The following is a 56636-nucleotide window of genomic DNA, read 5'->3' as shown; positions in this document are numbered from 1 at the left end:
CCCGAATTGATCGGCCGTCTGCCGGTGGTCGCGACGCTCGGCAAGCTCGACGAAGCCGCGCTGATGAAGATCCTCGTCGAGCCGAAGAACGCGCTCGTCAAGCAGTATCACAAGCTGTTCGCGATGGAGCGCGTCGAGCTGGAAATCCGGCCGGGCGCGCTGCAGGCAGTCGCCCGCAAGGCGATCCGCCGCAAGACCGGCGCGCGCGGGTTGCGTTCGATCATCGAACAGGCATTGCTCGACGTGATGTACGAGCTGCCCACGATGAAAGGGGTCAGCAAGGTCATCATCGACGAGAACGTCATCGATGGCGACGGCAAGCCCTTGCTGATCTATGAGGACACGCCGAAGGTGGCGGGTTCGAACTGACCGGCTTGCCGACGATGTTCAGCGAAAAAGGCCGTTCATGAGTCCGTGGGCGGCTTTTTTTCGTTTATCTTGTGGGTAACTCTGACTCGATACGCGGTGGTTACTTTCTTACCGAATATTTCCCGCACTTGAAGGCTTGCAATTCGTTGTGGCGGCCTCAATTACCGAACAATTGATTCCACTCATGGGGAAATGAAATGTCAGGCACCCAACTTCTCCCGCCGGAACGCATCACGCTCCCGCTGCTGCCGCTGCGGGATGTCGTCGTTTTCCCGCACATGGTCATTCCGCTCTTCGTCGGCCGGCCGAAATCGATCAAGGCCCTCGAAGCAGCGATGGAAGGCGGCAAGCACATCATGCTCGTCGCCCAGAAAACCGCGGCCAAGGACGAACCGACCGAAAAGGACATGTACGAGGTCGGTTGTATTGCCAACATCCTGCAGATGCTGAAGCTGCCGGACGGCACCGTTAAGGTGCTCGTCGAGGGCCTCCAGCGTGCGAAGGCGTTGTCGATCGAAGAGCAGGAGACGCAGTTCTCCTGCGAAGTGATGCCGCTCGAGCCCGATCACGCCGACAGCGCGGAAACGGAAGCGCTGCGCCGCGCGATCGTGTCGCAGTTCGACCAGTACGTGAAGCTGAACAAGAAGATCCCGCCGGAGATTCTCACGTCGCTGTCGGGCATCGATGAAGCAGGCCGCCTCGCGGACATGATCGCCGAGCGCCTGCCGCTGAAGCTCGACCAGAAGCAGCACATCCTCGAGATGTTCCCGGTCATCGAGCGTCTCGAGCACCTGCTCGCGCAGCTCGAAGCCGAGATCGACATCCTGCAGGTCGAAAAGCGCATCCGCGGGCGCGTGAAGCGCCAGATGGAAAAGAGCCAGCGCGAGTACTACCTGAACGAACAGGTCAAGGCGATCCAGAAGGAACTGGGCGAAGGCGAAGAAGGCGCGGATCTCGAGGAACTCGAGAAGCGCATCAACGCCGCGCGCATGCCGAAGGAAGCGAAGAAGAAGGCCGATGCCGAGCTGAAGAAGCTGAAGCTGATGTCGCCGATGTCGGCGGAAGCGACCGTCGTGCGCAACTACATCGACACGTTGATCGGCCTGCCGTGGCGCAAGAAGAGCAAGGTCAACAACGACTTGTCGAACGCCGAGCAGGTGCTCGACGAGGATCACTTCGGCCTCGAGAAGGTCAAGGAACGCATCCTCGAGTACCTCGCGGTGCAGCAGCGCGTGGACAAGGTGAAGGCGCCGATCCTGTGCCTCGTCGGGCCTCCGGGCGTCGGCAAGACCTCGCTCGGCCAGTCGATCGCTCGCGCGACGAACCGCAAGTTCGTTCGCATGGCGCTCGGCGGCGTGCGTGACGAAGCCGAGATCCGCGGTCACCGTCGCACGTACATCGGCTCGATGCCGGGCAAGATCCTGCAAAGCCTCGCGAAGGTCGGCGTGCGCAATCCGCTCTTCCTGCTCGACGAAGTCGACAAGATGGGCATGGATTTCCGCGGCGATCCGTCGTCGGCGTTGCTCGAAGTGCTCGATCCGGAACAGAACCACACGTTCGCCGACCACTACATCGAAGTCGACTTCGACCTGTCGGACGTGATGTTCGTCGCGACGTCGAACTCGCTGAACATCCCGCCGCCGCTGCTCGACCGGATGGAAGTGATTCGTCTGTCGGGTTACACGGAAGACGAGAAGGTCAGCATCGCGCAGCGCTACCTGCTGCCGAAGCAGAAGAAGAACAACGGTCTGAAGGACGGCGAGATCGAGGTCACCGAGCAGGCGATCCGCGACATCATCCGCTACTACACGCGCGAAGCCGGTGTGCGTTCGCTCGAGCGGGAAGTGTCGAAGATCTGCCGCAAGGTCGTGAAGATGCTGCTGCTGAAGAAGGCATCGGGCGCGATCAAGGTCGACGGCGAGAACCTCGATACGTTCCTCGGCGTGCGCAAGTACGACTTCGGCCTCGCGGCGAAGGAGAACCAGGTCGGTCAGGTGACGGGCCTCGCGTGGACGGAAGTCGGCGGCGATCTGCTGACGATCGAAGCTGCGGTGATGCCGGGCAAGGGCAACGTGATCCGCACCGGTTCGCTCGGCGACGTGATGAAGGAGTCGGTCGAGGCTGCGCGTTCGGTCGTGCGCTCGCGTTCGCGGCGTCTGGGTATCAAGGACGAGGCGTTCGAGAAGCAGGACATCCACATCCACGTGCCGGAAGGAGCGACGCCGAAGGACGGCCCGTCCGCGGGCGGTGCGATGACGACCGCGCTGGTGTCGGTGCTGACGGGGATCCCCGTGCGTGCCGATGTCGCGATGACGGGCGAGATCACGCTGCGTGGCGAAGTGCTGCCGATCGGCGGGCTGAAGGAAAAGCTGCTGGCTGCGCATCGCGGCGGCATCAAGCTCGTGCTGATCCCGGAAGAGAACGTGAAGGATCTCGCGGACATTCCGGACAACGTGAAGAACGCGATCGAGATCGTGCCGGTCCGCTGGATCGACAAGGTGCTCGAGCTCGCGCTCGAACGTACGCCGACCCCGCTGCCGCCGGAAGAAGAGGCGAAGGCTGCGGCACCGGTCGGCGAGGCGGCGAAGGATGCCGGCTCGACGGAAGTCGTCAAGCACTGAAGGCCCGAACACCGTCGCTGACGGTTGTTCACGAAACCCGCGGCGTGTCCGCGGGTTTTTTTATGTGCGTCGGCTTTATACGTTGAGCGGCCGTTGAAATTTTTTTGCGTGCGGGCTTGGCAAAATGATCGGGGATGAATTAAACTTGCGGGCTCGCTGGTTGTTGATGCCGAAACGCAGATCGCAGCCAGAACGAATCGGAAACGGGTGCTTAGCTCAGCTGGTAGAGCGGCGCCCTTACAAGGCGTAGGTCGGGGGTTCGAACCCCTCAGCACCCACCAGTTTCCCGATTCAGCCAGACCAAGGAGCGGTAGTTCAGTCGGTTAGAATACCGGCCTGTCACGCCGGGGGTCGCGGGTTCGAGTCCCGTCCGCTCCGCCAGAAAATGAGAAAGCCCGCCTCGTGCGGGCTTTTTCATTTGCATCGTCGATTGCGCCCGCTTGCGGGCGTGTGACTGCGGTGCGGAGGAAGCCGCCTGCGCGGCTTCCGGCGGGACTCGAAGGGCTGCGCGTGCACGCGCAGCCGCGGCCTGCAGTGTGTAGGCGAGTCCCGTCCGTTCCGCCAGAAAATGAAAAAGCCCGCCTTGAGCGGGCTTTTTCATTTGCGCCGCCGATTACGCCCGTTCGTTGCGCACCTGCTTTTCTCCCGTGCCACCTCGTATGTTGTAATATCGGTCGTTTTGTCCAATTTTCCCGTCACGCATGCTCGATTTCTTCCGTAATCACCAGCGCCTGATGATGGCGCTCCTGCTCCTGATCGTGTTGCCGGGCCTGGGTTTCGTCGGGATCCAGGGTTTCCGCGGCTTCTTCGACGACAGCGCGAACGTCGCGGCGGTCAACGGACACAAGATCACGCGGGTCGAATTCGACGGCGCGTTCCGCCAGCAGATCGACCAGGCGCGTCAGGCGCTCGGCGGGCAGTTCGACATCAAGGCGTTCGACACGCCCGAACATCGCAAGCAAGTGCTCGACGGCCTGATCCAGCAACGCGTGCTGGCCGATGAGACGCAGCGCCTGCACCTGACGGCATCCGACAATGCGGTGCGCGACGCGCTGATGAGCGACCCGATGATCGCGTCGCTGAAGAAGCCCGACGGTACGATCGACGTCCAGCGCTACGCGCAATTGTTGTCGTTCCAGGGGATGACGCCCGAGCAGTACCAGGAACGCGTGCGCTACAGCCTCGCGCTGCAGCAGATTCCGGCAAGCATCGTGTCGAGCGCATTCACGCCGAAGGGCCCGGCGCAACGCCTGTCGGAACTCGCCGCACAGCAGCGTGAAGTGCAGGCACTCGTGCTGAAGGCGAGCGACTACGCGGCGAAGGTGCAGCCGACCGACGCGCAACTCGCCGCGTACTACGACGCGCACAAGCAGAGCTTCGCGACGCCGGAAACCGCGACGATCCAGTATCTCGTCTATTCGCCGGCCGCTGCCGCCGCGAGCGCGCAGCCGACCGATGCCGACATCAAGAAGTTCTACGATGACAATCCGACACACTTCCGTTCGGAAGCGCAGGTGCGCGTGAGCCACATCTTCATCGCCGCGGCGAGCGACGCAAGCGCCGCCGACAAGGCGGCCGCGAAGGCGAAGGCCGAGCAGCTGCTGGCCGACGTGAAGGCGCATCCGGACCAGTTCGCGCAGATCGCGCAGAAGAACTCGCAGGACGCACCGTCGGCGGCGAAGGGCGGCGATCTGGGCTTCATCACGCGCGGCTCGACGGCGGGCGGCAAGGCGTTCGACGATGCGGCATTCGCGCTGAAGCAGGGCGACGTGAGCGGTATCGTGCAATCGGATCTCGGCTTCCACATCCTGAAGGCGACGGAAGTGAAGCCGTCGGTGGTCAAGCCGTTCGCGGACGTGAAGGATCAGATCGCAGTCGACCTGAAGCAGCAGTACGCGGCGAAGGCATTCTCGGACAACGCGGAAGGCTTCACGTCGACCGTCTATGAAAAGGCGAAGACGCTGCAGCCGGCCGCCGACAAGTACAAGCTGACGATCCAGACGGCCACCGTCACGCCGACGCCGAACCCGCAACTGCCGCCGACGAGCCCGCTGAACAATCCGAAGTTCCTCGCCGCCGTGTTCGCGAACGACTCGGTGAAGAGCCGCAACAACACGCAGGCGATCGATGTGGGCAACAACACGTTGATCTCGGCGCGCGTGACCGACTACAAGCCGGCTGCCGTGCCGGCGCTCGACGCGATCAAGGACGCGGTGCGTCAGAAGGTCGTCGCCGAGCAGGCCGCGGAACTCGCGAAGAAGGACGGCACGGCCAAGCTCGCCGAGCTGCAGAAGTCGAAGTCGGCCGACGGTTTCACGGCCGCGCTGAAGGTGTCGCGCACGCAGTCGCAGGGGCTGACGCCGGCGGCGTTGAGCGCCGTCTACAAGGTCGATGCGAAGACGCTGCCGGCATACGTCGGCGTCGATCTCGGCGCGGACGGCTACGCGATCTATCGCGTGAATGCGGTGATCCCCGGTACGGCGGTCGATCCGCAGCAGCTCGCGGCCGCGCAACAGCAGATGGCGCAGGTCGAAGCGCAAAGCGAAGGCGAAGCGTATCTCGCCGCGCTGCGCGACCGCTCGAAGGTGAAGCTGTACGGCACCACGCAGAGCCAGTCGCAGGACGGCGGCAACTAAGCCGCGACGCAGGCGACGCGCACGCGAAGCGCCGTTCACGGTTTCGCATGCAGCAACAGGAAGCCCCGCTCGAAGCGGGGCTTCTTGCTTTCCGGTCGCGCGCCAAGCGCCGTCGCGAGATCAGCTGCGTGGCTTGCCGAAGAGCGGCTTGAGCGTCGGCCAGACGTTGTCGAGCAGGATGCCCTGTGCCTGCTGCGCGGGATGCATCTGGTCCGCCTGGAACATCTCCGGCTTGTTCTCGATGCCGGCCAGCAGGAACGGCACGAGCGGCACGCCAAGCTCCTTCGACAGGCGCGTGTAGACGGCGTGGAATTTTTGCGTGTAGTCGGGCCCGTAGTTGGCCGGCACGTACATGCCGACCAGCACGACCTTCGCGCGCGCCTGCCGCGCATCGGCGATGATCTCGCGCAGGTTCTGTTCGGTCGTTGCGAGCGGCACGCCGCGCAGCGCATCGTTCGAGCCGAGCTCGACGACGACGATCGACGGCTTGAGCCGTTGCAGCACCGCAGGCAGGCGCGCGCGGCCGCCGCTCGTGGTGTCGCCGCTGACGCTTGCGTTCGCGACGCTATAATCGATCCGCTCGGTCGCGAGCCGTTGCCGCAGCAGCGCGACCCAGCCGGTGTCGCGCGGCAACCCGTATTCGGCCGACAGGCTGTCGCCGAGCACGACGAGCGCGGGCTTGCCCGATGTCGAGGCCGCCGCCGTCGCGGCGCGGGCGGGCATGTTTGCTGCGAGCAGGGTAGCCAGCAGTGCGGCGAGTGCCGTGCGTCTTTTCCAGCGGAATGTCGTGTCCATGTTCAAGATTACCGATCCGATCATCGAAGTCCATGACGTGTGCAAGCGGGTTGCGGACGCAACGGGCGAGCTGACGATCCTCGACGGCATCACCTTCGCGGTGCGGCCGGGCAGCAGCCTCGCGATCGTCGGCGCATCGGGGTCGGGCAAATCGACGCTGCTCGGCCTGCTCGCAGGATTGGACAGCGCGACGAGCGGCACGGTTCGCCTGCTCGGCCGCGCGCTCGACCAGCTCGACGAGGACGAGCGCGCCGCGCTGCGCAACGGCGCGGTCGGGTTCGTGTTCCAGTCGTTTCAGCTGATGCCGCACCTGACGGCACTGGAGAACGTGATGCTTCCGCTCGAACTGCAGGGAGGCATCAACGCGCGCGACGCGGCCGATCGGGCGCGCGCGCTGCTCGTGCAGGTCGGTCTCGGCGAGCGCACCGCGCATTATCCGAAGCTGCTGTCGGGCGGCGAACAGCAGCGCGTCGCGCTCGCGCGCGCGTTCGTCACGCATCCCGCGATCCTGTTCGCCGACGAACCGACCGGCAGCCTCGACGCAGCCACCGGCCACGCCGTCATCGACCTGATGTTCGAACTGAACCGCACGCATGGCGCGACGCTCGTGCTCGTCACGCACGACGCCGAGCTCGCGCGGCGCTGCGCGACGACGGTCACCATCGATGCCGGGCGCATCGTCGCGCCGAACGCCGCGTAGCGCGAGCCCGAACTTCTTGCCGGCCGCACGAGGAGGATTCCCCACTGCGGCCGGCATGCGTTCGACGCTGCCGCGTCAGCGCTTGAGTGCCGCGCGAGCGCGCTCGATCAGCGCGGTCGTCGACGAATCGTGCTTCGCCGGATCGACCGATTCGGCCGACAGGTCGGCTTCGACGACCTTGCCGAGAATCTTGCCGAGCTCGACGCCCCACTGGTCGAACGGATTGATGTCCCACACCGTTGCCTGCACCAGCACCTTGTGCTCGTAAAGCGCGATCAACGCGCCGAGCGTGCGCGGCGTGAGCGCATCGACCAGCAGCGTCGTCGTCGGGCGGTTGCCGGGGAACGTCAGGTGCGGCGCGAGCGCTTCCTTGCCGGGGCCTGCCACCTTGCGCGCTTCGTCGAGCGTGCGGCCGAGCATCAGCGCTTCGCTCTGCGCGAAGCAGTTCGCGAGCAGCTTCGGATGATGGCTCGCGAGCGGATGCTCGGGCGTCAGCACCGCGATGAAGTCGATCGGCACGATCGTCGGGCCCTGGTGCAGCATCTGGAAAAACGCGTGCTGGCCATTGGTGCCCGGCTCGCCCCACGTGACGGCCGAGGTCGGGTAGTCGACGAACGTGCCGTCCAGGCGGGCGGACTTGCCGTTGCTTTCCATCTCGAGCTGCTGCAGGTACGACGGCAGGTAATGCAGTGCTTCGGAATACGGCGCGACGAGATAGCTCTGCGAGCCGAAGAAGTTGCGGTACCAGATGCCGATCAGGCCGAGCAGCACCGGCAGGTTACGGTCGAGCGGCGCTTCGCGGAAATGGCGGTCCATGTCGTTCGCGCCGGCGAGCAGTTCGTCGAACTGCTCGGGTCCGATCGCGATCATGATCGACAGGCCGACCGCCGACCACAGCGAATAGCGGCCGCCGACCCAGTCCCACATTTCGAACACGTTGTCGGCGGCGATGCCGAACTTCACGACCTCGGCCGGGTTCGCCGACACGCCGACGAAGTGCTTCGCGAGCGCGTCCTCGGGGCAGCCGCGTGCGATGAACCAGTCGCGCAGCGAGCGCGCGTTCGTCATCGTCTCGAGCGTCGTGAAGGTCTTCGACACGATGATCGCGAGCGTTTCCTCCGGATCGACCTGTTCCAGCACGCGCGCGAGATCGGCGCCGTCGACGTTTGACACGAAGTGGGTCGAGATCTCCGGCGTCGCGACGTGGTGCAGCGCGTGAGTGACCATCTTCGGGCCGAGATCCGAGCCGCCGATGCCGATGTTGATCACGTGGCGGATGCGCTTGCCGGTGTAGCCGGTCCACGCGCCGCTGCGCACGGCGCGCGCGAAGGTCGCCATCTTCGCGCGCTCGGCGCTGACCTGCGCGTGGAACGGGGCCTGCGGGTCGGTCGCGCGCAATGCCGTGTGCAGCGCGGCGCGGCCTTCGGTCGGGTTGACGATGTCGCCGGCGAACATCGCGTCGCGGCGTGCCTCGACGCCCGCTTCGCGTGCGAGCTGCACGAGCAGGCGCAGCGTGTCGTCGTTGATGCGGTTCTTCGAGAAGTCGGCCGCAAGGCCGCCGCCGGGGATCGTGAAGCGTTCGGCGCGGGTCGGCGCACGGTCGTTTTCCGGCGCGAACCAGTCGCGCAGCCGCGCGTGGCGGATCTGTTCGAAGTGGGATTGAAGGGCAGTCCAGGCGGGGAGCGAATTCAGCGTCATGGCGGTTCGAGTGAGGCGTGAATCGGGAGGAATGCCGCGCCGGCGCATCGCGATCGGAACGCCGGCGGACGAGCGGGCCCGCCGTGCGGCGGGGGCACCCAGTATAGCGGCGTTATATGTCGGCGCGCGCCGACGGGTAAAAAAGGCGATTGATCAGCGTGCGCACCATCGGCGCGAGTTCGCCTGCGGTGAGGCCGGCCGGACCCGTGCCGTTCGCGCTCAGCGTGTCGGCCGCGAGCCCGTGCAGGTACACGCCGGCGAGCGCGGCTTCGTACGGCGCGACGCGCTGCGCGAGCAACGCGCCGATCAGGCCGCCGAGCACGTCGCCGGTGCCGCCGGTGGCGAGCGCCGCATTGCCGGTCGGGTTGATCGTCAGGCGGCCGTCGGGCGCCGCAATCACCGTGCCCGAACCCTTCAGCACGACGATGCTCGCGTAGCGTGCGGCCAGCGCCTGCGCCGCGGCCAACCGGTCGTGCTGCACCGTCGCTGTATCGCTGCCGAGCAGCCGCGCCGCCTCGAGGGGATGCGGCGTCAGCACGCACGCAGCGCCCCGCGCGCCGCGCGCGGCAACGGCGTGAGCGAGGTCGGCATGGGTCGCGACGAGGTTCAGCGCGTCGGCGTCGAGCAGCGTCGCGGCGTCGTGCGCGAGTACGTCGCGCACGAGGGCGACCGCGGCTTCGCGCGCGCCGAGGCCGCAGCCTGCCGCGATCGCGGACATCGCATCGAGGTCGAGGTTGTCCGCGGGATGCAGCATCAGTTCGGGAAACGGCGGGTCGTACGGCGGCGCGCCGGCACCGAGAAAGCCGACATGCACCTTGCCGGCGCCCGCGAACAGCGCGGCACGCGCGGCGAGGATCGGCGCGCCGCACATGCCGGTGTCGCCGCCGAGCACGGCCAGGCTGCCGAACGTGCCCTTGTGCGAAGCGAACGCGCGGGCGGGCAGCGCGGCGGCGAACCGTGCCGGTGCGTTCAGCACGATGGCCGGCGCGGCGGGCGGTGCGACGTCGAGCGACGCGATGTGGATCTCGCCGGCGAGGTCGCGGCCGTCGCCGGTGTAAAGGCCGGGCTTCGCGCCGATGAAGGTCAGCGTGTGCGTCGCGGCGACGGCGGCGCCCGCGCCCACGATGCGGCCCGTGTCGCTGTCGAGCCCGCTCGGTACGTCGAGCGCGAGCACGCGGCCGCCGCTTCGGGCATGGGCGGCGATGCGCGCGGCCTGGGCGGCGAATGGGCCATCGAGGGCGCGAGCGAGGCCGATGCCGAACAGCCCGTCGACGACCCACGCAAAATCGTCGAGCGACGCGGGCGGTTCGGTCGACAGCGGCACGCCGGCCGCGCGTGCGAGGCCGAGTGCCCATTGCGCATCGTCCGGCTTGACCGGCACGGGCATCCAGGCCTGCGTCGCGACGCCGAGCTGCTGCAGCTGCGCGGCGGCCACCAGCGCGTCGCCGCCGTTGTTGCCGGGGCCGACCGCGAACCAGACGGGGCGGTCGTCGCCCGTCACGCGCTCCGACAGCCAGCGCGCGGCGGCGGCGCCCGCGCGGCCCATCAGCGTGTGCGCCGGCAGTTGGGCGGTCGCGGCGGCCTCGGCCGCGCGCAGGTCGGCGACGCGCAGCAGCGCGAGCGGGGCGGAGTCGGGAAGCGGGCGGGGATTCGTCATCGCGGGGTCATGGCGGCGGGAGGAAGCCGCCCCGGGCCGGGCCCGCGGCGGTCAGGTCGTGAAGCGTGCGGCGCTCAGCGCGGCCAGCGTGTCGCCGGGCCACTGCTGCGTGTTGCCGCTCAGACAGTCGGTCACCACTTTAGCAGACCCGCACGCGAGGCCCCAACCGGCCGGGCCGTGCCCGAAATTGACGAACACGCGCGGATGCGGGGTCGGACCGACGACCGGCAGGCCGTCCGGCGACAGGAGTTGCGTGCCTTGCCACGACAGCGCGGCGGAAATCTTCGCGGCGCCCGGCACCCAGTCGTGGACGGCCTGGCCGAGCAGCGCGAGCGCGGCCTCGGACAGCGGCTCGGGGAGCGGCTTCGCGGTGTCGGCGAGGCTCTGCAGCACGGCGCCGCCGCCGATGCGCAGCCGCTGGTGGGTGCGCGTGATCGAGATGCGCTTGATCGAATCGACGACGCTCAGGTGTGGCGCATGTTCTTCGTAAGCAACGGGGGCGGTCAGCGTATGCGCGCGCACCGGATGCAGCGGCAGCCGCCAGCCGAGCCGCTCCAGCAGCGGCAGGCTGCCGGCGCCGGCGGCGACCACGATCGCATCGGCCGATATCACGTCGACCTCGTGCGCCTTCGCCGCATGCCGGCCGCCGGCGGGTGCGAGCTCGACCGCGGCCCGGCCGGTGTCGACGCGGATCGCGGCGACGTCCGCGCCGAAGCGGAACTGCACGCCGTGCTCGTCGAGCGTCTGCTTGACCAGTTTCGCGAACAGCGGGCAGTTTCCGGTGCGCTCGCTCTCGAGCAATACGCCGCCCGCAAAGCCGGGTTCCGCCGGCACTGACGGCTCCAGTGCCGCGCATTCGTCGGCCGTGAGCACGCGGTACGGCTGGTCGAGCGCGCGCAGCAGGTCGAGTGCCGGTTGCAGCGCTTCCCAGTCGCGCGGGTCGCGCACGACGTGCAGGATCCCGGTTTTCTGCTCGAATTCGAGCTGCAGGCGCGTCTCGATGTCGGCGAGCGACTCGCGCGACGCGTCGATCAGCGGGCGCAGCCGCGCGTACTGGGCGGCGAACGCGTCGGGCTCGCGCAGCGCGGCGAGCTGCTTGACGAAGCGGCGCACGCCGCCGTTGAAGCCGGGCTTGTAGACGATGCCGGTGTCGCGCGGCTGGCGCTGACGCATGAAGGTCGGGCCGAACCAGACGTCGAGCGGGCTCGGCAACAGCGCGCCGCCGTCGCCGTAGGTCGCGCCCTGCGCGACGGTCGCGTGGCGTTCGACCACGCATACGCGATGGCCGGCCGCGCGCAGCTGGTAGGCGGTGGCGACGCCGCTGATTCCGCCGCCGATGACGATGACATCCATGGATTGCTTCGATGACGGGCGGCATGCATGCCGCCCGGTGAGGATTCGCTGACGGGCTCCCGGCCCGGTGAATCGGCAATGATAGCGCCAAAATCGCGCGAACCGGCGTCGCGCGACCTCGTCCGGTGACGCCGCCGTGCGCTCGCGGGCTGGCGCAGCCGAGCGTGCCGGCCACGCAGGCGGCCGTGCGCGGCGGATGCCGGTGCACCGTCGCGGTGCGCGAGCGGTGCCGATCAGCCGGTCTGGGACGACCGACTTCCGGTTATAATTACGGCCTTCCTTTCGCCCCACGTCGCCACCTCGCGCGACTCATCGACGTCAGTCCAGCCCATGGCTCACTTCTCGTGTTTTCCCGGCGCTTCGGCCCTCTCCGATTTCCGTCAAACCCGTCTGCTCGACACGCTCAGGCAAATCGACGCCAACATCGTCGCGGTGCGCGGCCAGTTCCTGCATTTCGTCAATGCGGCCGAGCCGCTGTCGGCCGACGACAGCGCGCGCATCGACGCGCTGATGCACTACGGCGCGCCGTTCGAGCCGGCAGCCGAGAAGGGCACGGTCGAGACCTTCGTCGTGCTGCCGCGCTTCGGCACGGTCTCGCCGTGGGCGAGCAAGGCGACCGACATCGCGCAGCACTGCGGTCTCACGCAGGTGCGCCGCATCGAGCGCGGCGTCGAATTCACGGTCACGCTGAAGTCGGGCCTGCTCGGCGGCAAGAAGGCGCTGTCCGACGAAGCGCGCGCGGCGGTCGCGGCCGCGCTGCATGACCGGATGACCGAAAGCGTGGTCGCCGCGCGCGACGACGCGAAGCACCTGTTCGACGAACTGCCGGCCAAGCCGCTCGCGACCGTCGACGTGCTGGGCGTCGGCCGCGGCGCGCTCGAGCGCGCGAACGTCGAGCTGGGCCTCGCGCTCGCCGACGACGAGATCGACTATCTGGTCGACGCATTCCGCAAGCTCGAGCGCAACCCGACCGACGTCGAACTGATGATGTTCGCGCAGGCCAACAGCGAGCATTGCCGCCACAAGATCTTCAACGCGCAGTGGACCATCGACGGTGAAGCGCAGGACATGTCGCTGTTCGCGATGATCCGCAACACCGAGAAGCTCAGCCCGCAGGGCACGATCGTCGCGTATTCGGACAACTCGTCGATCATGATGGGCGCCGAGGCCGAGCGCTGGTTCCCGCGCAACACGGGCGCGGCCGGCGAGCCGGGCGAACGCTACGGCCGTCACACCGAGCTCACCCATACGCTGATGAAGGTCGAGACGCACAACCACCCGACGGCGATCTCGCCGTTCCCGGGCGCGGCGACCGGCGCGGGCGGCGAGATCCGCGACGAAGGCGCGACGGGCCGCGGTGCGCGTCCGAAGGCCGGTCTCACGGGCTTCACCGTGTCGAACCTCGATCTGCCGGACGCACGCCAGGCGTGGGAAAACGCGCGCGACGCGGTCCAGCCGCTCGGCGAGCGCAACCCGAACGATGCGCACGGCCCGTACGGCCGCCCGGACCGCATCGCGTCGCCGCTGCAGATCATGATCGACGGCCCGCTCGGCGGCGCCGCGTTCAACAACGAATTCGGCCGCCCGAACCTCGGCGGCTACTTCCGCGTGTACGAGCAGAACGTCGGCGGCGTGGTGCGCGGCTATCACAAGCCGATCATGATCGCGGGCGGTCTCGGCAACATCGCGGATCAACACACGCACAAGCACGACGTGCCGGCCGGCTCGCTGCTGATCCAGATCGGCGGCCCCGGCATGCGGATCGGCATGGGCGGCGGCGCGGCGAGCTCGATGGCGACCGGCGCGAACACGGCCGAACTCGACTTCGACTCGGTGCAGCGCGGCAACCCGGAAATCGAGCGGCGCGCGCAGGAAGTGATCAACGGCTGCTGGCAGCTCGGCGCGGAAAACCCGATCCTGAGCATCCACGACGTCGGCGCGGGCGGCCTGTCGAACGCGTTCCCCGAAATCGTCGACGGTGCGGGCAAGGGCGCGCGCTTCGAATTGCGCAAGATCGCGCTCGAGGAATCGGGCCTGTCGCCGCGCGAAATCTGGTCGAACGAGGCGCAGGAGCGCTACGTGCTGGCGATCGCGCCGGCCGACCTGCCGCGCTTCGAGGCGATCTGCGCCCGCGAGCGCTGCCCGTTCGCGGTGGTCGGCGTCGCGACCGACGAACGCCAGCTGAAGCTCGTCGACGACGAAGCCACCGGCATCGAGGAATTCCCGGTCGACATGCCGATGGAAGTGCTGCTCGGCAAGCCGCCGCGCATGCATCGCGACGTCACGCGCGTGACGACCGAGCGCGCGCCGGTCGACGTGACGGGCATCGCGCTGTCGGAAGTTGCCGTCGACGTGCTGAAGCATCCGACGGTCGGCAGCAAGTCGTTCCTGATCACGATCGGCGACCGTTCGGTCGGCGGCACGTCGGTGCGCGACCAGATGGTCGGCCCGTGGCAGGTGCCGGTGGCCGACTGCGCGGTGACCGCACTCGACTACGCGGGCTTCAAGGGCGAGGCGATGACGATGGCCGAGCGCACGCCGCTCGCGGTGATCGACGCGCCGGCATCGGGCCGCATGGCCGTCGGTGAGGCGATCACGAACATCGCGAGCGCGCCGATCGCGTCGCTCGACAAGCTGAAGCTGTCGGCGAACTGGATGGCCGCGTGCGGCACGGCCGGCGAGGATGCCGCGCTGTTCGACACGGTCAAGGCGATCGGCATGGAGCTGTGCCCGGCACTCGGGATCGGCATCCCGGTCGGCAAGGACTCGCTGTCGATGAAGACCAAGTGGGACGAGCAGGGCGTCGCGAAGGAAGTCGTGTCGCCGGTGTCGCTGATCATCTCCGCGTTCGCACCGGTCGAGGACGTGCGCCGTCACCTGACGCCGCAGTTGCGCCGCGTCGCCGATGCGGGCGACAGCGTGCTGATCGCGATCGATCTCGGCCGCGGCAAGAACCGGATGGGCGGCAGCATTTTCGCGCAGGTCACGCAGCAGGTCGGTGACGCGACGCCGGACGTCGACGATCCGGAAGACCTCAAGCGCTTCTTCAACGCGATCCAGTCGCTCAATGCGCAAGGCAAGCTGCTCGCGTACCACGACCGCTCGGACGGCGGCCTGTGGGCGACGGTGTGCGAAATGGCGTTCGCGGGTCACGCGGGCGTGTCGCTGAACGTCGACATGCTGACGCTCGACCCGGATCACGAGTCGGACTACGGCGACGCGAAGGACTGGGCGAAGCAGACGAGCGGCCGCCGCGAGGATCGCACGCTGCGCGCGCTGTTCTCGGAAGAGCTCGGCGCCGTCGTGCAGGTGCGCGCGGCCGATCGCGACGCGGTGCTCGGCGCGCTGCGCGAGTTCGGCCTGTCGGCGTGCTCGCACGTGATCGGCACGGTCAACGATCGCGACGTGATCGAGGTGTACCGCGACGCGAAGAAGGTGTTCGACGCACCGCGCGCCGAACTCCATCGCGCGTGGAGCGAAGTGAGCTGGCGCATCGCGCGCCTGCGCGACAACCCCGCTTGCGCGGACGCCGAGTACGACGCGTTGCTTGACGCGGCCGACCCGGGCATCTCGCCGGTGCTCACCTTCGATCCGGCCGACGACATCGCCGCGCCGTTCATCGCAACGGGCGCGCGCCCGCGTGTCGCGATCCTGCGCGAGCAGGGCGTGAACTCGCATCTCGAAACGGCCTATGCGTTCGACCGCGCGGGCTTCGACGCGCACGACGTGCACATGAGCGACCTGCTGGCCGGCCGCGCGACGCTCGCCGATTTCGCGGGCGCGGTGGCATGCGGCGGCTTCTCGTACGGCGACGTGCTGGGGGCGGGCGAAGGCTGGGCGAAGACGATCCGCTTCAATGCGAATCTCGCCGACATGTTCTCGGCCTTCTTCGCGCGTCCCGACACGTTCGCGCTCGGCATCTGCAACGGTTGCCAGATGCTGTCGAGCCTCGCGTCGATGATTCCGGGTGCGCAAGCGTGGCCGAAGTTCACGCGCAACAAGTCCGAGCAGTTCGAGGCGCGTTTCTCGTTCGTGGAAGTGGAGAAGTCGCCGTCGATCTTCTTCGCGGGAATGGAAGGCTCGCGGATTCCGGTGGCCGTCGCGCACGGCGAAGGCTTCGCGGACTTCTCGCAGCAGGGCGACATCGATCGCGTCGCGGTTGCAATGCGCTACGTCGACCACCGCGGCGAAGCGACCGAACGTTATCCGTTCAACCCGAACGGCTCGCCCGCCGGCATCACGTCGGTCACGACGGCCGACGGTCGCTTCACGGTGCTGATGCCGCACATGGAGCGCGTGCACCGCACGGTGACGATGAGCTGGCATCCGGAAGGCTGGGGCGAAGCGAGCCCGTGGATGCGCGTGTTCCGTAACGCGCGCCGCTGGATCGGCTGATGTTCGATCCGCACGCACCGGTCGAGATCGTCACGCTGCGCGACGAACGCGCGAGCGATGTCGATGCGATCGGTCGCGTGATCGTGGCCGCGTTCGAGAGCGAGCCGCAGCACGGTCGGCTCGAACGGCAGATCGTCGATGCGTTGCGCGCGCAGCGTGCGCTCAGCGTGTCGCTCGTTGCGGAGCGCGACGAGCGCGTAATCGGTCACGTCGCGTTTTCGCCGGTGTCGATTGGCGGCGAGCCGGCCGGCAGCCAGCAGTGGTACGGGCTCGCGCCGCTCGCGGTGCTGCCCGAATGCCGGCGCCAGAGCATCGGCGCGGGGCTCGTGCGCACGGGGCTCGACGCGTTGCGCCGGCTTGGTGCGCGCGGCTGCGTCGTGCTCGGCGATCCTGCGTATTACGCGCGTTTCGGCTTCGTGCGGTCGGGCGACCTGGTGTTCCCGGATGCGCCGCCCGAGTATTTCCTCGCGCTGTCGCTCGACGAAGCCGCGCCGCGGCCGTCGGGCGTGGTCCGTTACCACGACGCGTTTTATCCGGCATAGCGGTTCGCCGCGCTGCCCGTGCGCGATCGTGCATTCCTGAAAAGCCGCGTCGCAGCGGCTTTTTCTTGCGCGGCCGCCGCGTCGGCCGACCCACCGCCCGCACGCGTGACAAAAAAAGGCCGCTCCTTGGAGCGGCCTTTGCATGGGCGACAAGCGCCGGCGTTACTGGATCTTCGCCTGCTGGCGCAGGCCTTCCTCGAACGCCTGCAGCTTCTGCTGCACGAGCTGCTGCGCGATCTGCGCCTTCACCTGGTCGAACGGCGGCGGGGCGATGTCGCGGACGTCGTCGACACGGATGATGTGCCAGCCGAACTGCGTCTTCACCGGCGTGTCGGTCATCTGGCCTTTCTGGAGCTTCTGCGCGGCCGCCGCGAATTCCGGCACGTACGCCTTCGGATCGGACCAGTCGAGGTCGCCGCCGTTCTTGCCCGAACCCGGATCCTTCGAGTATTGCTTCGCCAGATCCTCGAACTTCGCGCCTGCCTTGATCTTCGCGATCAGGTCCTTCGCCTGCTGCTCGTTGTCGACGAGGATGTGGTGCAGGTGATACTCGCGGTTGCCGCCGGCACCCTTCACGAGTTCGTCATAGCGCGCCTTCACTTCCGCGTCGGTCGGCTGGTTCTTCTTCAGGAAGCTCTCGATCATCGAGCGCAGCACGACCGTCTGCTGCGCGACGGCGACCTGCGCTTTCACGTCCGGGCGGTTCGGGATGCCTTCGCGGATCGCTTCCTGCATCAGGATTTCGCGATTGACGAGTTCCTGGCGCACGGCTTGTTGCAACTGCGGGCTGTCGGTCTGGCCCTGCTGGACGAGCTGCGCGACCATCGCGTCGGCGCGCGACTTCGGAATCGGCGTGCCGTTGACGACGGCGATGTTCTGGGCGAATGCCGGTGCCGCTGCGAATGCAGCCGCCACGACCCACAGGCGGGGAGATTTCAGGATCATCGGGAATTCCTGTTGAGACTAGATTGAAGATTCGTTGAATTCTTCGGGCGTATAGGCCACGATCGCGAGCGCATGAATGCCGCGCTGCATCGCATCAGCGAGCGCATCATACACCAGCCGGTGCCGCGCGACGCGCGGCTTGCCCGCGAAGGCGGCCGACACGATCGTCACCGTGTAATGGCCGCCGGCGGCGGCGCCGGCGTGGCCCGCATGCTGGGCGCTGTCGTCGCGCACGTCGAGCGACAGCGGTGCGAGCGCCGCGGTGAGGCGCGCCTCGATCAGTGCGATGCGCTCGTCGGGCGAGGCGTTGAGGAAAGCGTCGCTCATGTCATTCGTCCTTCAGGTACTTCGTGAGCCACAGGCTCTGCAGGATGATGAACACGACCATCGCGCCCGTCGTGCCGAACAGCTTGAAGTTCACCCACTGCGATTCGGTGTAGTTGTGCACCACGTACAGGTTCGCGACGCCGAGCAGCGCGAAGAACAGCGACCACGCGACGTTCAGCTTGTCCCATACGGGGTGCGGCAGCGTGAGCTGCTTGCCCATCATCTTCTCGATCAGGTTGTTGCCGAACGCATAGCGTGCGGCGAGCAGCCCGATCGCAAACAGCCAGTACAGCACAGTCGGTTTCCATTGAATGAATTTCTCGTCATGCAGGACGAGGGTGGCGCCACCGAAGACGACGATCACGCCGAGACTGACCCACAGCATCGTGTCGACCTTCCGGTGCCGGAAGGCGACCCACGCGACCTGGGCCAGTGTCGCGGCGATCGCGACGGCGGTTGCGGTGAAGATGCCCCAGACCTTGAAGGCGGCGAAAAACAGGATGATCGGAAACAGATCGAACAGGAATTTCATGGCGCTCGCAGCTGCGTGAAAGGCCGCATCGCGCGGCCTTTCACCGTTGTGGGGACCCGCCAGGCGCCACCGTCCGGGATCGGGGCAGCCGCGAAGGCTGTCCGACCGATCCGTCCGGCGCCGCTCATTCGTTTTCGGGTCGGGACTCGAAGTTTAACGCAGCCGAATTGATGCAGTACCGCAAACCGGTCTTGTCGCGCGGGCCGTCCTCGAACACGTGCCCGAGATGCGCGCCGCAATGGTTGCAGCGCACCTCGACGCGCACCATGCCGTGCGAGCGGTCGATCTTCTCGTCGATCACCTCGCCGTTGAGCGGCTTGAAGTAGCTGGGCCAGCCGCAGCCCGAATGGAACTTGGCGCCGGACTCGAACAGCGGCGTGCTGCAGACGACGCATTTGTAGATGCCGGCGTCCTCGGTGTCCGTGTATTCGCCGGTGAACGCGCGCTCGGTCGCCGCATGCTGCGTGACTTCGTATTGAAGCGGCGTGAGCCGGCGGCGCAGTTCGGCGTCGTCCTTCTGATACGGGTAGGTCTTGTCGTCGGAATCGTGTGACATGTGGATGTTCTCCTGATCGGTCGGTCGGGCCGTGCGGGTCACGACGAGCAGCTCACTTCGAGCGACCCGGCCCAGTCGGGCGGCAATGCCGCATATGCTTCGTGTTCCGGCTGTTCGTCGAACGGCCTGCGCAGCACCTGCGCGAGTCGCTCGACTTCGGAAAAATCCTTTTCCTTCGCGCGCCGGATCGCGACTTCTGCCAGATGGTTGCGCAGCACGTATTTCGGGTTCACGCAATTCATCGCGGCCGCGCGGGCGGCATCGTCGCGTGTTTCCTCGGACAGCCGCGCGCGATAGAGGTTCGCCCATGCGTCGAACGCGTCGCGATCGATGAACAGATCGCGCACCGGCGCGTCGCGGCTCGCGTCGTGTTTCGACAATTGCGCGAGACGGCGGAACGTCAGCGTGAAGTCCGCATGGCTCGCGTGCATCGTTTCGAGCAGCTTGTTCGCGAGCTCGGCGTCGTTCTCGCGCTCGAGTTCGAGGCCGAGCTTCGCGCGCATCGCTCGCTCGAGCGCGGGGCCGAAGCGTTCGGGAAACTTCGCGAGCACGGCCTGCGCGTCGTCGACCGCGCGCTCGGCGCGCGCATCGTCGTCGGCGATCCCGTGCTGCAGCCCGATCAGCGGCAGCAGCGCCTGCGCGAGGCAGTAACAGTTCCAGTGCGCGATGCGCGGCTGCATCCGGTACGCATAGCGGCCGCTCGTGTCGGAGTGGTTGCAGATGTGATTCGCGTCGAACGCGTCGACGAAACCGAAAGGGCCGTAGTCGATCGTCATGCCGAGGATCGACATGTTGTCGGTGTTCATCACGCCGTGGCAGAAGCCGACCGCCTGCCACTGCGCGACGAGGTCGGCGGTGCGCAGCGTCGCGGCCTCGAGCAGCGCGAGGTACGGATCGTCGGCGTCGCGGCATGCCGGATAGAAACGGTCGATCACGTGATCGGCGAGCTGGCGCAGCAGGTCCGGGCGATCGTTCGAGAAAAAGTGCTCGAAGTGGCCGAAGCGCACGAAGCTCTCCGAAACCCGCGTGACGACGGCAGACGTTTCGATCTCCTCGCGCACCACCGGCTGGTCGGAACCGATCACCGTGAGCGCGCGGGTGGTCGGAATGCCGAGGTGATGCATGGCTTCCGAACACAGGAACTCGCGAATCGACGAACGCAGCACCGCGCGGCCGTCGCCCATCCGCGAATACGGCGTGCGGCCGCCGCCCTTGATCTGCAGTTCGTAGCGCCGGCCGTCGGTGCCGGGGAGCTCGCCGATCGTCAGCGCGCGGCCGTCGCCGAGCTGGCCGGCCCATACGCCGAACTGGTGACCGGAATATACCGATGCGTAAGGCATCGCGCTCGCGGGCCAGTCGCGCGTCGGGTTGCCGGCAAACAGCTCGGCGAATCCGGACCGCTGATCGAGCGACGCCGGCAGGCCGAGCAGGTGCGCGACTTCATCGGAAAAGCCGACGACATACGGCGCGGGCAGCGGCGCGGCCGGCAAACGCGTATGAAACGCGTCGCCGAGCGTGACGAACGCGCCGTCGGCCGGCGCGCCGAGCGTCGCGGCGAGGTCGGGGAGGGTGTCAGCCGTAGCGGCTGCGCTTCGGGAAAACGACATGTTGAGCGCCTCTGGGTAAGCCGATATTGTAAGGCGGCGCCGCGCCGCCCGCATGGCGGCTCGCGCGCCTGGCGCCAGGCCTGTCCAGGCCGTGGACGGGCTGCAGGCTGGCGCACCGCTTCGAGGCTGGTCACCGATTCGCGTCCTTCCGGGAGAACAAGACGATGGGTAAGCCGTTGCTGGGCCAGATGATGGACATGCCGTTGCTGGTGTCGTCGCTGATCGCGCATGCCGCGCGTTACGCGGGCGATACGGAGATCGTGTCGAGGCGCGTGGAAGGCGACCTGCATCGCTACACGTACCGCGACTGCGAGCAGCGTGCGAAGCGGCTCGCGCAGGCGCTCGCGCGGCTCGGCGTCGAATCGGGCGACCGCGTCGGCACGCTGGCCTGGAACGGCTACCGGCATCTGGAGGCGTACTACGGAATCGGCGGGATGGGCGCCGTGTGCCATACGATCAACCCGCGCCTCTTTCCCGAGCAGATCGCCTACATCGTCAATCACGCGGAAGACCGCTACGTCTGCTTCGACATCAATTTCGCGCCGCTGGTCGATGTGATCGCACCGCAGTGTCCGCACGTGAAGGGCTGGATCGCGATGACGGACGCCGCGCATTTGCCGTCCGGCACGACACCGTTCCTGTGCTACGAAACGCTCGTCGACGCCGAGGACGGCCGCTACGACTGGCCGCGCCTCGACGAGCAGCAGGCGTGCGGCCTGTGCTACACGTCGGGCACGACCGGCAATCCGAAGGGCGTGCTGTATTCGCATCGCTCGACGGTGCTGCACGCATACGGCGCCGCGCTGCCCGACGCGATGAACCTGTCGGCGCTCGACGCCGTGCTGCCCGTCGTGCCGATGTTTCACGTGAATGCGTGGGGGCTGCCGTATTCGGTGCCGCTCACGGGCGGCAAGCTCGTGCTGCCCGGCAAGGAACTCGACGGCAAATCGCTGTACGAGCTGATGGAGGCCGAACGCGTGACGTTCTCCGCGGGCGTGCCGACCGTGTGGCTCGGGCTGCTGAACTACATGCGCGAGGCCGGCGTCCGCTTCTCGACGCTGAACCGCACGGTGATCGGCGGCTCCGCGTGTCCGCCTGCGATGCTGCGCACGTTCGAGGACGAATACGGCGTGCGCGTGATCCATGCGTGGGGGATGACCGAACTGTCGCCGCTCGGCACGCTCGCTAAGCTGAACTGGGCGCAATCGCAGCGGCCGCTCGACGTGCAGCGCCGGTTGCTGGAGAAGCAGGGGCGCGTGATCTGCGGTGTCGACATGCGGATCGTCGGCGCCGACGGCAACGAATTGCCGTGGGACGGCGTCGCGTTCGGCGAGCTGCAGGTGCGCGGGCCATGGGTGATCGACCGCTACTTCGGCAGCGATACGTCGCCGCTTTCCGACGGCTGGTTCCCGACCGGCGACGTCGCGACGATCGATCCCGACGGCTTCCTGCAGATCACCGATCGCAGCAAGGACGTGATCAAGTCCGGCGGCGAGTGGATCAGCTCGATCGACATCGAGAACGTCGCGATCGCGCACCCGGGCGTCGCGGAAGCTGCCTGCATTGCTTGCGCACACCCGAAGTGGACCGAGCGCCCGCTGCTCGTCGTCGTCCCGCGCGAGGGGGCGAACCTGACGCGCGACGCGCTGCTTGCATTCTACGAGGGCAAGGTCGCGAAGTGGTGGGTGCCCGACGACGTCGTGTTCGTCGAATCGCTGCCGCACACCGCGACCGGCAAGCTGCAGAAGCTGAAGCTGCGCGAAACGTTCCGCGACTACGTGCTGCCGACGGCGGTCGGCGAGTCGTAAGTTGCGGCTGGCGACGGCCAGCCGCGCGGTCTGCCCGATCCGGCCCCCGGATCGGGAAAAAATCAAATTGAACGACCGTGCTTTTTCGTTGTATGCTGCCTCCGTTCGATCCGGACATGCGGCCGTTCGACCGCGCACAATGAAGCGCAGCCACCCCGGCGCGCGATGCATGGAGGCAGGCAGATGGCAGTGGATTACTCGACTCGCGACGGCGTGGCCGTCATCACGCTCAACAATCCGCCCGTCAACGGGCTTGGCCTGTCGACACGCCAGGGCGTCATGGACGCGCTCGATCGCGCGGCGCAGGATCCGTCGGTCACGGCGATCGTGCTGACCGGCGCGGGCCGCGCGTTCTCCGGCGGCGCCGACATCACCGAATTCAATACCCCGAAGGCCCTGCAGGAACCGACGCTGCACACGGTGATCCGCGCGGTGGAGGCGAGCGCGAAGCCGGTCGTCGCGGCGCTGCACAGCGTCGTGATGGGCGGCGGCCTGGAGCTCGCGCTGGGCGCGCACTATCGCATCGCGGCGCCCGGCGCCCAGGTCGCGCTGCCCGAAGTGAAGCTCGGCCTGCTGCCGGGCGCGGGCGGCACGCAACGCCTGCCGCGTGCGGTGGGCCTCGAAACCGCGCTGAACATGATCGTGTCGGGCGCGCCGGTGCCGTCGGAGCAACTCGCGACGAGCGGACTGTTCGATGAAATGGCCGACGGCGACCTGCTCGACGCGGCCGTTGCGTTCGCGCGCAAGGTCGGCGCGCAGAAGGGGCCGCATCCGCGCGTGCGCGATCGCAAGATCGTCCACGAGAACGCGGCGGGCTTCATCCAGTTCGCGCGCAATTCCGCGCGGGCCGCCGCGCCGAATTTCCCGGCGCCGCACAAGTGCATCGACGCGATCGAGGCCGGCGTGCTGAACGGCTTCGACAAGGGCAGCGTCGCCGAGCGCGACGGTTTCGTCGCGCTGATGATGACGCCGGAAAGCCGCGCGCTGCGGCATGCGTTCTTCGGCGAGCGCGCGGCGAGCAAGATTCCCGACGTGCCGGCCGATACGCCGGTGCGCGAGATCCGCCGCGTCGGCGTGATCGGCGCGGGCACGATGGGCGGCGGGATCGCGATGAACTTCATCAACGCGGGCCTGCCCGTCACGCTGCTCGAGACGAAGCAGGACGCGCTCGACCGCGGGCTCGCCACGATCCGCAAGAACTACGACGCGCAAGTGAAGAAGGGCAAGCTCACGCAGCAGAAGCTCGACGCGCGCATGGCGCTGATCACGCCGACGCTGTCCTACGACGACCTGAAGGATGCGGACCTGATCGTCGAGGCCGTGTTCGAGGAGCTCGGCGTGAAGGAGCAGGTGTTCGGCCAGCTCGATGCGGTGGCGAAAGCCGGCGCGATCCTCGCATCGAACACGTCCACGCTCGACATCGACAAGATCGCCGCATTCACGAAGCGGCCGCAGGACGTGGTCGGCATGCACTTCTTCAGCCCCGCCAACGTGATGAAGCTGCTCGAGGTCGTGCGCGGCGCGCACACCGCGAAGGACGTGCTCGCCACCGTGATGGCGGTGGCCAAGAAGATCCGCAAGACGGCGGTCGTGTCGGGCGTGTGCGACGGCTTCATCGGCAACCGGATGATCGAGCAGTACATTCGCCAGGCACTCTTCATGCTCGAGGAAGGCGCGCTGCCCGCGCAGGTCGATCGCGCGATCGAGAAGTTCGGTTTCGCGATGGGGCCGTTCCGGATGAGCGACCTCGCCGGCAACGACATCGGCTGGGCGATTCGCAAGCGCCGCTATGTCGAGCAGCCCGATCTGCATTACTCGAAGATCGCCGATCGTCTGTGCGAACAGGGCCGCTTCGGCCAGAAGACGGGCGGCGGCTGGTACGACTACGTGCCGGGTGAGCGCAAGGCGAAGCCGTCGGCGCTCGTCGACGAGATGGTCGTCGCGTATTCGAAGGAGCGCGGCATCGAGCGGCGCAAGATCGGCGACGACGAGATCGTCGAGCGGCTCGTGTACGCGCTCGTCAACGAAGGCGCGAAGATCCTCGAGGAGAAGATCGCGTCGAAGGCGTCCGACATCGACATGGTGTATCTGACCGGCTACGGCTTCCCGCTGTGGCGCGGCGGCCCGATGCTGTATGCGGACATGGTCGGCCTCTACAACGTCGAGCGCGCGATCCGCCGTTATGCGGCCGCGCCGAACGGCGACGCGTGGCAACTCGCGCCGTCGATCGTCGAACTGGCCAGGGCCGGCCGCGGATTCAACGGCTGACGCCGCGCGCGACGGCGCCGCGAGGCCAGCAAGGAGAAACGCAATGAAACGCACCGACGACGTGTTGCTCGTGATCGACGTGCAGAACGACTTCATGCCGGGCGGCGCACTCGCGGTGCCGGACGGCGACGCGGTCGTGCCGGTGATCAACGCGCTCGCGCGACGCTTCGACCAGGTCGTGCTGACGCAGGACTGGCACCCGCGCGAGCACGTCTCGTTCGCGGCGAATCACCCGGGGCGCGAGCCGTTCTCGACGCTCGCGCTGCCGTACGGCGAGCAGGTGCTGTGGCCTGTGCATTGCGTGCAGGACACCGAAGGCGCGGCGCTGCATCGCGACCTCGACATCCCGCATGCGAGGCTCGTGATCCGCAAGGGCGGCGACGCGCAGGTCGACAGCTATTCCGCGTTCGTCGAAGCCGACCGCACGACGCGCACGGGGCTCGCCGGATATTTGCGCGAGCTTGGCGCGAAGCGCGTGTGGTGTTGCGGGCTCGCGACCGACTATTGCGTCGCGTGGTCGGCGCTCGATGCGCGCGCGGCCGGCTTCGAGGCGGCCGTGATCAACGATGCGTGCCGTGCGATCGACCTGAACGGGTCGCTCGCGCACGCATGGCAGCAGATGCAGGCGGCGGGCGTCGCACACGTGACGTCCGCGGGCGCGCGCCCGACGGCGTAGCGCATTCCCATCCGATTCAGGACATGAAGCAGGACCGAAGGAGACTCGCATGACCGAAGCCGTAATCGTATCGACCGCCCGCACGCCGCTCGCGAAGTCGTGGCGTGGCGCATTCAACATGACGCACGGCGCGACGCTCGGCGGCCACGTGGTCGCGGCCGCGCTCGAACGCGCGAAGCTCGACCCCGCGCGCATCGAGGACGTGATCATGGGCTGCGCAAACCCCGAAGGCGCGACCGGCGCGAACATCGCACGGCAGATCGCGCTGCGCGCGGGGCTGCCGGTGAGCGTGCCGGGGATGACGGTGAACCGCTTCTGTTCGTCAGGGCTGCAGACGATCGCGCTCGCCGCGCAACGGATCATCGCGGGCGAGGGCGACGTGTACGTTGCGGGCGGCGTCGAATCGATCTCGTGCGTGCAGAACGAGATGAACCGGCACATGATCCAGGAGAGCTGGCTCGTCGAGCACAAGCCCGAGATCTACTGGAACATGCTGCAGACGGCGGAAAACGTCGCGAAGCGCTACGGGATCGCGAAGGAGCGGCAGGACGAGTACGGCGTGCAGTCGCAACTGCGCGCCGCGGCCGCGCAGGAAGCGGGCCGCTTCGCCGACGAGATCGTGCCGATCACCGTTCGCGCGGGCATTGCCGACAAGGCGACGGGCCGCCTGTTCACGCAGGAGGTGACGGTATCGGCCGACGAAGGCATCCGGCCCGACACGACGCTCGATGGCGTGTCGAAGATCCGTTCGGCCGTGCCGGGCGGCGTGATTACCGCGGGCAACGCGAGCCAGTTCTCGGACGGTGCGTCGGCGTGCGTCGTGATGAACGCCGATGTCGCCCAGCGCGAAGGGCTGCAGCCGCTCGGCGTATTCCGCGGTTTCGCGGTGGCCGGCTGCGAGCCGGACGAGATGGGCATCGGTCCGGTGTTCGCGGTGCCGAAGCTGCTGAAGCAGGCCGGGCTGAAGGTCGACGACATCGGCCTGTGGGAGCTCAACGAAGCGTTCGCGGTACAGGTGCTGTACTGCCGCGATACGCTCGGGATTCCTGACGAGCGCCTGAACGTGAACGGCGGGGCGATCGCGGTCGGTCACCCGTACGGCGTGTCGGGGGCGCGCCTGACGGGCCATGCGCTGATCGAAGGCAAGCGGCGCGGCGTGAAGTACGTGGTCGTCACGATGTGCATCGGCGGCGGGCAGGGCGCCGCCGGGCTGTTCGAAATCGTCTGATTTTTTGCCCGCCGACGGCCACCGCCCGCATTGACCCAAGCGGCGGCCGTCGCTTGCGATTCGAAAGGATCGGGAGGCAAACGGCGCCGGTTCGATGCTGCCGTTTCCCCTTACTTGTCAAACGAATTGCCGCACCTATACTTGCTCTGACATTTGCCTTTCGGCGGGATGGGGCAACGCGTGCGTCGTACCGGCGTACGTGATGCGTTTCCGGTAGCCGGCGCAGTGGATGCATGCGCGCACATTTGGCGCCGTAAACGTTCGAACCACGCAGCAGACCGAACGGGGACCGAATTGAGCACGACCTATGCAGCCGGGGAACCGCCGCGCGTCGTCACCGCGGCCGCGAGGCTCTATGCGAAATGCCTGCTGGTCGGCTTCGCATTGCTGCCAGCCTATCTGATCGCCTATCTGTGGCTCTTCAGCGACCCGCACGTCGTGTTCGAGAGCCACGCCTTCCATGAAATCGCCATCGCCGCCGCGACCCTCGAAGGCGCATTCGTCACCTATGTGACGTGGGTGTGCTACCGATCGTCCGGCGAACCGCTGCTGCGCTGGCTGACGCTCGGCTTCCTGGGCTTCGCGATGATCTATGCGCTGCACGGTGTCTTCACCGGCATGGCGCACCACAACATCTGGCTGTTCCTGCTGTACGGGCCCGCGTCGCGCCTCGTGATGTCGATCCTGCTGCTGACGGGCCTGCTGTCGTATTCGCAGCCACCCGATCGCGTCGAGAAGCGTACGCGCGTGCGAACGTGGCTGCCGTGGATCGTGTCGTTCCTCGTCATCAACGTGGCGGTCGCCTACATCGCGTATTCGCCGGTCGCGGGCGCGCTGGGCACGCGACTGTCGATGGAAGGCGGCGCGCTGGTGTTTTCGCTGCTCAACGTCGGCCTGCTGCTCGCGCGGCGCATCAGATCGCCGTTGATGGTGATCTACGGGATGTCGATCATGGCATTCGCGCTGTCGTCGCTCGCGTTCATCCTCGGCAAGCCCTGGAACCACATGTGGTGGCTCGCGCATGCGATCTTCGCGGGCGGGTTCTTCCTGCTCAGCTACGGTGTCGTGCAGGCGCTGCAGACGACGCGTTCGTTCTCGGCGATCTACAGTCAGCAAGACCTGATGAGCCGGCTGTCGGAATCGATGGCGCGCACCGAGAGTGCGCTGCAGGAGTTGCGGCGCACGAACCAGAAGCTCGAATACATGGCCGCGACCGATCCGATGACGGGCGCGTCCAACCGCCGCCAGTTCATCGCGCAGGTCGAGCGCGAGATCGTGCGCGCGGAGCGCGACGGCACGCCGTTTTGCCTGCTCGCGCTCGATCTCGACAACTTCAAGAACATCAACGACGCGTACGGGCACCAGATCGGCGACGAGGTGCTGCGCGGCGTCGTGCGCCAGTGTCTCGAGGCGATTCGTCCGGCCGGTGCGCTCGCGCGGGTCGGCGGCGAGGAGTTCATGGCGCTGTTGCCCGAGATGCCGCTCGAAGGCGCGCGCATGACGGCCGAGCGCGTGCGTTCGTCGATCGCGAGTTCGCCGTTCGGGCTGGATTTCAAGCGCGTGCAGGTGACGGTCAGCGTCGGCGTTGCGCAGTACGGCGTCGATGGAAGCACGGTCGATGCGTTGCTGCGGGCGGTCGATGAACGGCTGTATCAGGCGAAGCGCGACGGACGCAATCGCGTGGTCGCGCATTGACGCGCGGCGGCCGCGCGTTGTGACCATGTGGCGCGCGGTCGTCACGCAATAGCGCGACGCGTGGACTGTGTCCGTCTCGCATACACCGCAATGAAGCCCCGCACGAGCATGAGCGCGCGGGGCTTTCCTCTCCCCGCACCGACTATCGCGACGCGATCGCCGCCGCATGTTGCGGCTGCGTGTCCTGCATCCGCTGCGACGCTTGCCACCAGTACTTGCCCGCGCGCAGCTGCGGATCGCGAATCGCGAGATACGTCGTACTCCAAAGCTGTGCGGCGTTGGCCTCGGTCGCATCCGCGCTGCGGGTGCCGAATGCATCGGTCTGGTACTGACCGTTCACGTACGACCAGGTCCACATCTCCGACGTGCGCATGGCGCGTCCGTTCGAAATCACCTGCCAGATCTTTTGTCGTGCCTGCGTCAGCAGCGTGCGCGTCGTGTCCGACAGATCCTGGCGCGCGAGCTGGCGGTCGAGCCCGGCGACCCACATCGCCTGCTGCCAGGACCAGATGACCGTGCCGTGATAGGCGGAACTGGTGAACTTGGGCCAGAGCGCCTGGTTCGCATACGCGGGGTTCGCGATCAGCATCCCGACATCGGTGACGAGCCCCGTCGGGAACGGCCGCGTGACGTCGGTGACGATCCGCTGGAGCTGGTCGTCCGGCGGCGTGCCGAACAGCAGCGCGAAGCCGCCGTCGGAATTCATTACCGGGATCGGCGTGCCTTGCTCGTCGAGCGACAGCGCGTAGAACGTCCGCGGCGCGCTCGGCGCGGTACCGGCCGGCACACCGGCAGACGGCGCATAGGCCGAGACGTCGGCCGCCGCCTGCGCGGCCGGCACGCTTACCTGGAACAGCGGCGGCGCCTGCTGCTCCCAGGTGGCCGCTTCGGTGGCCGTGTTCGCGAGCGTTGCGCGTTGGCCGGCGTCCAGATAAGGATCGAGCAGGCCGCGCGCGAGGAACGCATTCGCCGCACGCAGCGCGGCCGGCACGAGCACCGCATTCACGTCGTACGGATAGACGCCGCCGCCGAGCCCGTCGGTGCTGTCGCGCCAGTTGCCGACGATCTCGCCGGGCCGCAGGTGGATCAGGTTCGCGACCGACGGCTGCTGTGCAAACGGCTGCGCGGTCGCCGCGACGTGCAGCAGGTTGACGACGAGCCGGCTGCCGTTCGTCTGACCGTCGGCGCCGCGTTGCGCGAGATAGGCGGCCGCGCGCGCCTGGCCGCGCGTGTCGTCGATCAGCCAGGCTGCCGCGATCGGCGCGAGCAGGTAGTCGCTGTCGATCATCTTGTAATCGTAGGTCGGCGTTGCATCGTTCGGGCGGCCGTGCTTCGCGTTGTCGACCAGCGCGAATTCACCGATGCCTTCCTCGTGCGCGACCTTGCCGTCGTTCGACAGGCGACTCAGCACCGACGTCAGGCCGGCCTCGATCGCCGCCGGCTCGAGCACCGGCAACAGCATGCGCACCGAGATCAGCGTGTCGCGGCCGAAGTAGGTGTCGTATTGCCACGAGCCGGCCAGCAGCTTGTCGTGGAAGCTCAGGAATTCGAGCACGTTCTGGCTGACCGGATCGGGATTCACGGACGGCGCGAGCAGATCCGCGCGCAGGATCGGCGACAACGGTGTCTCGCCCGACAGCGCGTCGACGTGCAGTTTCAGCGTACGTGCGCCGGCCGCCGCGCGCAGCACGAGCTTGCCGCCCGCGGCGGTCGCGATGCTGCCGCCGTCGCGCAGCGTGATGCGCAGCATCTGGCCAGGCGCGCCGTCGATCCGGTCGCGCTGCCACTGCACGGCGCTACCCTGGATCGTCGGGGCGGTGACGATCTCCGGCGGAATCGTCGCGCCGCCGTTGAAATCGCGCAGGAAGCGCACGCTACCGAGCAGGCCCTGGCGGATCGTCAGTGTGTCGGTGTCGACCGAGACGTCGGCGCCGATGCCGTAGAGCGGCCGACCGTGCGTATCGGGCGCCGACAGCGGGGACGGCGACGTGTCGAGGTTCCAGTTCACCGGCTGGGCGGTGTCGTCGAACCACAGCCCGGTGCCGCTGTTGCCGGCCGGGAACACCACGAGCAGACGCGGTTTCGTCGACGAACGCACCAGCAGGTGCGCGGCGACCTTGTCCTGCCGGTAGAACGCGTTGATCTGCCCGCCGGTGTCCATGCGGAACGACAGTGCGGCGCTGTTCGACGGCGTGCTGCTCGACTGGACGTCGTCGTCGTTGCAGGCGGAAAGCAGACCGGCGCAGACGAATCCGAGACACAGCGATTTCGCGAAGCGGTGCATGTTCATGACGACCCTCCTGATGAATGTATTTTTATCGGAATGCTCGAGCGGAGCGGGTGATTCGATCGCTTTTGTGTTGTGTCGCGGGCATTCGGAAAATGCCCTGGATTAATCGTGACGTGACGCACGGCGGCGAATTGAACGGCTTTTAATCGAATGCCGATCAATGCCGAAAATTGAACGTAAAAGGACGCGCCGCCCGTTGTGATGCGGGTGCAGTCAGTGCAGAACGCGCTTCGCGCAGACGATGGGCGACGTTCGTGCGGTGCTGAAAATCAAGATGAAAAGATGAAATATGGTGTGTGCGATTCTAAATTTCGATGAAAGCCGAAGTCAATGATGTCTTGCCGGGTTTTGAATATCCAATTCTTCGTTAATCGTAATTATTACCCGGCGGATCGGTAAAACCTGCGAATATTAAAATATCAATGACGAATCCGGATGGCGAGCGATCGAATGGTTCGTGATAGCGCGTCAATTGGCCGAGGGTCCAGCAATACGCGTTCCTGCCAGTCGGCCGGGGACTAGATGGCGTTGCGTCCGAACAGCAATCAAAACGGCCTGTCCGTTGCGTGATCGCACATCGGCGTCATCAAGTTTGGTAGGCTTGGTGCCTGCCGCCGTTTCCCGGATCGCGTCGTCGAATATCGATGCAGTGAAAAATCGCGTATCGTCGTCGGAACGACTGGACGACGGTCGATATTCGGCTTGTTTCGTCCCGGCTCGCCCGCGCCCGCAGGTAACAGCGCAGACCGACCACACACACGGCGCGACGCCCGCCGCGCTTGCGGCGCGCCGGCGGCGCGCACGCCAACGAACAGGAGCAACGGAAGTGATCAGACATATCGTCATGTGGAAACTGAAGGAATCGGCGGAAGGCGGCACGCGCGCGCAGAACGCGCTGAAGCTGAAGGAAAAGCTCGAAGGCTGCCGCGACATCGTGCCGGGCATCCTGCAACTCGACGTCGGCATCGCGACGCCCGGCCTCGAAGCGACGTCGGACGTCGTGCTCGTGTCCGATTTCACGGACCAGGCCGCGCTCGATGCGTACCAGGTGCACCCGGTTCACCAGGAGGTGAAGAAATTCGTCGTGGCCGTGGCCGAATCGCGCCAGTGCGTCGACTACCTGTCCGACAGCGCACGATGAGTAACGCGGCATCCCCGACGGACGGCCCGTCGATCGAAAGCCCGTTCGTCGACCTGCTCGGCGTGCGGCTCGTGTCCGCGAAGGATGGTGCGAGCGAGATCGTGCTGCCGCTCGACGAGCGGCACATGAACACGTGGAGCATCGCGCACGGCGGCGTGACGATGACGCTGTCGGACATCGCGCTCGCGATGGCGGCCCGCAGCCTGACCGATGACGGCGTCGGCGTCGTCACGGTCGAGATGAAGGTGAATTTCATGCAGCCCGGCCGCGGCGAGTTGCGCGCATACGGGCGCGTGATGCATCGTTCGACGACGATGGCGTACTGCGAAGGCGAAGTGCGCGACAGCGACGGCAACTTCGTCGCGAAGGCGCTCGGCACGTTCAAGTACATGCGGCGGCTCGCGGTGGGTCGCGACATCAAGCGGCAACGCACGCGCACGGCGCCGGATGCGCAGCCCGGCCCGAGCGACGCGTAGGCGCCGGGACGTGCGGCCCTGCCTGGTGACAGGCAGGGCCGTTTCTTTTTACGGCACGGATTCGCAGCGGGACGGCGTCACGGTGACAGCGAAACCAATGAAGCGGGCCATGAATGCGATCAACCGCCAGATCCTGAGCCAGTTCCTGATCGTGTCATGCCCGCAACGCGCGGCGAGCGCCGACGATTTCCGGGTCGCCGAAACGCCGCTGGTGCTGCTCGTGCCGCTCGTCCGATCCGCGCGTGGCATCATGTGACGCTTGTCCGTTCACGGCGCCGCACGCGCCGTTCTCACCGATGCCGCTGAATCCGAAGATCGCCCAGATACTCGACATGGTCGAGCGCGCGAAACGCCCGTCCTATCACCACCAGACGCCGCAGCAGGCGCGCGCCGCGTACGAGAAGAGCGCACCCATCCTCGACGTCGCGCCCGCGCCGATGCATTCGGTCGAGAGCTGCGTCGTGCCGACGCGCGATGGCCGCACGATCGGCGCTCGGCTCTATCTGCCCGTCGAGCCGAGTCTCGCCGAACCGCTGCCGGCGCTCGTCTATTACCACGGTGGCGGCTTCACGGTCGGCAGCGTCGATACGCACGACGCGCTGTGCCGCATGTTCGCGCGCGACGCCGGGTGCGCGGTGCTGTCGGTCGACTACCGGCTCGCGCCCGAACACCGCTTTCCGACCGCGGTGAACGACGCCGACGACGCGTTGCGCTGGCTGCATCGCGAGGCCGCCGCATTCGGGATCGACGCGACGCGGCTCGCGGTCGGCGGCGACAGCGCGGGCGGCACGCTCGCGACCGTCTGCGCGGTGCTCGCGCGCGACGCGGGCATCGACCTTGCTCTGCAGTTGCTGATCTATCCGGGCGTGACGCGCTACCAGGACACCGAGTCGCACGGACGGCTTGCGAACGGCTATCTGCTGACGCAGGACACGATCCAGTGGTTCTTCACGCAATACGTGCGCGATCCCTCCGACCGGGACGACTGGCGCTTCGCGCCGCTCGATGGCACGCGCGGCGCGCCGTCGTTCGCCGGTGTGGCGCCGGCCTGGATCGCGACGGCCGAATACGATCCGCTGAGCGACGAAGGCGCCGCATACGCGGACAAGCTGCGCGCGGCCGGCAATACGGTAACGCTGGTCTGCTATCCGGGGATGATCCACGAGTTCTTCAAGATGGGCGGCTACGTGCCGGAGGTGCGGGCCGCGCATGCCGACGCGGTGGCGGCGCTCAAGGCCGCATTCGACGACGATTGACGGCAGCGGCGCCGGGCGCCGCGCGGAGGAAGCGATGACCGACGGCTGGGTGGAAACGGGCGACTGGGCCGTGCTGGGCGGCGACGCCGCACGTATTCGCGATGCGGTGTTCGTGCGCGAGCAGCGCATTCCGCCGGAATGGGAACTGGACGACGAGGATCCGGTGTCGCTGCACGCGGTTGCGTACCGGGTCGATGCGGCGACCGGCGCGCGCCGTGCGGTCGCGACGGGACGGCTGCTGCGCACCGGCACGATCGGCCGCGTTGCGGTGCTAGCCGACGCGCGCGGGCAGGGCGCGGGATCGGCCGTGCTGCATGCACTTCTGGACGCAGCGCGGCAGCGCGGCGAGCCGATCGTACGGCTCTACGCACTGGTTGCCGCGGTGCCGTTCTACGTGCGGCACGGCTTCGCGACGATCGGCGAACCGTTCGTCGAAATCGGCGTACCGCACGTCGAGATGGTGCGCGCACCCTAGCGCGCCTTGGGCTCAGCGCGGTTGCGTCGCGTCGATGTCGAACGTGAACGCGCGCTCGAAACTGCCCGGCCGAACGGTGCGGTGCGAGCCATCGTCGTCGCAGCGTTCCTTGATGTCGACCGTCAGCCGCACGCCTTCCTTCATCGTCACGCGCAGCGCGGTCGTGCCGCGCGTGCCGTATTCGGGCGTCTCGATGAACGCAGCCGACAGCGCCCGCTCGCGCTCGAGCGGAATGCCGGTGTGCGGCAGCGCGTCGTCGTCCGCGACGTGCGGATCGCGCATCAGCTCGATCAGCTCGTCGAGCGACGGGTTCGGGTTGTCGGTCAACAGCGTGCCGAGTTCCGCGCGCTTGCGCACGACTTTCGGCCAGGGCGTATCGAGCCGCGCGTTCGACAGCGCATGCACGCCGGCGCCGATCGCGACCGGCGCCGCAACGCCGGTCTCGCCCTCGGCCGCGCGATTGCAGAACCACGCGAGCTCGCGCCGCTTCCAGTCGCCGACCAGCAGGTTGAAGCCGTTGTATACGGCCGCGTGCTCGGCCAGCTCGCCGAGATAGTCGAGCGGCGCGACGGACGGGCCGCGCAGGAAATCCGACACGAGCTTGCCGCGGGTCGGCGCGCCTGCGCGAATGTCGAACGGCGCACGGTAATTCGTCAGCGCCGCGAAGCGACCGTCGCGCGACACGCCGAGCCAGGTGCCGCCCGCTTCGAGATCGCGGCCGGCGAGCACGCCCGGCACATCTTCCCACCAGGAAAGCGGCGCACTCGTACGGCGAAAGAATTCGTCGCGGTTGGCGGTCAGGGTAAAGACAGGACCGGCGGCGGCATCAGGCTGCCAGTCGAAGGCAATCAGACACATCGGGCGAATCTCTCGCAGGAAACATCGTGCGCCGGCCACGATCGGGGAGCCGGCGTGCGAACGGGTTGTCAGTGCGTCACGCTTCCGTCGGCCATGCGTACGGCAGCGCGTCGAACGCGAGTGCCGCACCGTCGGCCGAACCGAGGTGCACCGTGCCGGTGTCGAGCGCGGCCAGCTTGATCTCGACGAGTGCGTCGACGCCGCCGGCCGGCGCGGCCGCCGCGTTGACGATCATCCCGCACGGCTGGCCCGGGTCGTCGCTGTGGAACAGCTCGACGCCGGCATGCACGGTGTCGGTCTCGCCGGCGACATGCGCGAGCGCGGTACGGCGCTTGATCGTGCCGCGGTACTGGCTGCGCGCGACGACTTCCTGGCCCGGGTAGCACCCCTTGCGGAAGTTAACGGCACCGATCACGTCGAAGTTGACCATCTGTGGCACGAACTGTTCGACGGCCGGCTGCGTGATGCGCGGCTCGCCCGCGCGCACGTCGAGCCAGTCCCATACCGCAGGCGACACGACCGGCAGCGTGCCGGCGAGCGCGGCGAGACGCGCGTCGACTTCCGCGCGCGGCCCGATCCACAGGTAGCGTTTGCGGCCTGCCGCATCCGGCACACGGATCAGTGCGCCGGCCGGGCCGTCGACCTTCACGTGCACGCCGTCGGGCAGCGCGTCGAAGATGCCCGACAGCGCGTTGCGCACGTCGCCCGCGAAGCCGACCACCGCGAGCGCGTCGCTCGCGTCCGTCAGTTTCGCCTTTGCACGCAGCACGAACATCGACAGCCGTTTCTGCACGGCAGCCTGGACGTCCTTCGACACAAGCAGGCGCACGCCGTGACCGGCGCGCCACGCAAGGAACGACGCAAGCAGGCGGCCTTTCGGCGAGCAATAGCCGGACAGGCGCGCGCTCGCGGCATCGAGATGCTCGATGTCGTTGGTGAGCTGGCTGTGCAGGAACGTCGCGGCGTCGTCGCCGGCCACGTCGATCACGCCGAATTGCGGGAGCGGCATGTACGCGCCCGGCGCGTCGAAATCTTCGGCGGACGGGCGGGGAAAAACGGGGAGCGAGACGGATGCGGGCTGGGTAGCCGGTGAAGCGAACGGTGTGCTCATGGAATGAGGGAACAGTCAACCCTGACTTTGACGAAGGCGAGCAAGTATTATATGGGTCTTACCTGAGTCTCGTTTCCATGTCCCTACTGAAGAAATGCGCCGCGACTGTCGTGGCGCTGGCCGTCGTTGTGGCCGCTGCCGGCGCGGGCGGCGGGTATTACTGGGCGACCCGGCCGCTGCTGCTGGGTGCCGCATCGCTCGACGTCACGATCAAGCCGCGCAGCAGCGTGAAGAGCGTCGCGCTGCAGCTCAAGCGCGGCGGCGTGCCGCTCGAGCCGTTCGGCTTCGTCGCGATGACGCGCGTGCTCGGGCTGTCGAGCCGGCTCAAGTCCGGCAACTACGAATTCAAGACCGGCATCACGCCGTACGAGGTGCTGCAGAAGATCGCGCGGGGCGACGTGAACGAATACGTCGCGACGGTGATCGAAGGCTGGACCTTCAAGCGGATGCGCGCGGAACTCGACGGCAATCCCGATCTCGCGCACGCGACGGCGGGCATGAGCGACGCCGAATTGCTGCGTGCGATCGGTGCGCCGGAGAACGTGATTCAGCGCGGCAGCGGCGAAGGGCTGTTCTTTCCCGACACCTATCTGTTCGACAAGGGCACGAGCGACCTGAACATCTATCGTCGTGCGTATCATCTGATGCAGACGCGCCTCGACGAAGCGTGGGCCGCGCGCGTGCCGGGGCTGCCGTACAAGACGCCTTACGAAGCGCTGACGGTCGCGTCGATCGTCGAAAAGGAAACGGGCCACGCGGCCGATCGCGCGTTCGTCGCCGCCGTGTTCGCGAACCGTTTGCGCATCGGGATGCCGCTGCAGACCGATCCGTCCGTGATCTACGGCCTGGGGGACGCGTACGACGGCCGCCTGCGCAAGCGCGACCTGCAGGCCGACACTCCTTACAATACCTACACGCGCCGCGGGCTGCCTCCGACGCCGATCGCGCTGCCGGGCGTCGCCGCGCTGCAAGCGGCAATTAATCCGGCCCAGACGAGCGCGCTCTATTTCGTCGCGAAGGGCGACGGCACGAGCGTGTTCTCGGACACGCTCGGCGACCACAACAAGGCCGTGGACAAGTACATACGAGGTCAATAATGGCGAGCGGTAAATTCATCACGTTCGAAGGGATCGACGGGGCGGGGAAGACCACCCACCTGCAATGGTTCTGCGAACGTCTCCAGGCGAGGCTGGCCGCGAGCGGCCGACAAGTCGTCGTCACCCGCGAGCCGGGCGGCACGCAACTGGGCGAGAAGCTGCGCGAGATCCTGCTGAACCAGCCGATGGATCTCGAGACCGAAGCGCTGCTGATGTTCGCCGCGCGCCGCGAGCACCTCGCGCTCGTGATCGAGCCCGCGCTCGCGCGCGGCGACTGGGTCGTGTCCGATCGCTTCACCGACGCCACGTTCGCATACCAGGGCGGCGGCCGCGGGCTGCCGCGCGACAAGCTCGAGACGCTCGAGCGCTGGGTGCAGGGCGGTTTCCAGCCCGACCTGACGGTACTGTTCGACGTCGCGCCGCAGGTGGCGAGCGAGCGCCGCGGCGCCGCGCGCATGCCCGACAAGTTCGAAAGCGAGTCCGACGCATTCTTCTCGCGCACCCGCGGCGAATACCTGCGGCGTGCGCAGGAGGCGCCGCACCGCTTCGCGATCATCGACGCGACGCAGACGATTCCCGAGATCCGCGAGCAGCTCGAACGCGTGCTCGCCACGCTGTAACACGAAGGAACGCACCACATGATCTACCCGTGGCAGACCGACGACTGGAACCGCCTGCAGCAACTGCGTGCACAGTGGCCGCATGCGCTGCTGCTGCACGGCCAGGCCGGGATCGGCAAGCTGCAGTTCGCGCAGCATCTCGCGCAGGGCTTCCTGTGCGAGGCGCCGCGACCGAACGGCGAGCCGTGCGGCACCTGCGCGGCCTGCACATGGTTCGCGCAGGGCAATCATCCGGACTACCGGATCGTGCTGCCCGAGGCGCTCGCGGGCGAGGCGCCGGGCGCCGTCGACGACGCGAAGCCGGCCGACGCGGACGAAGGCGGCAAGAAGACGCGCACGCCGAGCAAGGAGATCAAGATCGAGCAGGTGCGTGCGTTGCTCGACTTCTGCGGGGTCGGTTCGCACCGCGGCGGCGCGCGCGTCGTCGTGCTGTACCCGGCCGAGGCGCTGAACGTCGCCGCGTCGAACGCGCTGCTGAAGACGCTGGAGGAGCCGCCGTCCGGCGTCGTGTTCCTGCTGGTGTCGGCGCGCATCGACCGGCTGCTGCCGACCATCATCAGCCGCTGCCGGCAGTGGCCGATGACCGTGCCGGCGCCCGACGCGGCCGCGGCGTGGCTCGCCGCGCAAGGCGTCGACGATGCGCGCGCGCTGCTCGCCGAAGCAGGCGGCGCGCCGCTCGCCGCGCTGGCGCTCGCGAGCGACGAGAATCGCCCGCTGCGCGATTTCACGCTCGGCCAGCTCGCCGCCGGCGCCGCATGCGATCCGTTCGCGTGCGGCGAGACGCTGCAGAAGCTGCCGGTGCCGCTGGTGCTCGGCTGGCTGCAGCGCTGGCTGTACGATCTGCTCGCGCAGCGCATGGCGGGCGCGCCGCGCTACTTTCCGATGCAGGCAGCCGCACTCGCACGATGCGCCGAGGCGGTCGACGCGAATGCGTTCGCGCGCTTCATGAAAGCCGTGACGCGGCAGCGCACGGTCGAGAACCATCCGCTCAATGCCCGCCTCGTATTCGAGGAACTGTTTCTCGGTTATCGGGAAATGTTCGCATGAGCGAGGATTGTTTCCTTCGGGTGAGGAAACGATTGCCCGCGAGCGCATGAGCGCCCGCGAACCGTATTCAGGAAACACGATGTTCGTCGATTCTCACTGCCACATCAATTTCAAGGGTCTCGCCGACCGCCTGCCGGCCGTGCTGGAGAACATGCGCGAGCACGACGTCACGCACGCGCTGTGCGTGTCGGTCGACTTCGAGACGCTGCCGGACGTGCTCGCGATCGCCGACGCGCACGACAACGTGTATGCGTCGGTCGGCGTGCATCCGGATCACGAGGATGCACGGGAGCCGACGCTCGCGGAGCTGGTCGAGCTGGCCGCGCACCCGAAGGTCGTCGCGATCGGCGAGACGGGCCTCGACTACTACCGCCTCGAAGGCCGCTCGATCGCCGACATGGAGTGGCAGCGCGAGCGCTTTCGCACGCACATCCGCGCGGCGACCGCGACGATGAAGCCGCTGATCATCCATACGCGCTCGTCGTCGGAGGACACGCTGCGGATCATGGCCGAGGAGCGCGCGGACGTGCCGGGCGGCGTGATGCACTGCTTCACCGAGCCGTGGCCCGTCGCCGAGCAGGCGCTTGCGCAGAACTTCCATATCTCGCTGTCGGGGATCGTCACGTTCAAGAACGCGACCGACGTGCAGGACGTCGCGCGGCGCGTGCCGCTCGACCGGCTGCTGATCGAAACCGACTCGCCGTACCTCGCGCCGGTGCCGTATCGCGGCAAGCCGAATGAACCTGCGTACGTCAGCCATGTCGGACGCTTTATCGCGTCAGAGCGAGGGATCGCCGTCGAGGCGCTCGCCGATGCGACGACACGCAACTTTTTCCGGCTGTTCAAGATCGCCCGCTGACGACGCGCGGCCAGCCGACAACCCAGGGAAGGAGCCCACAACAATGACGAAGCCGACCACATACCTGCCCAAGCGCGCACTCGTCGCCGCCGCGCTCGTCGCGAGCGGCCTGCTGGCCGCTGCCGGCGCGCATGCCGAGTCGCTCGACGCGATCGTCAAGGCGGTCAAGTTCGACGACATCGCCGACATCGGCAAGCAGCTCAAGAGCGGCAAGCTCGATCCGAACACGCTCGCGCCGAATGGCGACCCGATCCTCGTGATCGCCGCGCGCGAGAAGTCCGACAAGGTCGCCGCCGCGATCGCCACGACGCCGAACGTCGATCTCGAGAAGGAAGACAAGGCCGGCGAGAACGCGCTGATGCTCGCGTCGCTGAACGGCGACGTCGCGCTCGTCAAGCTGCTGATCGACAAGGGTGCGGAAGTCAGCAAGAAGGGCTGGGCGCCGCTGCACTACGCGGCGACCAACGGCCAGGACGAGGTCGTCAAGATCCTGCTCGACCACGACGCGTATATCGACACCGCGTCGCCGAACGGCACGACGCCGCTGATGATGGCCGCGCGCGGCAACCACGCGTCGACGGTGAACCTGCTGCTCGACCAGGGTGCCGATCCGCAGGTGAAGAACCAGCTCGGCATCACCGCGCTCGAGTTCGCGAAGCATTACAACGCGCCGGATGCGATCGACATCCTGAGCAAGCGGACGGTGCGCGTCGGTGCATCGGCGCCGGCAGATGCCCAAAAGAGTGCAAAATGACGGTTTCGGCGCGGTGGCGCAGCGCCCGGCCGGCCGCAACCCGGCCGGCAGCGGGCGTGCGGCCGCCGCGCCGGTCAGCGCAGTGAGCGGCCTCGGGCCGCATTGACATAAGGAACACCATGTTGCGGGCTATGTTTTGTGCCGCGGCGTTCGCCGTGCCGTTGTCGGCGGCGGCTTTCACGGGCGCGGATCTCGACCGGCTGTGCGCGAAGACGGACGTCAAGTCGCGGGCGTCGTGCGCGGCCTACATCGAAGGCGCCGCCGATGGCGTCTACAACACGATCGATGCGATCGGCGGCACCACGGGGCCGCGCGTCGGGCAGTATTTCTGCCTGCCGCCCGACATCCGGGCGCAGCAGATGACCGACGCGGTGCGCAAGTACATCGCGGAGAATCCGAGGCTGGCCGACTACAACGCGAGTACCGCGGTGTCGCTCGGTCTCGGCAAGGCGTTCCCCTGCCGGGGCGGCAGCTGATCTGACTGCCGGGTCCGGGCACGCAGCGTTGCCCGGACGTCGCCGACGCATCCAGGACGAGGCCGCCGAGCCTCATAACCGAAGCATCCCGGGCGCCGATGGTTTCAATCGAGGAATTGCAGCGCATCGCCGATGCGCCGTTGCATGCGTGGCTCGGCACGCTGGGCGTGTCGGTCATCGTCGTGCTTGTCGTCGTGATCGTGCACCGTGTCGGCGCACGCATCGTCAAGCGCATCGCGCAGCCGTATCCGTTGATGAGCGTGATCCTGCGCTACATCGACAAACCGTCGCTCGTCACGCTCGCGCTGCTCGCGCTCGAGTTCCTGTGGCTTCAGGCGGACGAAGGCATGTCGTTCGTGGGCGGCATGCGGACCGCGGCCGCGGTCGGCTCCATCGTGTCGCTGACGTGGCTGCTGGTGCGGCTCGCGGCCGGCGTCGGCGATGCGATCATCCAGGCTCATCCGATGGATGCAGTCGACAATCTCCACGCACGGCGCATCCACACGCAAGCCAAAGTACTCGTGCGGACCGTCATGGTGCTGATCGTGATCATCGGCACCGGCGCCGCGCTGATGACGTTCCCGAACGTGCGCCAGGTCGGCGCGAGCCTGCTGGCGTCGGCCGGCGTCGCGGGGCTGGTCGCCGGTATCGCCGCGCGGCCGGTGCTCGGCAACCTGATTGCCGGGCTGCAGATCGCGCTCACGCAGCCGATCCGGCTCGACGACGTCGTCGTGATCCAGGGCGAGTGGGGGCGCATCGAGGAAATCACCGGCTCGTTCGTGTCGGTGCGGCTGTGGGACCAGCGCCGGCTCGTGGTTCCGCTGCAGTGGATCATCGAAAACCCGTTCACGAACTGGACGCGCAGCAGCTCGGAAATCATCGGCACGGTGTACCTGTCGGTCGACTACCGCACGCCGCTCGCGCCGCTGCGCGAGGAGCTCGCGCGGCTCGTCCATGCGGCGCCCGAGTGGGACGGCCGCGTGCAGGTGCTGCAGGTGACGGACGCGACCGAGCGCACGATGCAGTTGCGCGCGCTCGTCAGCGCGGCCGACTCGTCGGCGTGCTGGGATTTGCGCTGCCGTGTGCGCGAGGGCTTGATTGCGTATCTGCAGACGCGCTTTCCGCAATGCCTGCCGCGTAGCCGGATGGAACTGTATCCGCACGATTCGGCGCCGGGCGAGCCGAGCCCCGAACGGCCGCATGCGCGGCCGCCCGCTGCCAGCACGGCGGCCAACACCGCGGCCGATCCGAAGGCCACCGAAGGCCGCTGAACGCGTGCCGGTAACCGCCGTCATCTTGCTTCCATGAACGCGCTGAACACGCTCGCCATCGCCAACTACCGCTCGCTGCGCGAGCTGATCGTGCCGCTTGCGGCGCTCACCGTCGTCACGGGGCCGAACGGCAGCGGCAAGTCGAGCGTGTATCGCGCGCTGCGGCTCCTCGCCGATACGGCGCAGGGGCGCGTGATTCCGTCGCTCGCGCGCGAAGGCGGGCTGCCGTCGACGCTGTGGGCCGGACCGGAGCGCTTTTCGCGCGCGATGCTCGATGGCGATGCGCCGGTGACGGGCACGGTGCGCAATGGGCCCGTGAGCCTCAAGCTCGGCTTCGCGGGCGACGATTTCGGCTATGCAATCGATCTGGGCCTGCCGGTCCCGAGCCGTTCGCAGTTCGCGCTCGATCCCGTCGTGAAGCGCGAATGCATCTGGGGCGGCGCGTTGCTGCGTCCGTCGACGCTGCTGGTCGACCGGCAGGGCGCGCAGATTCGCGCGCGCACCGGTTCGGGTGAGTGGCGCACGGTGCCGCAGCCGGTCGCAAGCTTCGACAGCATGATGACCGAGTTCGCCGATCCGGTCGGCGCGCCGGAAATGATCGCCGTACGCGAGCGGATCCGGTCGTGGCGCTTCTACGACCATTTCCGCACCGATGCGCAGGCGCCGGCCCGGCAGTCGCACATCGGCACGCATACGCCGGTGCTCGCGGACGACGGCGCCGATCTGGCCGCCGCGCTGCAGACGATTCGCGAAATCGGAGATGCCGCCGCGCTCGATGCGGCGATCGACGATGCTTTCCCCGGCGCATCGATCGATATCGACAATCCGGGCAGCCGCGGCCGCTTCGACGTGCTGATGCGCCAGCCGGGGCTGCTGCGACCGTTGTCGGCCGCCGAGTTGTCGGACGGCACGCTGCGCTACTTGCTGCTCGCGGCCGCGCTGCTCACACCGCGGCCGCCGGCGCTGATGGTGCTCAACGAACCGGAAACGAGCCTGCATCCCGACCTGTTGCCGGCGCTTGGACGCCTGATCGCGCAGGCCGCGCAGCATTCGCAGGTGCTGGTCGTGTCGCACGCGGCACGGCTCATCGCGACGCTCGAACGCGAGGCCGGCTGCGAGTCGCTGGTGCTCGACAAGCAGCTCGGTGCGACCGTGCTGGTCGACGCCGATACGCGCGACCTGCCGCCGTGGAAGTGGCCGTCGCGCTGACGGGCGAGACGGTGCGTGCGGCCGGTCTTTCGCCGCATGCCGCCGGCAGTCCGTCGCCGGAAGCCCGCGGCCCCCGGTCCAGCCGCCGCCGATCCGGTACGGGCGGCCCGGCCAGCGAATGTATCCTGTCTGTAACAACGCCCATAAAATGAAAGCCCGGTGCTTCCGGGTGTCGGGATCGCGAATAATAATGAGATATTCGGCCGGCGCGAGACCCGCCGCATGCCGCCCCGAGCGCGGTGTGCGCCGGTCCGGTGCCGGCCGGCCGAGGACACAGGAGACGTCGACCATGAGAATTGCGCAGATCGCCCCGCTGACCGAATCCGTGCCACCGAAGCTGTACGGCGGCACGGAGCGCGTCGTGTCCTACATTACCGAGGCGCTCGTCGACCTCGGTCACGACGTGACGCTGTTCGCCAGCGGCGATTCGACGACCCGGGCGAAGCTCGAACCGGTGTGGCCGCGCGCGTTGCGGCTCGACTCGTCGATTCGCGACCGCGTCGCTCCGCACATGCTGCTGATGGAGACGGTCGCGCGCCGCGCGAAGGATTTCGACGTGCTCCATTTCCACATGGACTACTACTCGTTTTCGGTTTTCAACCGGCAGGACACGCCGTTCGTGACGACGCTGCATGGCCGGCTCGATCTGCCCGAGCAGCAACCGGTGTTCGACACGTTCAACACCGCGCCGGTGATCTCGATCTCGAATTCGCAGCGCCAGCCGCTGCCGCAGGCGAAATGGCTGACGACCGTGTACCACGGGCTGCCCGACGCGCTGTACCTGCCGCAGCCCGTCGAGCCGCGCTATCTCGCATTCCTCGGCCGCATCTCGCCGGAGAAGCGGGTCGACACGGCGATCCGCATCGCGAGCCAGTGCGGGCTGCCGATCCGGATCGCGGCGAAGATCGACGCGGCGGACCAGGAATACTTCGAACGCGAGATCAAGCCGCTGTTCGCGCTTCCGCACGTCGAATACATCGGCGAGATCGCCGATCACCAGAAGGCCGAATTCCTGTCGGGCGCGCATGCGCTGCTGTTTCCGATCGACTGGCCGGAGCCGTTCGGGCTCGTCATGATCGAGGCGATGTCGTGCGGCACGCCGGTGATCGCGTTCAATCGCGGCGCGGTGCCCGAGGTGGTCGACGAGGGCGTGTCGGGCTTCATCGTCGAGGACGAGATCAGCGCGGTGGCCGCCGTGAACCGGCTGCACCTGCTGCCGCGCGCCCGCGTGCGGCAGCGCTTCGAGGAGCGCTTCACGTCGCGGCGGATGGCGCAGCAGTACGTCGACGTGTATCAGTCGTTGATCCGCGCGCAGAAGCGCTCGCGCTTCAAGGTGATCGATTCGACGACCTGACGCGCAACGCGCGCGGATGAAAAAACGGCGATGCCCGCAAGGACATCGCCGTTTGCACGTGGCCCGCGCGCGGTGCGCACGGGCGCGGACGCCTCGGCGTCAGATCTTCAGCTTCGTGACCTTCGTGCCGTTGATCGACACGTCGCCCATCAGGCCGGCGTTGGTCAGCACGATGACCTGGACCGGCGCGGTAGCCGTGGTCGTGTCGACCGCGCCGTTCGCGCCCATCTTCACGAGTGCGACCGATGCGCCGGCGCCGGCTGCCCAGCCGTCCGAGCCGCGGAATTCGTCGAGCGCTTCCTGCGTCATGAACAGGAACACGATGGCCTTCGACTGCGCGCCGGCCTGCAAGCCGACCGACAGCGACGACGTGTTGTAGTAGCCGACCGTGCTGCCGCCGACACGCAGCGCGCCGTTGCCCGTCTGGCCGCCGACGATGAAGCCTGCCTGGATCACGTCCGGGAACACGAGCACACCGCGCGACTTCGCGACGAGTTCGCGCGAGCCCTTGACCGTGGAATACATGCGCGACAGCGTTGCGTCGACGCTCGAATCGATCGCCTGACGCTTCGACGCGTTGGTCGCGGCATTGTCGGGCTTGTCGGGGGTAGTGGTGCAACCGGTGAGCGCAAGGCTGCCGACGATGAGCGCAGCGGCGGCTTTCAGCACGAGGTTCCGTTTTTGCATCGTTCTTCTCCATCGGATGATGTTCGGAGTGAGTCTCGCTCAAGGAGCGGATCACGTCGGCAGTTATATCACAGTGGATTACAACCCCTTTTCGTCCGCGCATCAAAAAGCGTCAAATCGTTTCGCGGTGTCGCGGCGCACCAACGGACGGACCGGCGCGCGTACGGCAATACGTCGCGCGGCCGGCCGACGGACGGCAGGAAAGGGAAGCGGGAAAGCGGAGCGGTCGCCGCGCGTCAGTGCGGCGTGACGGGCGGTGCGGGCGGCGCGGGCGGCTTGATCGGCGGGCGCCGCAGCGCGCGGCGGATCAGCGCGATCACGACCCCGCAGGCGAACAGGAATGCGGCCGGCACGACCCAGTAGCCGACGAATGCGTGCCACAGATAACCGGCGAGCGTATTGCGGCGCACCACGTATTCGTCGCGGGCCGCCTGCTGACGCGCCGCATTGGCCGCGAGCACGTCGGCCGGGCAGCCGGCCGCGCGCGCCGTGTCAGGATCGCCGTGGCACTTCGCGGCGGCGCCCGCCGCCTGCTGCGCATCGGTCAACTGCCAGGTGGTCAGCGCGAGCTGCAGGTCGGCATTGTTGTACGCCATTTCCTCGCGGATCTCGCGTACGGCGACGATCGCGACGGGCACGGCCCAGAACACGATCACGATCAGCCAGCGGCGGAACCAGCGGTGTTGTCTCCATGCCATCCATGCCTCCGTTTGACGCGGCGTGCGCGTCCGTCTCGAGGGCGGCCCGATGGCGCTTCTTGTACTTGGATGGGCCGCGATGCAGCCATCATAGAAGAAATCGCGGCGAATTGCCGCACCATGTGGCGGTATTCGTACGGCGCGTGGGGAAAGCGGGGACGGCGATGGAGCATCTCGCGGCCACGACCGCGTCGCCGCCGCTGGACGGGCGGCGCGGCGACGCATCCGGCATCATCGCGCGCGTCGATGCGCGTGCAACCAAAATGAAAATGCCGCGCCCGCCGAAGCGGTGCGCGGCATTCGCGCGGGAGCGCCGGGCCTCAGGCGGCCGGCTGGCTGCTCAGGCAGCTCTTCATGAACGCCTTGCGGTCGTCGCCCTTCTTGTCGGCGGCCTGGGTGTTGCAGGCCTTCATCTTTTCCTGCTGGGACATCTTCTTCGCGGGCTTGGCCGACAGGCAGTCCTTCATGAACGCCTTGCGTTCGTCGCCCGTCTTGCCGGCTGCCTGGGTGTTGCAGGCCTTCATCTTGTCCTGCTGGCTGTTCGCCGCGAAAGCGGGGGAAGCCAGCATGCCGCCGAGAAGCACTGCGGCTACGAGCGATTGGATTTTCATTTCGACACTCCCATGGGGTGAATTGCGTTTTATATCGACGCCGTCACGAAGCCCGGCGCAACGGGAACAGGGTCAAGTCGCGCCGCGCGCTCCGATTATGGCAAATCAATGTGAAAACACCAAAACGGCATTCCTATAACGCGGTGGGCAGCGTCGCCGTTGACGGCGTGCGCACGCCGGCGATCGGGACAAACCATGATGCGGCGCGTTCGGCGCCGCTGCCGCGCACGTGACCTACCGGATGCCGGCCGCGAGCCATTACAATCGCGGCCATGAATACTCCGAACTCCGCAACTTCCTCGTCCGCGCCGGCGCTGCCGCGCATCGCCGTACTCGCCACCGGCGGCACGATCGCCGGCGCCGCGCCGGACGCCGCCAGCACGGCCGGCTATCAGGCCGGCGCGCTCGGCGTCAATTTCCTGCTCGACGCGGTGCCGGCGCTCGCGTCGGTCGCACGCATCGATGCCGAGCAGGTCGCCAGCATCGACAGCAAGGATCTCGCGCTGCCGCTGTGGAATACGCTCGCCGCGCGCATCGACGCGCTGATGGCCGATCCGGCAATCGACGGCATCGTGATCACCCACGGTACCGATACGCTCGAGGAAACCGCGTACGCGCTGCATCTGGTCGTGACCGGCGACAAGCCGGTCGTGCTGACGGCCGCGATGCGGCCGGCCACCGCGCTGTCGTCCGACGGTCCGCTGAACCTGCTGAACGCGGTGACGGTCGCCGCGCACCCGGGCGCACGCGGGCAGGGTGTGCTCGTCGCGTTCAACAACCGGATCCACGGCGCGCGCGATGTCGTGAAGACGAGCACCTACGCGGTCGACGCATTCCAGTCGCCGGAACTGGGCGCGCTCGGCTGGGTGCAGGACGGCCGCGTCGAATTCGCGCGCCGCGTGACGCGATCGCGCGACGCGTGTCTCGCGATCGCGGCCGCGTGGCCGGCGGTCGAAGTCGTCGCCAGCTACGCGGGCGTGACGCGCACGGCCGTCGACGCGCTCGTCGCGGCCGGCGTGCGCGGCCTCGTCGTGGCGGGCACCGGCAACGGGTCGATCCATGCGACGCTGCAGGCGGCGCTTGCCGATGCGGTGAAAGCGGGCGTGGCCGTGGTACGCGCGTCGCGCGTCGGCTCGGGGCACGTGATGCGCAACGGCGCCGCGAACGACGACGCGCTCGGTTTCGTGAGCGCCGGCTCGCTGAGCCCGTTCAAGGCACGCGTGCTGCTGATGCTCGCGCTCGCGAACGGCGTGCAAGGGCGCGACGCGCTGCAACGCGCATTCGACACGCTGTGAGCGCACGCCGTCGATCGGGCGGCGCGCATAAAAAAAGGCAGGCCATCGGCCTGCCTTTTTGCGTCAGCACTGCGCGAATGCTCAGGACTGCGGCGGAATCACGAGCTTCTGGCCCGGATAGATCCGGTCCGGGCTCGACAGCATCGGCTTGTTCGCCTCGAAGATCGCCGGGTACTTGTTCGCGTCGCCGTACACTTCCTTGGCGATCGCCGACAGCGTGTCGCCCGGCTTCACGTCGTGGTACTGAACTTCCGGATCGTCCGGCTGCAGATCGTCGTCGTTGACGCCCGCGACGCCTTGCACGTTGCCGGCCGCGACCTTGACCTTCGCCTTCGTGTCGAGGTCGGCGACGCTGCCCGACAGCGTGACGGTGCGCGATGCGCCGTCGAACGCGACGGTCAGGTTCGACGTGTCGAGACCTTGCGTGTTGATGTAGTTCTTGATCGCATCGGCCGCGGTCTGGTTCGCGGCATTCGGATCTTCCGCTGCTTGCGCATCGGCGTGACCCAGCAGTTTTTCACCCGCCTCTTTGATAAACGAAAGAAGACCCATCGCTGCACTCCCTAGGTGGTTGAAAAGAAAACGCGCCGTGAAGTGGCGAAAAAAACACCGCGCTGGGCGCGCTCACCGGGTGAGCGCAAGCGCGGCGGATTTCTCGAAAGGCGTGGCAAAAGTGTAGGCGTTCATCGCGACGATTGCATGAAAAATCGCACACCCGAACGTAAAGAAATGTAATACGCGAAATCCGACAGGCGGACACCCGACGACGACGTCTGACCGACCAAGGCTTCCCCGGCGCCGCCGGGTGCCGCTGCGGACCCCACCACGCCGCTCTCAGCCCAGAGCGGCGTTTTTCGCCCCGCCGCGTATGCATCTCGGCAATGCACGGCAGGGCGCCCCATCGCGATGCACGCCAAAGGCAGAGGTGCGCATCGATGCGACCGGCCGCAGCCGGATCGCGTGTGTGCGTCGCGCGTTCGCCGTTGCAGCGAAACGCGCGTCGTTGCGTCGGCGTTACGCGGCCGGCGCCTGGCCGATCTCGAAGTTCGACATGATTTCAAGCGCTCGCACGAGTGCCGAGTGATCCCACGCCTTGCCGCCGTGCGACGCGCATACGCTGAACAGCTGCTGCGCGCTTGCCGTGTGCGGCAGTGCGAGGCCGAGCTTGCGGGCGCCGTCGAGCGCGAGGTTCAGGTCCTTCTGGTGCAGCTCGATGCGGAAGCCCGGATCGAACGTGCGCTTCGTCATGCGCGCGCCGTGCACTTCGAGGATGCGCGACGCGGCGAAACCGCCCATCAGCGCCTGGCGCACGCGCTCCGGATCGGCACCCGAGCGGGCGGCGAACAGCAGTGCTTCGCCGACCGCTTCGATGTTCAGCGCGACGATGATCTGGTTCGCAACCTTGCACGTCTGGCCCGCGCCGTTCTCGCCGACGAGCGTGATGTTCTTGCCCATCTTCTCGAACAGCGGCTTCGCGCGCTCGAACGCCTTCTCCGGGCCGCCGACCATGATCGTCAGCGTCGCTTCGCGGGCGCCGACCTCGCCGCCGGACACCGGCGCGTCGAGGTAGTCGCAACCGAGCGCGTTGATCTGCTTCGCGAATTCCTGCGTGTCGAGCGGCGAGATCGAGCTCATGTCGATCACGAGCTTGCCGGCGGTCAGGCCCTTCGCGACGCCGTCGTCGGCGAACAGCACGTTACGCACGTCGGGCGTGTCCGGCACCATCGAGATGATGATGTCGGCGTGCTGCGCGACTTCGGTCGAATTTGCGACGACCTTCGCACTCGCGCGCAGGTCGTCGGGGATCGGGAACGCACCGTTCACGACGAGCTGATGATCGCCCTTGAGCAGGTTGCGCGCCATGTGCGCGCCCATGATGCCGAGGCCGATGAAACCGATGGTTGCCATGTGAATGTCTCCTATAGGGGGCGAAAGGGAAGGGCGGATCTCAGGCAGCGCGACGCGCCGAGCCCGGTGCGCAGCCGGCGACGCCTTGCAGCCAGCCGAGCCCTTCCGTCGTGGTGGTGCGCGGCTTGTATTCGCAGCCGACGTAGCCGGCGTAGCCGAGCCGGTCGAGCAGCGCGAACAGGAACGCGTAGTTGATCTCGCCCGTGCCGGGCTCGTTGCGGCCCGGATTGTCCGCGAGCTGGACGTGGCCGATCGATGCGAGATTGCGTTCGATCGTCGCGGCCAGTTCGCCTTCCATGCGCTGCATGTGATAGATGTCGTACTGCAGGAACAGGTTGTCCGAGCCGACCGCGCGAATCACGTCGAGCCCTTCGGACGAGCGGTTCAGCGCGAAGCCCGGGATGTCGAAGCTGTTGCACGGCTCGACCAGCAGACGGATGCCTTCGCGCTTCAACGCATCGGCGGCGAAGCGCAGGTTGTCGACGATCGTGACGAACGTCTTGTCGCGCGCCGTGCTCGCCGACGGGATGCCGACGAGGCAGTTCAGCTGCGGCACCTTCAGCGCCTTCGCGTACTCGATCGCACGGCCGACGCCTTCCTGGAACTCGCCGACGCGATCGGGCAGGCACGCGATGCCGCGCTCGCCCTGGTCCCAGTTGCCGGCGGGCAGGTTGTGCAGCACGAGGCGCAGGCGGTGCGTCTCGAGCCGCTCGGCGAGCTCCTCTTTCGCGTACGGGTACGGGAACAGGAACTCGACGGCGTCGAAGCCCGCGTCCGCGGCCGCCTTGAAGCGGTCGAGGAACGGCACTTCGTTGAACAGCATGGTCAGGTTTGCAGCAAACTTCGGCATGAGTTAAGCCTCTTCGGTCGGTCAGTCAAAAAATGTCGTGCGGATCAGTCGAGCATCGAGATCGCGGTCGGTGCGTGCTCGGCCTTTTCGGCGAGTTCCTCGAACTCGTTGATCGCGTCGATTTCGGTGCCCATCGAGATGTTCGTCACGCGCTCGAGGATCACTTCGACGACCACCGGCACGCTGAACTCGTCCGCGAGCGCCTGCGCCTGCTTCAGCGCCGGCTCGATCTCCTCGGGCTTGAATACGCGCAGCGCCTTGCAGCCGAGACCTTCGGCGACCGCCACGTGGTCGACGCCATAGCCGTTCAGCTCCGGCGCGTTGACGTTGTCGAACGCGAGCTGCACGCAGTAGTCCATGTCGAACGCACGCTGCGCCTGGCGGATCAGCCCGAGGTACGAGTTGTTCACGACGACGTGCACGTACGGCAGCTTGAATTGCGCACCGGCGGCCAGCTCCTCGATCATGAACTGGAAGTCGTAGTCGCCGGACAGCGCGACGATCGGGCGGCGCGGGTCGGCCGCACGCACGCCGAGCGCGGCGGGGATCGTCCAGCCGAGCGGGCCGGCCTGGCCGCAGTTGATCCAGTTGCGCGCCTTGAACACGTGCAGGAACTGCGCGGCGGCGATCTGCGACAGGCCGATCGTGCTGACGTAGCACGTGTCCCGGCCGAACACCTTGTTCATCTCCTCGTACACGCGCTGCGGCTTGACCGGCACGTTGTCGAAGTGCGTCTTGCGCTGCAGCGTGCGTTTGCGTTCCTGGCACTCGGACACCCACGCGCTGCGATCCTTCAGCTTGCCGGCAGCCTTCCATTCCTGCGCGACAGCGACGAACAGCTCGAGCGCGGCCTTCGCGTCGGACACGATGCCGAGGTCCGGGCCGAACACGCGGCCGATCTGCGTGGGCTCGATGTCGACGTGCACGAACTTGCGGCCCTTCGTGTAGACCTCGACGCTGCCCGTGTGGCGGTTCGCCCAGCGGTTGCCGATGCCGAGCACGAAGTCGGACGCGAGCATCGTCGCGTTGCCGTAGCGGTGCGACGTCTGCAGGCCGACCATGCCGGCCATCAGCGGGTGGTCGTCGGCAATCGCGCCCCACGACATCAGCGTCGGGATCACGGGCACGCCGATCGTTTCGGCGAACTGGACGAGCAGGTCCTCGGCCGCCGCGTTGAGCACGCCGCCGCCCGACACGATCAGCGGCTTGTCCGCGTCGTTGAGCATGGCGAGCGCCTTCTCGATCTGCGCGCGGGTCGCCGCGGGCTTGTAGACCGGCAGCGGTTCGTACGTGTCGATGTCGAATTCGATCTCGGCGAGCTGCACGTCGATCGGCAGGTCGACCAGCACCGGTCCCGGGCGGCCCGAGCGCATCAGATGGAATGCCTGCTGGAACACGCGCGGCACGAGCGCCGGCTCGCGCACGGTGACGGCCCACTTCGTGACGGGCTTCGCGATCGATTCGATGTCGACGGCCTGGAAGTCTTCCTTGTACAGACGTGCGCGCGGCGCCTGGCCCGTGATCGCGAGGATCGGAATCGAGTCGGCCGATGCGGAGTAGAGCCCGGTGATCATGTCGGTGCCGGCGGGGCCCGACGTGCCGATGCACACGCCGATGTTGCCCGGCGCGGCACGCGTGAAGCCTTCGGCCATGTGCGATGCACCCTCGACGTGGCGGGCCAGCACGTGGCTGATGCCGCCCGACTTGCGCATTGCGGAATAGAACGGGTTGATTGCCGCGCCCGGCACGCCGAACGCGGTCTGGATGCCTTCCTTCTCGAGCACGAGTACGGCTGCGTCGACGGCTCTCATCTTGGCCATGAATGTCTCCTTGAATGTGCGGATCTTGCGAATCGGTCTGTTGGGGACACTTTAGGGATGCAGGAAAGGTTTGATAAGATCAGCCGAAGTCGCTTATTTCGAAACTAAAAGTATGGAATGACGGCCGGACGGGGTTTCCCGCCGGTGTCGGAGCCGGGACGGAGACGGGAGATGGATCGTTTCAAGCAGATCGAGACGTTCGTGCGCGTCACGGACGCGGGCAGCCTCGCGGCAGCCGCACTCGAGGAGGGCGTGTCGCCGGTGGTGCTCGGGCGGCGCATCGACGCGCTGGAGAAGCGCCTCGGCGTGAAGCTGATGTACCGCTCGACGCGGCGGCTGGTGGTCAGCGAGGAGGGCGCCGCGTTCCTCGAGCGCTGCCGCGGGCTGCTGTCGGAATGGGACCAGGCCGAAAACGAGCTGGCCGCCGGCCGCCGCGCGGTCAGCGGGCACCTGATCGTGTCGGCGCCGGCCGCGTTCGGTCGCAAGCACGTGGCGCCGCACGCGCCCGGTTTCCTCGCCGACAAGCCGGAAATGCAGCTGTCGTTCAACCTGACCGATCGCGTCGTCGATCTCGTGCGCGAAGGCTACGACCTGTCGATCCGGATCGGCGGCTCGGTCGATCCGAACTTCGTCGCGGTGAAGCTCGCGTCGAACCGGCGCGTCGTGTGCGGCACGCCCGAGTACTTCCGCCGCCACGGCCGGCCGAAGTCGCTCGACGACCTGCTCAAGCACAACTGTCTCGCCTTCAACCTGCAGGGCGGGCAGAACCGCGGCTGGTATTTCCAGCGCCACGGCAAGATCGTGACGATGCGGGTGACCGGCAATCTCGACTGCAACGACGGCGAGCTGCTGCACCGCTGGGTCGCCGAAAGCCTCGGGCTCGGCTGGCGCTCGACCTGGGAGATCGCCGCGCAGCTCGAAACGGGCGAACTCGAGACGGTGCTCGACGAATATGCGCTGCCCGACTACGACATCCTCGCGGTCTATCCGCAGCAGCGCTACGTGCCCGCGCGCGTGCGCTACTTCATCGACTATCTGCGCGAAGCGTATGCGCGCCCCGGTTACTGGAGCAGCACGCCGTAACGGGCGGGGCCGGTTCCGGCATCTTTTTGCGCGTCATCGGCTTCACGCGGGAATAAACTCGACGCAGCGACGGTAAGGTCATCGAGTGCGCACGCTGCCGGTCTGTCCGGGCACCGGGCGCGGAACGGGCGCGGCTTCGGCCGCCGGGGACCAGGGAGGCCACGTGGGGCAAGCCGGACAGGCGGTCGATGAACGGACGGAGAACGACGCGCTCGCGCGCGGCGAGCGTTTTCGCGCGCTCGTGCTGCCGCATCTCGACGCCGCGTACAACCTCGCGCGCTGGCTGAGCGGCAACGCGGGCGACGCGGACGACGTCGTCCAGGATGCGTGCATGCGCGCGCTGCGCTTCGTCGATTCGTGTCGCGGCGACAACGCGCGGCCGTGGCTGCTGACGATCGTGCGCCACACCTGGTACACCGAGTGGCGCCGCCGCACTCACGCGCACGAAGTGGCACTGCCCGACACGCTCGACGACGCGGAGGCGCCCGACGACTGGCAGCCGGCGACCGAGGATCCGCTCGCGCAACTGCTGCGCGGCGAGAACGTGCGGCTCGTGAACGCGGCGCTCGCGAAGCTGCCGCCCGAATATCGCGAGGTGCTGGTGCTGCGCGAGATGGAGGATTTAAGTTACCGCGAGATCGCGACGATTGCCGACGTGCCCGTCGGCACCGTGATGTCGCGGCTCGCGCGCGGCCGGCGCAGGCTCGCCGCGCTGCTGGGTGACGCGGCGGGGCCGGCGTCGGCGTCCAGACCCGCGCCGGGACGTGCGTCGGCAAGCGGAACCGCATCGGAGGCGATCGATGGACTGTAACGAAGCGCGCGCGCTGCTGGACGCGGACGTCGACCGCGAGCTGTCGGCGCCCGACGCATTGCGCGTCCAGCGGCATGTCGAAGGGTGCGACGCGTGCCGTCGCGAACGCGAACGAATCGTCGCGCTGGGGCGGATCGTGCGGCAGGCCGATTATCACCGCGCGCCGGACGCGCTGCGCGCGAGCATCGTCGCGCAGCTGCCGGCGGCGGGCGGCGCGGGAGAGCGCACGCAGACGCGTGCGCAAGCGCGGCCCGACGGGGCGGCGCGGCCGCGACCCCGGCCGAACGGCCGGCGCTGGTTCTCATGGCCGACCGGGCGCGGCGAGCCGGCTCGCCCGGCGCCTGCCGGGCCGGGGGCGCGTGCGCCCGCGCTGCCGGGGCTCGGCTGGGGCGTGGCGCTCCTGGTCGCGCTGGCCGCGGCTGCGGGGATGGCGGTGTCCGCGCACCGCGCCGAAACCGGCCAGACGGTCGATGAACTGGTCTCGAGCCACGTGCGGGCCGGCCTGTCGGCGCGCGACATCGACGTGATCTCGACCGACCGGCATACGGTCAAGCCGTGGTTCAACGGCCGGCTCGACTATGCGCCGCCGGTCGAGGACCTGTCCGCGAGCGGCTTTCCGCTGGCCGGCGGCCGGCTCGACTACGTGGGGCGGCGCCGCGTCGCGGTGCTGGTCTACCGATACCGCCAGCACGTGATCGACGTGTACGTGTGGCCAGCCGGCGTCGGGCGGCAGGCGGCGCCGTACGCGACCGTGTCGCAGGGTTACGCGCTCGACCGCTGGGATGCGGCCGGGATGACGTGGTGGGCCGTGACCGATGCCGAGCCGTCGGCGCTGACCGCGTTCAGGACGGCGCTCGACACGCGGCTGGGCGGGGTGCGCAGCGAGTGACTTCGGCGCGCGTCGCCCGCCCGTCGCCCCGCGCGGGATGCTCCGCCCCCGATTTACGAACTGGCACTCGCACATGGCTTTCAGCGGCCGGAGCCATTCAAGTCGTTGAAAACATGGCCGAATCCGGTCGGAAATCGCCGATCGGTATTGCATGCGCCCCGTATCCGGGTTAGAATCTTCGGCTTCTCACTTGCCACACCGGTTCAGACGCCCGGGTGGCTTCTATCCACAAGGAGTGTGTAATGCGTCATTACGAAATCGTATTCATCGTGCACCCCGATCAGAGCGAGCAAGTGCCCGCGATGATCGAGCGTTACAAGACCACGATCACGACGCACGGCGGCCAGATCCACCGTGTCGAAGACTGGGGCCGTCGCCAGCTGGCCTACATGATCGAGAAACTCGCGAAGGCTCACTACGTCTGCATGAACATCGAGTGCGACCAGACGACGCTCGACGAACTCGAACACGCGTTCAAGTTCAACGACGCCGTGCTGCGCCACCTCATCGTCAAGATGAAGAAGGCCGAAACCGGCCCGTCGCCGATGATGAAGGAAGTTCAGCGCGAAGAAGCCAAGAAGGCGGCTGCAGCTCAGCCGACCGAAGCGCAGGCTTAAGTTCGTCACTCATTAAGCCATCAAGGAGCGCGCCACTCACGTGAACAGGTTGCAATTGACGGCGAGCGTCGTCGAACGCGCACCGGTGCGATATACGCCGGCAGGTGTTCCGATCGCAAGCGCCACGTTGCATCACCGCACGGAAGTCGTCGAAGCAGGCATTCCCCGTCAGGTCGAAATGACGATCGAGGCGGTGGCGGCCGGTGAGGCGAGCGGCAAGCTGGAAAGCCGTGAAATGGGCGTCGAAACGCTGTTCACGGGCTTCCTGGCAAAGAAAAGCCGCAACGCGAGAACCTTGGTGTTTCACATCACTGCATTGCAGGACATAGGAAAGGACTGAAATCATGGCCCGCCCGACTGGTAAGAAATTCGACAAGCGTCGTCAGCAACAAAACCCGCTCTTCAAGCGCAAGAAGTTCTGCCGTTTCACGGCTGCCGGCGTCGAGCAGATCGACTACAAGGACACGGAAACGCTGAAGGACTTCATCGGCGAAAACGGCAAGATCACGCCGGCTCGTCTGACGGGTACGAAGGCGCACTATCAGCGTCAGCTGGATACGGCAATCAAGCGTGCGCGTTTCCTCGCGCTGCTGCCGTACACCGATCAGCACAAGGCGTAATCAGGCGACGCAATAAGGAGAATTCGAATGCAAATCATTCTGTTG

The 56636-nt window shown here is 67.4% G+C and carries 52 protein-coding genes and 2 tRNA genes (2 of these 54 cut by a window edge); 35 read left to right on the top strand and 19 right to left on the bottom strand.

Annotation, left to right across the window (positions count from 1 at the left end; genetic code table 11):
• The 5 genes from clpX to WS51_RS20005 form a co-directional block, all read left to right on the top strand.
• Nucleotides 1-369 carry the 3' end of an ATP-dependent Clp protease ATP-binding subunit ClpX gene (clpX, locus tag WS51_RS20025; RefSeq protein ID WP_006489345.1) on the top strand. The gene continues 903 nt to the left of window position 1, outside the view, so 369 of the gene's 1272 nt are visible here — the last part of the coding sequence; the start codon falls outside the window, past its left edge; its stop codon occupies nt 367-369.
• Nucleotides 370-566: 197 nt separating this feature from the next.
• Nucleotides 567-2990 carry an endopeptidase La gene (gene lon, locus WS51_RS20020; protein WP_044843675.1) on the top strand — a complete coding sequence of 808 codons (2424 nt, stop codon included), beginning with the start codon at nt 567-569 and terminating at the stop codon, nt 2988-2990.
• A 205-nt stretch (nt 2991-3195) separates the two neighbouring features.
• A tRNA-Val gene (locus WS51_RS20015) sits at nt 3196-3271 on the top strand.
• 23 nt (nt 3272-3294) lie between these two features.
• Nucleotides 3295-3371: transfer RNA gene (locus WS51_RS20010), tRNA-Asp, on the top strand.
• A 320-nt stretch (nt 3372-3691) separates the two neighbouring features.
• The gene (locus tag WS51_RS20005) at nt 3692-5626 is read left to right on the top strand and encodes a SurA N-terminal domain-containing protein (RefSeq protein ID WP_059798108.1); all 1935 of its coding nucleotides are present in this window, start codon (nt 3692-3694) and stop codon (nt 5624-5626) included.
• 120 nt (nt 5627-5746) lie between these two features.
• Here WS51_RS20005 and WS51_RS20000 read toward each other — a convergent pair whose 3' ends face one another.
• Complete coding sequence (locus WS51_RS20000) at nt 5747-6421, bottom strand: arylesterase (RefSeq protein WP_059449954.1); 675 nt, start codon at nt 6419-6421, stop codon at nt 5747-5749.
• On the opposite strand from WS51_RS20000, the gene WS51_RS19995 reads away from it, so the two are divergent.
• Nucleotides 6420-7121 (top strand): ABC transporter ATP-binding protein, encoded by a 702-nt coding sequence (locus tag WS51_RS19995; protein ID WP_069229688.1) that lies wholly within the window; start codon nt 6420-6422, stop codon nt 7119-7121. The genes WS51_RS20000 and WS51_RS19995 overlap by 2 nt on opposite strands.
• Before the next feature lie 75 nt (nt 7122-7196).
• On the opposite strand, the gene pgi is transcribed toward WS51_RS19995, so the two are convergent.
• The 3 genes from pgi to WS51_RS19980 form a co-directional block, all read right to left on the bottom strand.
• On the bottom strand, nt 7197-8819 hold the full coding sequence (pgi, locus tag WS51_RS19990; protein ID WP_059503196.1) for a glucose-6-phosphate isomerase: 1623 nt from the start codon (nt 8817-8819) through the stop codon (nt 7197-7199).
• A gap of 112 nt (nt 8820-8931) precedes the next feature.
• Nucleotides 8932-10476, bottom strand: coding sequence for an NAD(P)H-hydrate dehydratase (locus WS51_RS19985; protein WP_069229687.1), 1545 nt, complete (start codon nt 10474-10476; stop codon nt 8932-8934).
• Between the two features lie 51 nt (nt 10477-10527).
• Nucleotides 10528-11829 carry an FAD-dependent oxidoreductase gene (locus WS51_RS19980; RefSeq protein WP_059770192.1) on the bottom strand — a complete coding sequence of 434 codons (1302 nt, stop codon included), beginning with the start codon at nt 11827-11829 and terminating at the stop codon, nt 10528-10530.
• Between the two features lie 330 nt (nt 11830-12159).
• On the opposite strand from WS51_RS19980, the gene purL reads away from it, so the two are divergent.
• Together purL and WS51_RS19970 are read left to right on the top strand one after the other, a co-directional pair.
• Complete coding sequence (gene purL, locus WS51_RS19975) at nt 12160-16224, top strand: phosphoribosylformylglycinamidine synthase (protein ID WP_069229686.1); 4065 nt, start codon at nt 12160-12162, stop codon at nt 16222-16224.
• Nucleotides 16224-16766, top strand: a complete 543-nt coding sequence (locus WS51_RS19970; RefSeq protein ID WP_059790436.1) for a GNAT family N-acetyltransferase — start codon at nt 16224-16226, stop codon at nt 16764-16766. Before purL ends, WS51_RS19970 begins: the two co-directional genes overlap by 1 nt.
• 162 nt (nt 16767-16928) lie before the next feature.
• Here WS51_RS19970 and WS51_RS19965 read toward each other — a convergent pair whose 3' ends face one another.
• From WS51_RS19965 to WS51_RS19945, 5 genes are all read right to left on the bottom strand, one after another.
• Nucleotides 16929-17711, bottom strand: coding sequence for a peptidylprolyl isomerase (locus WS51_RS19965; protein ID WP_059503185.1), 783 nt, complete (start codon nt 17709-17711; stop codon nt 16929-16931).
• An 18-nt stretch (nt 17712-17729) separates the two neighbouring features.
• Nucleotides 17730-18038, bottom strand: a complete 309-nt coding sequence (locus WS51_RS19960) for a BolA family protein (RefSeq protein WP_059503183.1) — start codon at nt 18036-18038, stop codon at nt 17730-17732.
• 1 nt (nt 18039) lies between these two features.
• Nucleotides 18040-18570: a septation protein A gene (locus WS51_RS19955; protein WP_059503181.1), complete on the bottom strand. Its 531-nt coding sequence runs from the start codon at nt 18568-18570 to the stop codon at nt 18040-18042.
• Nucleotides 18571-18694: 124 nt separating this feature from the next.
• On the bottom strand, nt 18695-19126 hold the full coding sequence (gene msrB / locus WS51_RS19950; RefSeq protein WP_059449944.1) for a peptide-methionine (R)-S-oxide reductase MsrB: 432 nt from the start codon (nt 19124-19126) through the stop codon (nt 18695-18697).
• Nucleotides 19127-19164: 38 nt separating this feature from the next.
• Nucleotides 19165-20733: a protein adenylyltransferase SelO gene (locus WS51_RS19945; protein ID WP_069229685.1), complete on the bottom strand. Its 1569-nt coding sequence runs from the start codon at nt 20731-20733 to the stop codon at nt 19165-19167.
• Between the two features lie 164 nt (nt 20734-20897).
• Here WS51_RS19945 and WS51_RS19940 point away from each other — a divergent pair, with 164 nt between their 5' ends.
• From WS51_RS19940 to WS51_RS19920, 5 genes are all read left to right on the top strand, one after another.
• A complete protein-coding gene (locus WS51_RS19940) occupies nt 20898-22541 on the top strand; it encodes a 3-(methylthio)propionyl-CoA ligase (protein ID WP_069229684.1) in 1644 nt (547 codons plus the stop codon).
• 183 nt (nt 22542-22724) lie between these two features.
• Nucleotides 22725-24809, top strand: coding sequence for a 3-hydroxyacyl-CoA dehydrogenase NAD-binding domain-containing protein (locus WS51_RS19935; RefSeq protein ID WP_069229683.1), 2085 nt, complete (start codon nt 22725-22727; stop codon nt 24807-24809).
• 43 nt (nt 24810-24852) lie between these two features.
• Nucleotides 24853-25485 (top strand): bifunctional nicotinamidase/pyrazinamidase, encoded by a 633-nt coding sequence (gene pncA, locus WS51_RS19930; protein WP_059449940.1) that lies wholly within the window; start codon nt 24853-24855, stop codon nt 25483-25485.
• A 49-nt stretch (nt 25486-25534) separates the two neighbouring features.
• Complete coding sequence (locus WS51_RS19925) at nt 25535-26713, top strand: acetyl-CoA C-acyltransferase (protein ID WP_059503173.1); 1179 nt, start codon at nt 25535-25537, stop codon at nt 26711-26713.
• Between the two features lie 294 nt (nt 26714-27007).
• Entirely contained in the window at nt 27008-28408 is a 1401-nt protein-coding gene (locus WS51_RS19920; protein WP_059449938.1) for a sensor domain-containing diguanylate cyclase, read from the top strand.
• A gap of 142 nt (nt 28409-28550) precedes the next feature.
• On the opposite strand, the gene WS51_RS19915 is transcribed toward WS51_RS19920, so the two are convergent.
• On the bottom strand, nt 28551-30692 hold the full coding sequence (locus tag WS51_RS19915) for a glucosidase family protein (protein ID WP_069230020.1): 2142 nt from the start codon (nt 30690-30692) through the stop codon (nt 28551-28553).
• A gap of 832 nt (nt 30693-31524) precedes the next feature.
• Between WS51_RS19915 and WS51_RS19910 the strand changes: the two genes are divergently transcribed.
• The 5 genes from WS51_RS19910 (at nt 31525) to WS51_RS19895 (ending at nt 34046) form a co-directional block, all read left to right on the top strand.
• Nucleotides 31525-31839: a Dabb family protein gene (locus WS51_RS19910; protein ID WP_059449937.1), complete on the top strand. Its 315-nt coding sequence runs from the start codon at nt 31525-31527 to the stop codon at nt 31837-31839.
• The gene (locus tag WS51_RS19905; protein WP_059449936.1) at nt 31836-32315 is read left to right on the top strand and encodes a PaaI family thioesterase; all 480 of its coding nucleotides are present in this window, start codon (nt 31836-31838) and stop codon (nt 32313-32315) included. The genes WS51_RS19910 and WS51_RS19905 overlap by 4 nt, the downstream gene beginning before the upstream one ends.
• A 109-nt stretch (nt 32316-32424) precedes the next feature.
• Nucleotides 32425-32571 carry a hypothetical protein gene (locus tag WS51_RS32165; RefSeq protein ID WP_155623772.1) on the top strand — a complete coding sequence of 49 codons (147 nt, stop codon included), beginning with the start codon at nt 32425-32427 and terminating at the stop codon, nt 32569-32571.
• 40 nt (nt 32572-32611) lie between these two features.
• Nucleotides 32612-33571, top strand: a complete 960-nt coding sequence (locus WS51_RS19900; protein ID WP_059449935.1) for an alpha/beta hydrolase — start codon at nt 32612-32614, stop codon at nt 33569-33571.
• 34 nt (nt 33572-33605) lie between these two features.
• Nucleotides 33606-34046 carry a GNAT family N-acetyltransferase gene (locus WS51_RS19895; RefSeq protein ID WP_059770180.1) on the top strand — a complete coding sequence of 147 codons (441 nt, stop codon included), beginning with the start codon at nt 33606-33608 and terminating at the stop codon, nt 34044-34046.
• 12 nt (nt 34047-34058) lie between these two features.
• On the opposite strand, the gene WS51_RS19890 is transcribed toward WS51_RS19895, so the two are convergent.
• Together WS51_RS19890 and ygfZ are read right to left on the bottom strand one after the other, a co-directional pair.
• Nucleotides 34059-34904: an NRDE family protein gene (locus tag WS51_RS19890; protein WP_059503169.1), complete on the bottom strand. Its 846-nt coding sequence runs from the start codon at nt 34902-34904 to the stop codon at nt 34059-34061.
• A 76-nt stretch (nt 34905-34980) separates the two neighbouring features.
• Complete coding sequence (ygfZ, locus tag WS51_RS19885; protein ID WP_059503167.1) at nt 34981-36015, bottom strand: CAF17-like 4Fe-4S cluster assembly/insertion protein YgfZ; 1035 nt, start codon at nt 36013-36015, stop codon at nt 34981-34983.
• Between the two features lie 77 nt (nt 36016-36092).
• On the opposite strand from ygfZ, the gene mltG reads away from it, so the two are divergent.
• The 9 genes from mltG to WS51_RS19840 all read left to right on the top strand — a co-directional run bounded on the left by mltG (nt 36093) and on the right by WS51_RS19840 (nt 44702).
• Nucleotides 36093-37112, top strand: coding sequence for an endolytic transglycosylase MltG (mltG, locus tag WS51_RS19880; RefSeq protein ID WP_059503165.1), 1020 nt, complete (start codon nt 36093-36095; stop codon nt 37110-37112).
• Complete coding sequence (tmk, locus tag WS51_RS19875; RefSeq protein ID WP_059449930.1) at nt 37112-37732, top strand: dTMP kinase; 621 nt, start codon at nt 37112-37114, stop codon at nt 37730-37732. The genes mltG and tmk overlap by 1 nt, the downstream gene beginning before the upstream one ends.
• Before the next feature lie 18 nt (nt 37733-37750).
• Entirely contained in the window at nt 37751-38779 is a 1029-nt protein-coding gene (locus WS51_RS19870) for a DNA polymerase III subunit delta' (protein WP_059547420.1), read from the top strand.
• Between the two features lie 79 nt (nt 38780-38858).
• Nucleotides 38859-39638 carry a TatD family hydrolase gene (locus WS51_RS19865; RefSeq protein WP_059449928.1) on the top strand — a complete coding sequence of 260 codons (780 nt, stop codon included), beginning with the start codon at nt 38859-38861 and terminating at the stop codon, nt 39636-39638.
• A gap of 43 nt (nt 39639-39681) precedes the next feature.
• The gene (locus tag WS51_RS19860; protein ID WP_059503159.1) at nt 39682-40392 is read left to right on the top strand and encodes an ankyrin repeat domain-containing protein; all 711 of its coding nucleotides are present in this window, start codon (nt 39682-39684) and stop codon (nt 40390-40392) included.
• Nucleotides 40393-40511: 119 nt separating this feature from the next.
• Nucleotides 40512-40868: a Rap1a/Tai family immunity protein gene (locus WS51_RS19855; protein ID WP_059449926.1), complete on the top strand. Its 357-nt coding sequence runs from the start codon at nt 40512-40514 to the stop codon at nt 40866-40868.
• A gap of 98 nt (nt 40869-40966) precedes the next feature.
• Nucleotides 40967-42139: a mechanosensitive ion channel family protein gene (locus WS51_RS19850; protein ID WP_059503157.1), complete on the top strand. Its 1173-nt coding sequence runs from the start codon at nt 40967-40969 to the stop codon at nt 42137-42139.
• A 33-nt stretch (nt 42140-42172) separates the two neighbouring features.
• Complete coding sequence (locus WS51_RS19845) at nt 42173-43348, top strand: AAA family ATPase (RefSeq protein WP_059503156.1); 1176 nt, start codon at nt 42173-42175, stop codon at nt 43346-43348.
• Nucleotides 43349-43637: 289 nt separating this feature from the next.
• A complete protein-coding gene (locus tag WS51_RS19840; RefSeq protein WP_059449923.1) occupies nt 43638-44702 on the top strand; it encodes a glycosyltransferase family 4 protein in 1065 nt (354 codons plus the stop codon).
• A 99-nt stretch (nt 44703-44801) separates the two neighbouring features.
• Here WS51_RS19840 and WS51_RS19835 read toward each other — a convergent pair whose 3' ends face one another.
• From WS51_RS19835 to WS51_RS19825, 3 genes are all read right to left on the bottom strand, one after another.
• On the bottom strand, nt 44802-45389 hold the full coding sequence (locus WS51_RS19835; protein ID WP_059449922.1) for a BPSL1445 family SYLF domain-containing lipoprotein: 588 nt from the start codon (nt 45387-45389) through the stop codon (nt 44802-44804).
• Between the two features lie 236 nt (nt 45390-45625).
• On the bottom strand, nt 45626-46087 hold the full coding sequence (locus WS51_RS19830) for a hypothetical protein (protein ID WP_059449921.1): 462 nt from the start codon (nt 46085-46087) through the stop codon (nt 45626-45628).
• 320 nt (nt 46088-46407) lie between these two features.
• Nucleotides 46408-46698, bottom strand: a complete 291-nt coding sequence (locus WS51_RS19825; protein ID WP_044843641.1) for a PsiF family protein — start codon at nt 46696-46698, stop codon at nt 46408-46410.
• Nucleotides 46699-46970: 272 nt separating this feature from the next.
• Here WS51_RS19825 and WS51_RS19820 point away from each other — a divergent pair, with 272 nt between their 5' ends.
• On the top strand, nt 46971-47993 hold the full coding sequence (locus WS51_RS19820; protein WP_069229682.1) for an asparaginase: 1023 nt from the start codon (nt 46971-46973) through the stop codon (nt 47991-47993).
• A gap of 81 nt (nt 47994-48074) precedes the next feature.
• Here the strand turns inward: WS51_RS19820 and lysM are convergent, their stop codons facing one another.
• The 4 genes from lysM to gcl all read right to left on the bottom strand — a co-directional run bounded on the left by lysM (nt 48075) and on the right by gcl (nt 52571).
• Complete coding sequence (gene lysM / locus WS51_RS19815) at nt 48075-48545, bottom strand: peptidoglycan-binding protein LysM (protein ID WP_021162125.1); 471 nt, start codon at nt 48543-48545, stop codon at nt 48075-48077.
• Between the two features lie 462 nt (nt 48546-49007).
• A complete protein-coding gene (locus tag WS51_RS19810) occupies nt 49008-49901 on the bottom strand; it encodes a 2-hydroxy-3-oxopropionate reductase (RefSeq protein WP_059503151.1) in 894 nt (297 codons plus the stop codon).
• A 40-nt stretch (nt 49902-49941) separates the two neighbouring features.
• Entirely contained in the window at nt 49942-50751 is an 810-nt protein-coding gene (hyi, locus tag WS51_RS19805; RefSeq protein ID WP_039367004.1) for a hydroxypyruvate isomerase, read from the bottom strand.
• A 44-nt stretch (nt 50752-50795) separates the two neighbouring features.
• Nucleotides 50796-52571 carry a glyoxylate carboligase gene (gene gcl, locus WS51_RS19800; RefSeq protein ID WP_059449917.1) on the bottom strand — a complete coding sequence of 592 codons (1776 nt, stop codon included), beginning with the start codon at nt 52569-52571 and terminating at the stop codon, nt 50796-50798.
• Nucleotides 52572-52742: 171 nt separating this feature from the next.
• On the opposite strand from gcl, the gene WS51_RS19795 reads away from it, so the two are divergent.
• From WS51_RS19795 to rplI, 7 genes are all read left to right on the top strand, one after another.
• Nucleotides 52743-53654 carry a LysR family transcriptional regulator gene (locus WS51_RS19795; RefSeq protein WP_069229681.1) on the top strand — a complete coding sequence of 304 codons (912 nt, stop codon included), beginning with the start codon at nt 52743-52745 and terminating at the stop codon, nt 53652-53654.
• Nucleotides 53655-53817: 163 nt separating this feature from the next.
• Nucleotides 53818-54465, top strand: a complete 648-nt coding sequence (locus WS51_RS19790; protein ID WP_059770172.1) for an RNA polymerase sigma factor — start codon at nt 53818-53820, stop codon at nt 54463-54465.
• Nucleotides 54455-55354: an anti-sigma factor family protein gene (locus tag WS51_RS19785; protein WP_069229680.1), complete on the top strand. Its 900-nt coding sequence runs from the start codon at nt 54455-54457 to the stop codon at nt 55352-55354. The genes WS51_RS19790 and WS51_RS19785 overlap by 11 nt, the downstream gene beginning before the upstream one ends.
• Nucleotides 55355-55596: 242 nt before the next feature.
• On the top strand, nt 55597-55971 hold the full coding sequence (rpsF, locus tag WS51_RS19780; protein WP_006755436.1) for a 30S ribosomal protein S6: 375 nt from the start codon (nt 55597-55599) through the stop codon (nt 55969-55971).
• 40 nt (nt 55972-56011) lie between these two features.
• Complete coding sequence (priB, locus tag WS51_RS19775) at nt 56012-56311, top strand: primosomal replication protein N (RefSeq protein WP_006486250.1); 300 nt, start codon at nt 56012-56014, stop codon at nt 56309-56311.
• 4 nt (nt 56312-56315) lie between these two features.
• Nucleotides 56316-56591, top strand: a complete 276-nt coding sequence (gene rpsR, locus WS51_RS19770) for a 30S ribosomal protein S18 (protein WP_004193360.1) — start codon at nt 56316-56318, stop codon at nt 56589-56591.
• A gap of 27 nt (nt 56592-56618) precedes the next feature.
• A protein-coding gene (rplI, locus tag WS51_RS19765) for a 50S ribosomal protein L9 (RefSeq protein WP_059449913.1) crosses the window boundary here: on the top strand, nt 56619-56636 show its beginning. The gene runs 435 nt beyond the window's last position; the window shows 18 of its 453 coding nt (coding positions 1-18); it begins with the start codon at nt 56619-56621; its stop codon lies off the right edge, out of view.

Source organism: Burkholderia territorii (genome assembly GCF_001718335.1).
In the GTDB taxonomy this organism is placed as follows: domain Bacteria; phylum Pseudomonadota; class Gammaproteobacteria; order Burkholderiales; family Burkholderiaceae; genus Burkholderia; species Burkholderia territorii.
This window is presented reverse-complemented; position numbering and strand designations above follow the sequence as displayed.

Excerpts from the sequence above, each read along its gene's own strand:
- WS51_RS19985 (WP_069229687.1), bottom strand. The coding sequence starts at position 10,476 with ATGACGAATCCCCGCCCGCTTCCCGACTCCGCCCCGCTCGCGCTGCTG.
- WS51_RS19980 (WP_059770192.1), bottom strand. The coding sequence starts at position 11,829 with ATGGATGTCATCGTCATCGGCGGCGGAATCAGCGGCGTCGCCACCGCC.
- WS51_RS19915 (WP_069230020.1), bottom strand. The coding sequence starts at position 30,692 with ATGCACCGCTTCGCGAAATCGCTGTGTCTCGGATTCGTCTGCGCCGGT.
- WS51_RS20005 (WP_059798108.1), top strand. The coding sequence starts at position 3,692 with ATGCTCGATTTCTTCCGTAATCACCAGCGCCTGATGATGGCGCTCCTG.
- WS51_RS19995 (WP_069229688.1), top strand. The coding sequence starts at position 6,420 with ATGTTCAAGATTACCGATCCGATCATCGAAGTCCATGACGTGTGCAAG.
- WS51_RS19935 (WP_069229683.1), top strand. The coding sequence starts at position 22,725 with ATGGCAGTGGATTACTCGACTCGCGACGGCGTGGCCGTCATCACGCTC.
- WS51_RS19855 (WP_059449926.1), top strand. The coding sequence starts at position 40,512 with ATGTTGCGGGCTATGTTTTGTGCCGCGGCGTTCGCCGTGCCGTTGTCG.
- WS51_RS19960 (WP_059503183.1), bottom strand. The coding sequence starts at position 18,038 with ATGAGCGACGCTTTCCTCAACGCCTCGCCCGACGAGCGCATCGCACTG.
- lysM (WP_021162125.1), bottom strand. The coding sequence starts at position 48,545 with ATGGGTCTTCTTTCGTTTATCAAAGAGGCGGGTGAAAAACTGCTGGGT.
- hyi (WP_039367004.1), bottom strand. The coding sequence starts at position 50,751 with ATGCCGAAGTTTGCTGCAAACCTGACCATGCTGTTCAACGAAGTGCCG.
- WS51_RS19890 (WP_059503169.1), bottom strand. The coding sequence starts at position 34,904 with ATGTGTCTGATTGCCTTCGACTGGCAGCCTGATGCCGCCGCCGGTCCT.
- WS51_RS19895 (WP_059770180.1), top strand. The coding sequence starts at position 33,606 with ATGACCGACGGCTGGGTGGAAACGGGCGACTGGGCCGTGCTGGGCGGC.
- WS51_RS19835 (WP_059449922.1), bottom strand. The coding sequence starts at position 45,389 with ATGCAAAAACGGAACCTCGTGCTGAAAGCCGCCGCTGCGCTCATCGTC.
- WS51_RS19850 (WP_059503157.1), top strand. The coding sequence starts at position 40,967 with ATGGTTTCAATCGAGGAATTGCAGCGCATCGCCGATGCGCCGTTGCAT.
- ygfZ (WP_059503167.1), bottom strand. The coding sequence starts at position 36,015 with ATGAGCACACCGTTCGCTTCACCGGCTACCCAGCCCGCATCCGTCTCG.
- WS51_RS19830 (WP_059449921.1), bottom strand. The coding sequence starts at position 46,087 with ATGGCATGGAGACAACACCGCTGGTTCCGCCGCTGGCTGATCGTGATC.
- WS51_RS19945 (WP_069229685.1), bottom strand. The coding sequence starts at position 20,733 with ATGTCGTTTTCCCGAAGCGCAGCCGCTACGGCTGACACCCTCCCCGAC.
- WS51_RS19820 (WP_069229682.1), top strand. The coding sequence starts at position 46,971 with ATGAATACTCCGAACTCCGCAACTTCCTCGTCCGCGCCGGCGCTGCCG.
- WS51_RS19870 (WP_059547420.1), top strand. The coding sequence starts at position 37,751 with ATGATCTACCCGTGGCAGACCGACGACTGGAACCGCCTGCAGCAACTG.
- WS51_RS19970 (WP_059790436.1), top strand. The coding sequence starts at position 16,224 with ATGTTCGATCCGCACGCACCGGTCGAGATCGTCACGCTGCGCGACGAA.
- WS51_RS19845 (WP_059503156.1), top strand. The coding sequence starts at position 42,173 with ATGAACGCGCTGAACACGCTCGCCATCGCCAACTACCGCTCGCTGCGC.
- gcl (WP_059449917.1), bottom strand. The coding sequence starts at position 52,571 with ATGGCCAAGATGAGAGCCGTCGACGCAGCCGTACTCGTGCTCGAGAAG.
- WS51_RS19810 (WP_059503151.1), bottom strand. The coding sequence starts at position 49,901 with ATGGCAACCATCGGTTTCATCGGCCTCGGCATCATGGGCGCGCACATG.
- WS51_RS32165 (WP_155623772.1), top strand. The coding sequence starts at position 32,425 with ATGAATGCGATCAACCGCCAGATCCTGAGCCAGTTCCTGATCGTGTCA.
- pncA (WP_059449940.1), top strand. The coding sequence starts at position 24,853 with ATGAAACGCACCGACGACGTGTTGCTCGTGATCGACGTGCAGAACGAC.
- WS51_RS19955 (WP_059503181.1), bottom strand. The coding sequence starts at position 18,570 with ATGAAATTCCTGTTCGATCTGTTTCCGATCATCCTGTTTTTCGCCGCC.
- tmk (WP_059449930.1), top strand. The coding sequence starts at position 37,112 with ATGGCGAGCGGTAAATTCATCACGTTCGAAGGGATCGACGGGGCGGGG.
- WS51_RS19825 (WP_044843641.1), bottom strand. The coding sequence starts at position 46,698 with ATGAAAATCCAATCGCTCGTAGCCGCAGTGCTTCTCGGCGGCATGCTG.
- WS51_RS19785 (WP_069229680.1), top strand. The coding sequence starts at position 54,455 with ATGGACTGTAACGAAGCGCGCGCGCTGCTGGACGCGGACGTCGACCGC.
- WS51_RS19840 (WP_059449923.1), top strand. The coding sequence starts at position 43,638 with ATGAGAATTGCGCAGATCGCCCCGCTGACCGAATCCGTGCCACCGAAG.
- msrB (WP_059449944.1), bottom strand. The coding sequence starts at position 19,126 with ATGTCACACGATTCCGACGACAAGACCTACCCGTATCAGAAGGACGAC.
- WS51_RS19860 (WP_059503159.1), top strand. The coding sequence starts at position 39,682 with ATGACGAAGCCGACCACATACCTGCCCAAGCGCGCACTCGTCGCCGCC.
- pgi (WP_059503196.1), bottom strand. The coding sequence starts at position 8,819 with ATGACGCTGAATTCGCTCCCCGCCTGGACTGCCCTTCAATCCCACTTC.
- WS51_RS20000 (WP_059449954.1), bottom strand. The coding sequence starts at position 6,421 with ATGGACACGACATTCCGCTGGAAAAGACGCACGGCACTCGCCGCACTG.
- WS51_RS19940 (WP_069229684.1), top strand. The coding sequence starts at position 20,898 with ATGGGTAAGCCGTTGCTGGGCCAGATGATGGACATGCCGTTGCTGGTG.
- lon (WP_044843675.1), top strand. The coding sequence starts at position 567 with ATGTCAGGCACCCAACTTCTCCCGCCGGAACGCATCACGCTCCCGCTG.
- WS51_RS19925 (WP_059503173.1), top strand. The coding sequence starts at position 25,535 with ATGACCGAAGCCGTAATCGTATCGACCGCCCGCACGCCGCTCGCGAAG.
- purL (WP_069229686.1), top strand. The coding sequence starts at position 12,160 with ATGGCTCACTTCTCGTGTTTTCCCGGCGCTTCGGCCCTCTCCGATTTC.
- WS51_RS19965 (WP_059503185.1), bottom strand. The coding sequence starts at position 17,711 with ATGATCCTGAAATCTCCCCGCCTGTGGGTCGTGGCGGCTGCATTCGCA.
- rpsR (WP_004193360.1), top strand. The coding sequence starts at position 56,316 with ATGGCCCGCCCGACTGGTAAGAAATTCGACAAGCGTCGTCAGCAACAA.
- WS51_RS19900 (WP_059449935.1), top strand. The coding sequence starts at position 32,612 with ATGCCGCTGAATCCGAAGATCGCCCAGATACTCGACATGGTCGAGCGC.
- WS51_RS19795 (WP_069229681.1), top strand. The coding sequence starts at position 52,743 with ATGGATCGTTTCAAGCAGATCGAGACGTTCGTGCGCGTCACGGACGCG.
- rpsF (WP_006755436.1), top strand. The coding sequence starts at position 55,597 with ATGCGTCATTACGAAATCGTATTCATCGTGCACCCCGATCAGAGCGAG.
- WS51_RS19905 (WP_059449936.1), top strand. The coding sequence starts at position 31,836 with ATGAGTAACGCGGCATCCCCGACGGACGGCCCGTCGATCGAAAGCCCG.
- mltG (WP_059503165.1), top strand. The coding sequence starts at position 36,093 with ATGTCCCTACTGAAGAAATGCGCCGCGACTGTCGTGGCGCTGGCCGTC.
- WS51_RS19865 (WP_059449928.1), top strand. The coding sequence starts at position 38,859 with ATGTTCGTCGATTCTCACTGCCACATCAATTTCAAGGGTCTCGCCGAC.